The organism is Bacillus sp. GW823-FHT06A10 (assembly GCF_058795375.1).
The window spans coordinates 21,627-79,297 of the sequence record NZ_JBXAHT010000006.1; the positions used below are offsets into that span (position 1 = coordinate 21,627).

62 protein-coding genes and 3 riboswitches (1 of these 65 only partly in view) are annotated in these 57,671 nt (G+C 34.9%); of the genes, 25 read left to right on the forward strand and 37 right to left on the reverse strand.

Features of this window, described 5'->3' with window-relative positions; all coding sequences use genetic code 11:
- The 3 genes from AC1Q8M_RS26065 to AC1Q8M_RS26075 all read right to left on the reverse strand — a co-directional run.
- Positions 1–61, reverse strand: a 61-nt coding sequence (locus AC1Q8M_RS26065; protein ID WP_139849936.1) for a DUF3948 family protein, incomplete at its 3' end; no start/stop codon positions are given.
- A gap of 34 nt (positions 62–95) precedes the next feature.
- Positions 96–212, reverse strand: a complete 117-nt coding sequence (locus AC1Q8M_RS26070) for a DUF3948 family protein (protein WP_000654250.1) — start codon at positions 210–212, stop codon at positions 96–98.
- A gap of 34 nt (positions 213–246) precedes the next feature.
- Positions 247–354 (reverse strand): DUF3948 family protein, encoded by a 108-nt coding sequence (locus AC1Q8M_RS26075; protein WP_000664237.1) that lies wholly within the window; start codon positions 352–354, stop codon positions 247–249.
- A gap of 441 nt (positions 355–795) precedes the next feature.
- Between AC1Q8M_RS26075 and AC1Q8M_RS26080 the strand changes: the two genes are divergently transcribed.
- Complete coding sequence (locus AC1Q8M_RS26080; protein WP_000766424.1) at positions 796–1,668, forward strand: Cof-type HAD-IIB family hydrolase; 873 nt, start codon at positions 796–798, stop codon at positions 1,666–1,668.
- Between the two features lie 35 nt (positions 1,669–1,703).
- On the opposite strand, the gene AC1Q8M_RS26085 is transcribed toward AC1Q8M_RS26080, so the two are convergent.
- The 5 genes from AC1Q8M_RS26085 to AC1Q8M_RS26105 all read right to left on the reverse strand — a co-directional run bounded on the left by AC1Q8M_RS26085 (position 1,704) and on the right by AC1Q8M_RS26105 (position 7,384).
- Complete coding sequence (locus tag AC1Q8M_RS26085; RefSeq protein WP_063546235.1) at positions 1,704–2,669, reverse strand: ABC transporter ATP-binding protein; 966 nt, start codon at positions 2,667–2,669, stop codon at positions 1,704–1,706.
- A complete protein-coding gene (locus AC1Q8M_RS26090; RefSeq protein WP_098211854.1) occupies positions 2,666–3,646 on the reverse strand; it encodes an ABC transporter ATP-binding protein in 981 nt (326 codons plus the stop codon). The genes AC1Q8M_RS26085 and AC1Q8M_RS26090 overlap by 4 nt, the downstream gene beginning before the upstream one ends.
- A gap of 10 nt (positions 3,647–3,656) precedes the next feature.
- The gene (gene opp4C / locus AC1Q8M_RS26095) at positions 3,657–4,580 is read right to left on the reverse strand and encodes an oligopeptide ABC transporter permease (RefSeq protein WP_000447957.1); all 924 of its coding nucleotides are present in this window, start codon (positions 4,578–4,580) and stop codon (positions 3,657–3,659) included.
- An 11-nt stretch (positions 4,581–4,591) separates the two neighbouring features.
- Complete coding sequence (locus AC1Q8M_RS26100) at positions 4,592–5,548, reverse strand: ABC transporter permease (RefSeq protein ID WP_000860687.1); 957 nt, start codon at positions 5,546–5,548, stop codon at positions 4,592–4,594.
- A 108-nt stretch (positions 5,549–5,656) separates the two neighbouring features.
- On the reverse strand, positions 5,657–7,384 hold the full coding sequence (locus AC1Q8M_RS26105; RefSeq protein ID WP_000730676.1) for an ABC transporter substrate-binding protein: 1,728 nt from the start codon (positions 7,382–7,384) through the stop codon (positions 5,657–5,659).
- Positions 7,385–7,751: 367 nt separating this feature from the next.
- Here AC1Q8M_RS26105 and AC1Q8M_RS26110 point away from each other — a divergent pair, with 367 nt between their 5' ends.
- Positions 7,752–7,949, forward strand: coding sequence for a hypothetical protein (locus tag AC1Q8M_RS26110; RefSeq protein ID WP_000369254.1), 198 nt, complete (start codon positions 7,752–7,754; stop codon positions 7,947–7,949).
- Between the two features lie 341 nt (positions 7,950–8,290).
- On the opposite strand, the gene abc-f is transcribed toward AC1Q8M_RS26110, so the two are convergent.
- Positions 8,291–10,222, reverse strand: a complete 1,932-nt coding sequence (gene abc-f / locus AC1Q8M_RS26115) for a ribosomal protection-like ABC-F family protein (RefSeq protein WP_492334210.1) — start codon at positions 10,220–10,222, stop codon at positions 8,291–8,293.
- Between the two features lie 74 nt (positions 10,223–10,296).
- Complete coding sequence (locus AC1Q8M_RS26120) at positions 10,297–10,431, reverse strand: RAxF-45 family protein (RefSeq protein WP_000830643.1); 135 nt, start codon at positions 10,429–10,431, stop codon at positions 10,297–10,299.
- A 434-nt stretch (positions 10,432–10,865) separates the two neighbouring features.
- On the opposite strand from AC1Q8M_RS26120, the gene AC1Q8M_RS26125 reads away from it, so the two are divergent.
- Together AC1Q8M_RS26125 and AC1Q8M_RS26130 are read left to right on the forward strand one after the other, a co-directional pair.
- Positions 10,866–10,994 carry a spore coat protein B gene (locus AC1Q8M_RS26125; protein WP_098855452.1) on the forward strand — a complete coding sequence of 43 codons (129 nt, stop codon included), beginning with the start codon at positions 10,866–10,868 and terminating at the stop codon, positions 10,992–10,994.
- A 136-nt stretch (positions 10,995–11,130) separates the two neighbouring features.
- A complete protein-coding gene (locus AC1Q8M_RS26130) occupies positions 11,131–11,892 on the forward strand; it encodes a DUF4931 domain-containing protein (protein WP_065229646.1) in 762 nt (253 codons plus the stop codon).
- A 36-nt stretch (positions 11,893–11,928) separates the two neighbouring features.
- Here AC1Q8M_RS26130 and AC1Q8M_RS26135 read toward each other — a convergent pair whose 3' ends face one another.
- Positions 11,929–12,462 (reverse strand): transglycosylase SLT domain-containing protein, encoded by a 534-nt coding sequence (locus tag AC1Q8M_RS26135; RefSeq protein ID WP_000713249.1) that lies wholly within the window; start codon positions 12,460–12,462, stop codon positions 11,929–11,931.
- 240 nt (positions 12,463–12,702) lie between these two features.
- Here AC1Q8M_RS26135 and AC1Q8M_RS26140 point away from each other — a divergent pair, with 240 nt between their 5' ends.
- Positions 12,703–14,352 (forward strand): DUF2334 domain-containing protein, encoded by a 1,650-nt coding sequence (locus AC1Q8M_RS26140; protein WP_065229645.1) that lies wholly within the window; start codon positions 12,703–12,705, stop codon positions 14,350–14,352.
- A 116-nt stretch (positions 14,353–14,468) separates the two neighbouring features.
- Here AC1Q8M_RS26140 and AC1Q8M_RS26145 read toward each other — a convergent pair whose 3' ends face one another.
- The 5 genes from AC1Q8M_RS26145 to AC1Q8M_RS26165 form a co-directional block, all read right to left on the reverse strand.
- Complete coding sequence (locus AC1Q8M_RS26145) at positions 14,469–15,233, reverse strand: TatD family hydrolase (RefSeq protein WP_086388041.1); 765 nt, start codon at positions 15,231–15,233, stop codon at positions 14,469–14,471.
- A gap of 736 nt (positions 15,234–15,969) precedes the next feature.
- Positions 15,970–16,326 carry a YxeA family protein gene (locus tag AC1Q8M_RS26150; RefSeq protein WP_000727877.1) on the reverse strand — a complete coding sequence of 119 codons (357 nt, stop codon included), beginning with the start codon at positions 16,324–16,326 and terminating at the stop codon, positions 15,970–15,972.
- A 138-nt stretch (positions 16,327–16,464) separates the two neighbouring features.
- Positions 16,465–17,301 (reverse strand): YitT family protein, encoded by an 837-nt coding sequence (locus tag AC1Q8M_RS26155; protein WP_000248045.1) that lies wholly within the window; start codon positions 17,299–17,301, stop codon positions 16,465–16,467.
- A 118-nt stretch (positions 17,302–17,419) separates the two neighbouring features.
- Entirely contained in the window at positions 17,420–17,749 is a 330-nt protein-coding gene (locus tag AC1Q8M_RS26160) for a PH domain-containing protein (protein WP_001004245.1), read from the reverse strand.
- A gap of 162 nt (positions 17,750–17,911) precedes the next feature.
- A complete protein-coding gene (locus AC1Q8M_RS26165; RefSeq protein WP_001273903.1) occupies positions 17,912–18,889 on the reverse strand; it encodes a LacI family DNA-binding transcriptional regulator in 978 nt (325 codons plus the stop codon).
- Positions 18,890–19,194: 305 nt separating this feature from the next.
- Between AC1Q8M_RS26165 and AC1Q8M_RS26170 the strand changes: the two genes are divergently transcribed.
- Positions 19,195–19,290: a DUF3948 family protein gene (locus tag AC1Q8M_RS26170; RefSeq protein WP_001060007.1), complete on the forward strand. Its 96-nt coding sequence runs from the start codon at positions 19,195–19,197 to the stop codon at positions 19,288–19,290.
- A 72-nt stretch (positions 19,291–19,362) separates the two neighbouring features.
- Here the strand turns inward: AC1Q8M_RS26170 and AC1Q8M_RS26175 are convergent, their stop codons facing one another.
- The gene (locus AC1Q8M_RS26175; RefSeq protein WP_000277778.1) at positions 19,363–19,968 is read right to left on the reverse strand and encodes a lysophospholipid acyltransferase family protein; all 606 of its coding nucleotides are present in this window, start codon (positions 19,966–19,968) and stop codon (positions 19,363–19,365) included.
- Between the two features lie 337 nt (positions 19,969–20,305).
- Here AC1Q8M_RS26175 and AC1Q8M_RS26180 point away from each other — a divergent pair, with 337 nt between their 5' ends.
- Complete coding sequence (locus AC1Q8M_RS26180; protein ID WP_001060007.1) at positions 20,306–20,401, forward strand: DUF3948 family protein; 96 nt, start codon at positions 20,306–20,308, stop codon at positions 20,399–20,401.
- Between the two features lie 60 nt (positions 20,402–20,461).
- Here the strand turns inward: AC1Q8M_RS26180 and AC1Q8M_RS26185 are convergent, their stop codons facing one another.
- A complete protein-coding gene (locus AC1Q8M_RS26185) occupies positions 20,462–20,602 on the reverse strand; it encodes a YrzO family protein (RefSeq protein WP_000894065.1) in 141 nt (46 codons plus the stop codon).
- Between the two features lie 21 nt (positions 20,603–20,623).
- Positions 20,624–21,592: a DMT family transporter gene (locus tag AC1Q8M_RS26190; RefSeq protein WP_002004285.1), complete on the reverse strand. Its 969-nt coding sequence runs from the start codon at positions 21,590–21,592 to the stop codon at positions 20,624–20,626.
- 127 nt (positions 21,593–21,719) lie between these two features.
- Here AC1Q8M_RS26190 and AC1Q8M_RS26195 point away from each other — a divergent pair, with 127 nt between their 5' ends.
- Together AC1Q8M_RS26195 and AC1Q8M_RS26200 are read left to right on the forward strand one after the other, a co-directional pair.
- The gene (locus AC1Q8M_RS26195; protein WP_000423028.1) at positions 21,720–22,586 is read left to right on the forward strand and encodes a LysR family transcriptional regulator; all 867 of its coding nucleotides are present in this window, start codon (positions 21,720–21,722) and stop codon (positions 22,584–22,586) included.
- A gap of 254 nt (positions 22,587–22,840) precedes the next feature.
- On the forward strand, positions 22,841–22,942 hold the full coding sequence (locus tag AC1Q8M_RS26200) for a DUF3948 family protein (RefSeq protein WP_001060018.1): 102 nt from the start codon (positions 22,841–22,843) through the stop codon (positions 22,940–22,942).
- 63 nt (positions 22,943–23,005) lie between these two features.
- Here the strand turns inward: AC1Q8M_RS26200 and AC1Q8M_RS26205 are convergent, their stop codons facing one another.
- Positions 23,006–23,926 carry a substrate-binding domain-containing protein gene (locus AC1Q8M_RS26205; RefSeq protein WP_002094235.1) on the reverse strand — a complete coding sequence of 307 codons (921 nt, stop codon included), beginning with the start codon at positions 23,924–23,926 and terminating at the stop codon, positions 23,006–23,008.
- A 160-nt stretch (positions 23,927–24,086) separates the two neighbouring features.
- On the opposite strand from AC1Q8M_RS26205, the gene modA reads away from it, so the two are divergent.
- The 3 genes from modA to AC1Q8M_RS26220 all read left to right on the forward strand — a co-directional run bounded on the left by modA (position 24,087) and on the right by AC1Q8M_RS26220 (position 26,725).
- A complete protein-coding gene (gene modA, locus AC1Q8M_RS26210; protein WP_001032242.1) occupies positions 24,087–24,893 on the forward strand; it encodes a molybdate ABC transporter substrate-binding protein in 807 nt (268 codons plus the stop codon).
- A 5-nt stretch (positions 24,894–24,898) separates the two neighbouring features.
- On the forward strand, positions 24,899–25,573 hold the full coding sequence (gene modB / locus AC1Q8M_RS26215; RefSeq protein WP_002152004.1) for a molybdate ABC transporter permease subunit: 675 nt from the start codon (positions 24,899–24,901) through the stop codon (positions 25,571–25,573).
- 300 nt (positions 25,574–25,873) lie between these two features.
- The gene (locus AC1Q8M_RS26220; RefSeq protein WP_000353546.1) at positions 25,874–26,725 is read left to right on the forward strand and encodes a GRP family sugar transporter; all 852 of its coding nucleotides are present in this window, start codon (positions 25,874–25,876) and stop codon (positions 26,723–26,725) included.
- A 67-nt stretch (positions 26,726–26,792) separates the two neighbouring features.
- Here the strand turns inward: AC1Q8M_RS26220 and pnuC are convergent, their stop codons facing one another.
- A complete protein-coding gene (gene pnuC, locus AC1Q8M_RS26225) occupies positions 26,793–27,443 on the reverse strand; it encodes a nicotinamide riboside transporter PnuC (protein ID WP_000252484.1) in 651 nt (216 codons plus the stop codon).
- A 186-nt stretch (positions 27,444–27,629) separates the two neighbouring features.
- On the opposite strand from pnuC, the gene proC reads away from it, so the two are divergent.
- The 4 genes from proC (at position 27,630) to AC1Q8M_RS26245 (ending at position 33,343) form a co-directional block, all read left to right on the forward strand.
- Positions 27,630–28,433 (forward strand): pyrroline-5-carboxylate reductase, encoded by an 804-nt coding sequence (gene proC, locus AC1Q8M_RS26230; RefSeq protein WP_098361485.1) that lies wholly within the window; start codon positions 27,630–27,632, stop codon positions 28,431–28,433.
- Position 28,434: 1 nt separating this feature from the next.
- Entirely contained in the window at positions 28,435–29,268 is an 834-nt protein-coding gene (locus AC1Q8M_RS26235; protein ID WP_000604199.1) for an aldo/keto reductase, read from the forward strand.
- Positions 29,269–29,420: 152 nt separating this feature from the next.
- Positions 29,421–29,525: riboswitch (SAM riboswitch) on the forward strand.
- A gap of 132 nt (positions 29,526–29,657) precedes the next feature.
- Positions 29,658–31,298, forward strand: coding sequence for a peptide ABC transporter substrate-binding protein (locus AC1Q8M_RS26240; protein ID WP_016513344.1), 1,641 nt, complete (start codon positions 29,658–29,660; stop codon positions 31,296–31,298).
- Positions 31,299–31,702: 404 nt separating this feature from the next.
- Positions 31,703–33,343, forward strand: a complete 1,641-nt coding sequence (locus AC1Q8M_RS26245; protein ID WP_098211841.1) for a peptide ABC transporter substrate-binding protein — start codon at positions 31,703–31,705, stop codon at positions 33,341–33,343.
- Between the two features lie 41 nt (positions 33,344–33,384).
- On the opposite strand, the gene AC1Q8M_RS26250 is transcribed toward AC1Q8M_RS26245, so the two are convergent.
- Positions 33,385–33,600: a hypothetical protein gene (locus AC1Q8M_RS26250; protein ID WP_000949590.1), complete on the reverse strand. Its 216-nt coding sequence runs from the start codon at positions 33,598–33,600 to the stop codon at positions 33,385–33,387.
- Between the two features lie 172 nt (positions 33,601–33,772).
- Between AC1Q8M_RS26250 and AC1Q8M_RS26255 the strand changes: the two genes are divergently transcribed.
- Positions 33,773–34,240 carry a YusW family protein gene (locus tag AC1Q8M_RS26255; RefSeq protein ID WP_001221551.1) on the forward strand — a complete coding sequence of 156 codons (468 nt, stop codon included), beginning with the start codon at positions 33,773–33,775 and terminating at the stop codon, positions 34,238–34,240.
- A gap of 24 nt (positions 34,241–34,264) precedes the next feature.
- Here the strand turns inward: AC1Q8M_RS26255 and AC1Q8M_RS26260 are convergent, their stop codons facing one another.
- The 5 genes from AC1Q8M_RS26260 to AC1Q8M_RS26280 are packed head-to-tail and all read right to left on the reverse strand — an operon-like array spanning position 34,265 to position 39,565.
- On the reverse strand, positions 34,265–35,875 hold the full coding sequence (locus tag AC1Q8M_RS26260) for a peptide ABC transporter substrate-binding protein (protein WP_098365677.1): 1,611 nt from the start codon (positions 35,873–35,875) through the stop codon (positions 34,265–34,267).
- A 13-nt stretch (positions 35,876–35,888) separates the two neighbouring features.
- Positions 35,889–36,662, reverse strand: coding sequence for an ABC transporter ATP-binding protein (locus AC1Q8M_RS26265; protein ID WP_098365678.1), 774 nt, complete (start codon positions 36,660–36,662; stop codon positions 35,889–35,891).
- Positions 36,659–37,669, reverse strand: coding sequence for an ABC transporter ATP-binding protein (locus AC1Q8M_RS26270; RefSeq protein WP_000057269.1), 1,011 nt, complete (start codon positions 37,667–37,669; stop codon positions 36,659–36,661). The genes AC1Q8M_RS26265 and AC1Q8M_RS26270 overlap by 4 nt, the downstream gene beginning before the upstream one ends.
- On the reverse strand, positions 37,626–38,630 hold the full coding sequence (locus AC1Q8M_RS26275; RefSeq protein ID WP_098855451.1) for an ABC transporter permease: 1,005 nt from the start codon (positions 38,628–38,630) through the stop codon (positions 37,626–37,628). The genes AC1Q8M_RS26270 and AC1Q8M_RS26275 overlap by 44 nt, the downstream gene beginning before the upstream one ends.
- Positions 38,631–38,647: 17 nt before the next feature.
- Positions 38,648–39,565, reverse strand: coding sequence for an ABC transporter permease (locus AC1Q8M_RS26280; RefSeq protein WP_000289326.1), 918 nt, complete (start codon positions 39,563–39,565; stop codon positions 38,648–38,650).
- Positions 39,566–39,701: 136 nt separating this feature from the next.
- Positions 39,702–39,807, reverse strand: a riboswitch (SAM riboswitch).
- A 169-nt stretch (positions 39,808–39,976) separates the two neighbouring features.
- On the opposite strand from AC1Q8M_RS26280, the gene AC1Q8M_RS26285 reads away from it, so the two are divergent.
- Complete coding sequence (locus tag AC1Q8M_RS26285; RefSeq protein ID WP_016513345.1) at positions 39,977–40,192, forward strand: DUF3951 domain-containing protein; 216 nt, start codon at positions 39,977–39,979, stop codon at positions 40,190–40,192.
- A 16-nt stretch (positions 40,193–40,208) separates the two neighbouring features.
- On the opposite strand, the gene AC1Q8M_RS26290 is transcribed toward AC1Q8M_RS26285, so the two are convergent.
- Positions 40,209–40,712 (reverse strand): hypothetical protein, encoded by a 504-nt coding sequence (locus AC1Q8M_RS26290; RefSeq protein WP_000756522.1) that lies wholly within the window; start codon positions 40,710–40,712, stop codon positions 40,209–40,211.
- Between the two features lie 274 nt (positions 40,713–40,986).
- On the opposite strand from AC1Q8M_RS26290, the gene AC1Q8M_RS26295 reads away from it, so the two are divergent.
- Complete coding sequence (locus AC1Q8M_RS26295; protein WP_000282865.1) at positions 40,987–41,433, forward strand: hypothetical protein; 447 nt, start codon at positions 40,987–40,989, stop codon at positions 41,431–41,433.
- A 33-nt stretch (positions 41,434–41,466) separates the two neighbouring features.
- Here AC1Q8M_RS26295 and AC1Q8M_RS26300 read toward each other — a convergent pair whose 3' ends face one another.
- The 5 genes from AC1Q8M_RS26300 to AC1Q8M_RS26320 all read right to left on the reverse strand — a co-directional run bounded on the left by AC1Q8M_RS26300 (position 41,467) and on the right by AC1Q8M_RS26320 (position 47,438).
- Complete coding sequence (locus AC1Q8M_RS26300) at positions 41,467–42,726, reverse strand: multidrug effflux MFS transporter (RefSeq protein ID WP_229190176.1); 1,260 nt, start codon at positions 42,724–42,726, stop codon at positions 41,467–41,469.
- 117 nt (positions 42,727–42,843) lie between these two features.
- Complete coding sequence (locus AC1Q8M_RS26305; protein WP_000674039.1) at positions 42,844–44,562, reverse strand: DUF3981 domain-containing protein; 1,719 nt, start codon at positions 44,560–44,562, stop codon at positions 42,844–42,846.
- 78 nt (positions 44,563–44,640) lie between these two features.
- On the reverse strand, positions 44,641–45,174 hold the full coding sequence (locus AC1Q8M_RS26310) for an MFS transporter (protein WP_000222367.1): 534 nt from the start codon (positions 45,172–45,174) through the stop codon (positions 44,641–44,643).
- On the reverse strand, positions 45,171–46,607 hold the full coding sequence (locus AC1Q8M_RS26315) for an FAD-binding oxidoreductase (RefSeq protein WP_140158982.1): 1,437 nt from the start codon (positions 46,605–46,607) through the stop codon (positions 45,171–45,173). The genes AC1Q8M_RS26310 and AC1Q8M_RS26315 overlap by 4 nt, the downstream gene beginning before the upstream one ends.
- A 66-nt stretch (positions 46,608–46,673) precedes the next feature.
- A complete protein-coding gene (locus tag AC1Q8M_RS26320; RefSeq protein ID WP_000713524.1) occupies positions 46,674–47,438 on the reverse strand; it encodes a DUF6612 family protein in 765 nt (254 codons plus the stop codon).
- Between the two features lie 157 nt (positions 47,439–47,595).
- Between AC1Q8M_RS26320 and AC1Q8M_RS26325 the strand changes: the two genes are divergently transcribed.
- The 4 genes from AC1Q8M_RS26325 to AC1Q8M_RS26340 all read left to right on the forward strand — a co-directional run bounded on the left by AC1Q8M_RS26325 (position 47,596) and on the right by AC1Q8M_RS26340 (position 51,292).
- Positions 47,596–48,504: an NAD(P)-dependent alcohol dehydrogenase gene (locus tag AC1Q8M_RS26325; RefSeq protein ID WP_098855448.1), complete on the forward strand. Its 909-nt coding sequence runs from the start codon at positions 47,596–47,598 to the stop codon at positions 48,502–48,504.
- Positions 48,505–48,583: 79 nt separating this feature from the next.
- Positions 48,584–48,698, forward strand: a riboswitch (SAM riboswitch).
- 85 nt (positions 48,699–48,783) lie between these two features.
- Positions 48,784–49,596, forward strand: a complete 813-nt coding sequence (locus tag AC1Q8M_RS26330) for a MetQ/NlpA family ABC transporter substrate-binding protein (protein ID WP_098855447.1) — start codon at positions 48,784–48,786, stop codon at positions 49,594–49,596.
- A 12-nt stretch (positions 49,597–49,608) separates the two neighbouring features.
- Complete coding sequence (locus AC1Q8M_RS26335) at positions 49,609–50,649, forward strand: methionine ABC transporter ATP-binding protein (protein WP_000571302.1); 1,041 nt, start codon at positions 49,609–49,611, stop codon at positions 50,647–50,649.
- Complete coding sequence (locus AC1Q8M_RS26340; RefSeq protein WP_000527153.1) at positions 50,624–51,292, forward strand: methionine ABC transporter permease; 669 nt, start codon at positions 50,624–50,626, stop codon at positions 51,290–51,292. Before AC1Q8M_RS26335 ends, AC1Q8M_RS26340 begins: the two co-directional genes overlap by 26 nt.
- 37 nt (positions 51,293–51,329) lie before the next feature.
- Here the strand turns inward: AC1Q8M_RS26340 and AC1Q8M_RS26345 are convergent, their stop codons facing one another.
- The gene (locus tag AC1Q8M_RS26345) at positions 51,330–52,106 is read right to left on the reverse strand and encodes an SDR family oxidoreductase (protein ID WP_141532533.1); all 777 of its coding nucleotides are present in this window, start codon (positions 52,104–52,106) and stop codon (positions 51,330–51,332) included.
- Between the two features lie 439 nt (positions 52,107–52,545).
- Here AC1Q8M_RS26345 and AC1Q8M_RS26350 point away from each other — a divergent pair, with 439 nt between their 5' ends.
- Positions 52,546–53,847 carry a DUF5068 domain-containing protein gene (locus AC1Q8M_RS26350; RefSeq protein WP_000038602.1) on the forward strand — a complete coding sequence of 434 codons (1,302 nt, stop codon included), beginning with the start codon at positions 52,546–52,548 and terminating at the stop codon, positions 53,845–53,847.
- A 157-nt stretch (positions 53,848–54,004) separates the two neighbouring features.
- Entirely contained in the window at positions 54,005–54,511 is a 507-nt protein-coding gene (locus AC1Q8M_RS26355; protein ID WP_061660795.1) for a DoxX family membrane protein, read from the forward strand.
- Positions 54,512–54,583: 72 nt separating this feature from the next.
- Here the strand turns inward: AC1Q8M_RS26355 and AC1Q8M_RS26360 are convergent, their stop codons facing one another.
- The 3 genes from AC1Q8M_RS26360 to glmS all read right to left on the reverse strand — a co-directional run.
- Positions 54,584–55,150 carry a DUF4256 domain-containing protein gene (locus AC1Q8M_RS26360; protein ID WP_000147403.1) on the reverse strand — a complete coding sequence of 189 codons (567 nt, stop codon included), beginning with the start codon at positions 55,148–55,150 and terminating at the stop codon, positions 54,584–54,586.
- 107 nt (positions 55,151–55,257) lie between these two features.
- Positions 55,258–57,222 (reverse strand): S9 family peptidase, encoded by a 1,965-nt coding sequence (locus tag AC1Q8M_RS26365; RefSeq protein ID WP_141484276.1) that lies wholly within the window; start codon positions 57,220–57,222, stop codon positions 55,258–55,260.
- A 273-nt stretch (positions 57,223–57,495) separates the two neighbouring features.
- Positions 57,496–57,671 carry the end of a glutamine--fructose-6-phosphate transaminase (isomerizing) gene (glmS, locus tag AC1Q8M_RS26370; RefSeq protein WP_098361482.1) on the reverse strand. 1,627 nt of this gene lie beyond the right edge of the window, so 176 of the gene's 1,803 nt are visible here — the last part of the coding sequence; its start codon lies beyond the right edge, outside the window; it ends in the stop codon at positions 57,496–57,498.

Genomic DNA, 57,671 nt, shown 5'->3' on the forward strand with positions numbered 1-57,671 from the left:
TTGCTGATCCTACGAAGTCACCTTTTGTTACTTGTAATACTTGCTCTTTCATATCTTTCATTCTCCCTTCTTTTTCTTTTATTACAAAGTTTCTATTATACTAATACGCTTGATAGAAATACGATTAATGCTGTTAATACTACCGCTCCACTTGCTGATCCTACGAAGTCACCTTTTGTTACTTGTAATACTTGCTCTTTCATATCTTTCATTCTCCCTTCTTTTTCTTTTGTTACAAAGTTTCTATTATACTAATACGCTTGATAGAAATACGATTAATGCTGTTAATACTACCGCCCCACTTGCTGATCCTACGAAGTCACCTTTTGTTACTTGTAATACTTGCTCTTTCATATCATTTATCCTCCCTTTTCATAAGTTATCTATATGTAATTTCTAAGAAATGTTTATTTCATAGTTTTTATGTTAACGTTACATTAAATTTGATAACGTAACGTTTGTAACATTAATGTAACATAACTATTGTTACGTTGCAATATAATAACGTGAAATTTATTACACTTTTTTTACGTTTTTTTATAACACTCCCCAAAAACCCTTATTTAATGCACTTTTCACTAAGCTCACGCTTGTAACATTTTTGTAATATTAAAGTCATAAAGTGAAATGTAGTCATCCTTCTCTCTATTTTTGTTACAAACAGTTTATTTAGTGACACTAAACCTATCTAATCTTTACTTACTTTTAATATGAGATAAAATACCGTCTTTCCAAGATAAGTTTATATGTTTCCTCTATATAACTATGTATAATAAAAACAAAGAGGTGGTCATTTTGAAATTAATCGCATTAGATATGGATGGTACACTACTATCATCTAATCTTGAAATCTCCAAAGAAAACCTACAAGCAATCCAAACTGCACAAGAAGCTGGTCATATTGTAATGATTTGTTCTGGTCGTGCGAAAGAGGATGCTTTAAAGCTATTGGAAGAATATAAATTATCTCTTCCAGTCGGAGCAAGCAATGGGGCTATTGTTTATGTGGATGGAAAAGTAATTAACTCTCGTTGTATACAAAACGACAAAGTGTACAAACTTGCAAAATTACTAGAATCTGAAGGTTTCCCATATAAGCTATATACGAATAAAGGAGTTTATTCTCCATATACATGGCAAGATCAAGTGATGCAAGCGTTTGAAGAAAATAAGCATGCGCTCGATGTTACATTAGAGGAGCTTGAACGAATTACAGAAAAGCAAAAGAAATCAAACCTAATTACTGATTTCAAAAAAATAGAAGATGTTGTAAATAACCAAGAACTAGAAATATCTAAATTCTTCATTTCAACATTTAATGCAGCGCATCGCGCACAGCTATTAAGCGTGTTACAAGAAGACGCTGATATTATGGTTACAGCATCAGCTCCTACTAACTTAGAAATTATGGATAAGAATGGACATAAAGGAAACGGGCTACAGCAGATGGCAGCTCATTTTAATATCCCTATTGAAGATACAGTTGCTATTGGTGATAATTTTAATGATGTACCAATGCTAGAAGTAGCAGGCTTATCTGTTGCAATGGGCAACGCTGAAGAAGATGTAAAAAAACTATGTGATGTTGTAACACTAACAAACAATGAACATGGTGTTGCTCACGCAATCGAGCAATTTGTATTGAAACAAACTTCATCTAGTAAATAAAAAAAGGACTCTTTCAATTTGAAAGAGTCCTTTTTTTATACATGATGACAAGAAACAAAATGATTATCACCAACATTACGAAATTCTGGTATTGTTTTTTTACAAACATCTGTTGCAAACGGGCAACGTGTATGAAAACGACAACCCGAAGGTGGACTTGCTGGACTTGGAATATCCCCTTCTAGTATAATTCGCTCTCGCTTCACTGTTGGATCTGGTATTGGAACAGCTGATAACAATGCTTTTGTATACGGATGTAGCGGATTGGTAAATAACTCATCACGCGGCGCCGTCTCCACAATTGTACCTAAATACATAATTCCGATTTTCGTACATAAATGTTCTACTACACTCAAATCATGTGAAATGAATAAATAAGATAATCCCTTTTTCTCCTGTAACTCACTAAATAAATTAATAATTTGTGCTTGGATAGATACATCTAGTGCCGCCACAGGTTCATCAGCTACAATGAATTCTGGATTTAATACCATAGCCCTTGCTATTACGATACGCTGACGTTGTCCACCAGAAAACTCATGGGGATACCGGTCAATATGATAAGGAGCTAAGCCACATAACTCCAATACTTCAATTACCTTTTCACGAACATTTTCTTTCGTCGCTAATCCGTGGGCCAACATCGGCTCTCCAAGCGCTTCACCAATTCTCATTCTCGGATTTAATGAGCTAAATGGATCTTGGAAAACGAGCTGCATATTAGGGCGATGTTTTCTCAATTCATCCTTAGATAAAGAATGAACATCTTTCCCTTTAAACTTCACTTCCCCCTCCGTTTTTTGAACGAGACGTAAAATTGTTTTTCCTATCGTTGTTTTTCCGCTCCCTGATTCGCCAACGAGACCAAACACTTCACCTTTATTAATAGTAAAACTTACTCCATCAACTGCTTTTACATGCCCGATCGTTCTACTAAATATGCCACCTTTAATTGGAAAATATGTCTTTAGGTTTTTCACCTCTAATAATGGTTCACTCATTGTTCCGCACGCTCCTCATATAACCAGCAAGCTACTTTATGATTTTCATCATTTACATTTAGATTTGGGGCTTCTTTTTCACATATTTCCATACAATGCTCACAACGCCCACTAAAGTAGCAAAACTCACCTAAACCAACTAAATTCGGAACTTGCCCTGGAATAGAATATAGTTTATCTATTCGTTTTCCCATTACTGGTTTTGATTTCAACAATCCTTTCGTATAAGGGTGTTTTGGATTTTGGAATATCTCTAGTACTGGAGCTTCTTCAATAACTTTCCCGCCATACATAACGACAACGTAATCAGCCATTTCTGCTACGACACCTAAATCATGTGTAATTAATAAGATTGACGTTTTAAATTCTTTTTTCACTTGTCTTAGTAAATCCAATATTTGAGCTTGAATCGTAACATCAAGAGCTGTTGTTGGTTCATCTGCAATTAATAACTTAGGATTACAACTAAGCGCAACAGCAATCATAATACGTTGTAACATCCCGCCGCTCAGTTCATGCGGATAAGAATGAACAATTTCATTAGCACGGGCTATGCCAACTTTACGAATTAACTCAATTGCTTTCTTATACGCTTCATTTTTACTAAGTAATTCATGCTCCCTTAGCGTTTCTACAATTTGCTCACCTACAGTGAAGACCGGATTTAGCGATGTCATCGGTTCTTGGAAAATCATCGCAATATCATTGCCTCGTAAACTACGAAGTTCTTTCTCTTTCATTCCTAAAAGACTTTTTCCTTCATATAAAATGTCTCCACCTACTACACTGCCAGATTCAGCAATAAGCCCCATAATAGATAAAGCCGTTACACTCTTCCCGCAACCTGATTCTCCTACTACACAAACCGTTTCACCTTCTCGAACAGCAAAGCTAACATGGTTTACAGCCTTCACTGTCCCTTCCTCCGTTTGAAAGTGTGTTTGTAAGTCTTTTAGCTCTACTACCGCTCTACTCATACCTTCTCACCTACCGTCTCATCTTTGGATCTAACGCATCACGAAGTGCATCACCAAGTAAATTAATTGATACAACTGTTATAAAGATTGCAAAACCAGGCGGAATCCATAACCACGGACGCTTTTGGAAATCAATTAATGAGTTAGCTGCGCTAATCATGTTCCCCCATGATGGCGTAGGTGGGACGACGCCGAGACCTAAGTAACTTAGTGCGGATTCACTTAAAATAGATCCAGCCACACCTAGAGTTGCTACAACAATAAGTAACGGAAAGACGTTAGGAATTAGATGATGAATGATTTTCCGAGAATCTTTTAATCCTAATACATCTGCCGCTTGCATAAAGGCTTGCTCCCGCAATGTTAAAATTTGTCCCCTCACAAGACGGGCAAGTCCTGGCCATCCTACTAAACTTAAAATAATCATTACAACATATAAACGGTACTCCGATGGTAATTTCCATTCTGATAAAATTGCTCCCATTATAATAAGTAGTGGTAATCCTGGAATGGACATTAACACATCTGCAACACGCATAATTAAATGATCTACAACTCCTCGATAAAAACCAGCAATTGCTCCTAATAGAGCTCCTAGTATAACGGATAGTAGCATCGACGCTAAACCGATTGTTAATGAAATACGCCCTGCTTGCATAAGTCTAGTTAAAATATCCCGTCCCAACTGGTCTGTCCCAAGCCAATGTGACAGGCTGGGTGGTTTATTAATTTGTGTTACTTGTACTTTCCCATCAGCATACGGTGAAAAGATTGGACCAATAAAACTAAATAAAAACATAAATATTAAAACGTATAAGCCACACAGTGCCATCTTATTTTTCTTGATTTTTTTATACGCTTGGCGCCATGGTGATGATTCATTTCTCTTTTTCCGTTCTTTCTTTTTCTCTATTATAGGTGTAATAGTCTCCATATCTTCCCCCCTTACTTCAATCGAATTCTTGGATCAACAAACGCATAGACAATATCAGCTAAGAAATTAGCCATAATTGTTAAACAAGAAAGAAACATTGTAAAGGCCATTAATACCGTATAATCACGAAAGTTTAATGCTTCTAATTGAATACTCCCAATCCCTGGCCAATTAAAAATCTGTTCAATAATAATGGCTCCTGAAAATAAACCCGGTAATTCAAAAGCGAGTAATGTAATTGCTGGCAAAATTGCATTTTTCAATGCATGTTTATAAATAACGGTTCTTTCTTTTAAACCTTTTGCACGAGCAGTACGAATATAATCTTGCCTAATAACATCCAACATGCCCGTTCTAAAATAGCGTGTTAACGATCCTACACCAAGAAGCGTTAAAATAAATACAGGTAGAATCATATGACGTAATACTTCTAATATGTATGCTATCCCTGTTGAGTTACTCCCAATATCAATCATGCCACCAATAGGTAATAACTTTAAATCAACTGCTAATAATTTAATTAAAAATAGTCCGATAAAGAATGATGGAAATGACATTGCTGCAAAGACACCGATTGTTACCAATCTATCAAACCAAGAATGCTGCTTTGTTGCAGAAATAACCCCAATAATAAGAGCAATAATCCAAGTGAAAAATAAAGCTGCAGCAGCAACAATAAATGTATTCCAAATGAATTTATTAAGTAATGAAGTTACCGGTTCTTGGTACTGTAAAGAAAATCCAAAATCACCATGCAAAGCATTCACTAGCCAATGAAAATACCTTTCAATAATCGGTTTATTTAAACCGTACAACTCTCTTAATTCTTGAGCTCTCTCTGGTGTTAATTTTGGATTTGAATCGATATAATCACCCGGTAAGAGTGCAAATAAGAAAAAGATAATAATAGACGTACCAAACAATGTAGGAATCATTTGTAGAAACCTACGAATGATATATGTTTTCACCTTTTGTCTCCCCAATCCTATTTACTTAAAAATAGAAGAACATTTTTTCAAAACAGCTACCATTCCATTGCTGTGTGAAAAAACGTCTTCTATTATTTAGGTCAACCCTTATTGTTCAATAGATAACACTGGTAAGTTGGAACTGATGCTATCGTACTTTTCTGGATCAATTCCTTTTATACGTGCATTATGAGCATAAAGTAGTTTACGATAGTTTAATAAAATAACTGGTGGATCATCACTTAACTCTTTATACAGCTCTTTATAAATCGCTTTACGTTTTTCAATATCTGTCGTTCCTATACCTTTTACAATCAAATCATCTACTTTCGGATTATTATAACCCGTATCACTTTTTGGATTAGTTGATAAGTACTCACTTACAACTTCACTTGGATCACTAATTCCTGGTGTTGAAACTGCCGCTAAATCGTAGTCACCTTTTCCTACTTTTGAAAGCATCGTATTAAAGTCCATCAACTCTGGATTTAATTCAACACCAATTTCTTTGTAACTTTCTTTTGCAATTGGAATAAAGATATCATTTGTTTTACCTGTATTTGATGCGTAGTATGTTAATTTTAATTTTTGACCATCTTTTTCACGAACCCCGTCAGAACCTACTTTCCAACCAGCCTCATCCAATAATTTTTTAGCCTTTTCTACGTCGTGCGGATATTTATTAATACCTTCTTCTGTATATGCCCATGAAACTGGAGCAATTGGTACGTTAGCGACAGAGCCATAGCCTTGTAAAGCTGTATCCACATACTTCTTACGGTCTAATCCATAAGTAAGTGCTTGGCGTACCTTTTTATCTTTCAAATACGACTTCTTATTATTTACATAGATATAAGCAATATCACTTGATGATTCAAGATTAATATTTGCAAACTCCAATCCTTTTAATTGGTCTATATTTTCAGGGTTCGCTCTAAATCCACTATAGTCCAGTTCACCTGTTTGGAATAATTGGAATCCAGTATCACCTGATGTGATTTTGTAAATAAAGTTTTTAATTTTTGGTTTACCTGCATAATAATTTTCGTTAGCAACAAAGCGGACTTCTTGACCTGGAACATATTTTTCAAATTTATATGGACCCGCTGCAATTGGTTGCCCATATAATGCTTTTAAATAGTCTAAACTTGTATTTTGTTTATAATCTTTTCCATAATAAGCTTTTGATAGCACTGGGCCACCTAAATTCGTTAGCGCCTGTGAATTAACTTTTTCAGTTGTAATTTTAATTGTCTGTGGATCAACAACTTGGATTCCTTCAATAGAAGTTGCTTTTCCTTCTTTATATTCTTTCCCACCTTTAACAGCATACTGAGCAATATCCAATCCACCTTCATACGCTTTATCATGAAGTAGTGTTAATGTAAATGCTACATCATCCGCTGTTAAAGGCGACCCATCACTAAATTTTAAATTTTTACGTAAATGGAATGTATATGTTAACTGGTCAGCAGAAATATCCCATTTTTCTGCAAGATCCGGAACAGGTTTACTTTGTTTGTCTGTTGTTACTAATGAAGCAAAAATAACCGACGTTACATTTCCATCCCAACCATTATCTTGGAAATACGGAAGGAAAACTCCCCCTGGCTTAGAAATGGCTGTAATGAAAGTATCTTTTCGTTGATTTGCTTTCTCTGGACTTTTCTTTTTATCTGTAGCTGGAATTGATTCAATCTTAGAATCTTTTAAATCCTGCTTTTTTACTGGTTCTGTAGAAGCCGTATCCTCCTGTCCCCCACAAGCAGATAACACAAGCGAACTACTAAGTAATACTGAAAATACACCAGCCCATTTTTTTGTCTTTTTCTTCATTGTCCCCACCCTAACTGTTTAATAGTTATACCCTTTGAACTTATTAGCTTATGTATGCCTCCCACAGCACATTTATAGCCAATCGGAAAAGTCGGTTTTAATCAGAAAAAAATAGATGTTTTTGAGGGGTAACAATCTTATTCCGACCTTTCCGGTAGACTTTATGGTTATTAGCTTATATCGTTCAGTATATTTTGTCAATTCTTTCTAAATAAATATTTTGAGAATTTTTCAAAATTATCACTTTATTCTTATACTTTAAGAAAACTCAGCTATAATTCGTATTAAAAACTTAAAAATCTACTTCTATTTCTTCAGCATGAAACATAGAATACTAATAACCAATTACCAAAAAGGGGGCGAAAATATGGACAACCTATTCCAATACGTCCTGCACTACGTATTATTAACAATTATGATAGTCGGGGCGCTATTACTATTCCCGTTCTTCCCAAAGTTCGTCCTCTTTTTAGCTTTTTTTATCATGCTCGGGATCGCTATTATAATTTCAACAAGAGAAGATGCCACGCAGAAAGAGAGCAGAGTTCAGCGCGTAAAGCTGTAACTTTGCTCTCTTTTCGTTTTCAATCACTAGTCTCTGTTACACATATTTATCCCGCTATTTGCCGGGCAGTAACCCCCCCACTGATTAAAGTTTCACTTTATCTCTCGGGAAATAATTAGCCTTTGTTTTTGTGATTACTCCTATTGAAAAGCCACTAATGACATTTATTTTTCACCTTATCATTTCATACGCTTCACAAGCTATGCAAATTGAGGAAAACGGATTTATCTAAGTTACTGTTTCACGTGAAACACATCGCTTCATTTAATCTTTAAAGCAAAATATCATTATGAAAAAGCCACTTCCTCCAACAAAACTGAAAGGAAGTGGCTTTCTACTCTTTACTCCACAATATTCTCTAACTCACTATATAACTTCGCTCGTAACAACTCTTTCATCGTTTTTTCCTCATATAATTTTTCAAGTCTTTCAACATCAGCTACATGTTCCATTTCACATTCTATTGCATATATATCTTCTTCTACATGCATTAACTCATTTTCAATCTCTTCAAGATTCCTAGCTTTTTTCTCTTTTACTGGAACCATTTCAACACTCTTTCTCCCTTGGCGTTTTTGCTTTATTACTTGCTTCTCAAGCTTTTCTTCCCATTTTTGACGAGCCCATGCATAGTTTCCTGCAAACTCAAATAATTTACATTCATCAATCCAGTACGTCTTTTCAAATAACTTATTTAAAAAATAACGATCATGTGAAACAGCTAGGATTGTTCCATTATATTGCTCAAGGGCTTCCTCTAAAACTTCCCTTGATTCAATATCAAGATGGTTTGTCGGCTCATCTAGAATTAGAAAATTGATGTCTTGATACATAAGTTGCGCAAGTCTTAACCTCATTTTTTCTCCACCGCTCAGTTGCGTTACTTTCTTAAATACTGCTGGACCATAAAATAAAAAATTAGCCAATATATGTCTTGCTTCTCCTTCTGTTACAGCTACATACTCTCTAAACGCTTCCAATACATTACTCTTCACATTTCCATACGTATGCTGTGATAAATAACCAATTTTGACACTACTACCAATTCGAATTTCACCAATGTCTGGATTTATTTCTTTTAATAGTAGTTTTAATAATGTAGTCTTTCCTGTACCATTACGACCAACGATAGCCGCACGCTCTTGAAAACGAACATGTAAATTCGCTTGTTCAAATAAAGGTCGTCCAGCAAAACCTTTACTCACTTCTTTCATTACAACAACATCTTTCCCGCTTCTCTCTTGCCCTTCAAACTGAAGACCCATCTGTTTTCGTTCTAAAATTGGCCTCTTTAATTTCTCTATACGTTCTAACGCACGTTCCATATTTCTCGCTCTTTTATGCAATCCTTCATTCGGAGGGTTCGCTTGATTTGCCCATTCACGTAGACGCTTAATTGCTTCTTTCATTTTCTTTATTTTCTTTTGTTGCTCCTGATAAGCTTGAAACTCTTGAAGTAATCTTTCTTCCTTCTCCTCAACGAACTGAGAATAATTCGTATGGTACACGTGAATCTCTCCATCTTCCAGATCAAAAATTTTCGTTACAACTTCATCAAGGAAATAACGATCATGTGAAATAACGATAACTGTTCCAGTGTATTCTTTTAAAAATTGCTCTAACCATTCAACTGCAAATAAATCTAAATGATTTGTTGGTTCATCTAATAGAAGTAAATCTGGTTTCTGCAATAGCATATATGCAAGGCTTACTTTCGTCTGTTCTCCTCCACTTAATTCTGTAAATACTCTTGAAAATAAGTCTGTCACTTGTAAGCCATTTGCTACCTTCATTATATTTGCCTCGATTTCATAACCACCGAGAAACGCAAATTTTTCTTGAATGACTCCGTACCTCTCCATTAGCTTTTGCAAAGAAGATTGTTCCTGCTCCTCCGCCATATTTGTTTCTAGAGCATGCATTTCTTTTTCTAATTCCTTTTCTACTTTAAAAGCGGAACTCAATACATCATATACAGTCAGGACCTCATCAAACTTCGGAATTTGTGCGACATGACCAATACGTGTACCTTTCTTCATATGGATGGCTCCTGCATCCAAACTCTCCATTCCCGTTAGAAGCCCAAAGATTGTTGTCTTCCCACTACCGTTACGCCCAACTAACCCAACACGTTCACCATTCTTTATTTCAAGCGATATATTTTCAAATATGATGTTTCCACCAAAAGATTTCGTTACATTATTTACACTACAAATAGTCATTTTCCGTACTCCTTTCAATATAAAAAACCATGAGAAAGAAACATTCCCCATGGTTTTTCGGCATAGAAAAAGGAAGCCAAATAGCTCCCTTTTCACACGTTTATTAAAAATGGGTGAAGAGATTTCTATCGTTCAATAGTCACTATGCAATTGTTAAAAAAGGGCATACGTATCCCGTTAACAACTACATCATGAAAAATCGCACGACAAAAATAGATAAAATCTAAAAATTTGGCACGTGCAGCTAAAGAACGTTTCATCTCATTCACCCCTTTCGTACGGAATTTAATACTTACTTCTTTATTATACTTTCCAATTTCATGTTTGAATAGTCATTTTTCTGAAAATAATGAAGATAGACTAAACATTTCAATAAGTGACATCAAATCTTACAAAACTGTTATGTTCACGTAATGGAAAGCGATAGTACGAAAAGATGCCTCCCTATACAATAAAGATGTAAACAAGAGAGACAAACAAAAGGAGGAAACAAACATGATGAAAGAAACATGATGAAAGAAATCGTAAAAGCAATCTTTGAGGTATTAGTGAACGGACAAGCAGTTGTAAAAGAACTAAATGAACTATAAAAAGGAGTGAAGAAATATGATGAACATGGTGAAAATGATTTTACACGCTTTAGTCGATGCAAAAGCAGTTAGCCAAGAATTAAACGAACAATAAAAAGGGGTATATGCATATGAAGAAAGCCATTATTATCATTGCAAGCACAGCAATTACTTTATACACAATAAAAAATAGAAAAAAGAAAAATAATGAAAATGTTCTATATTATCCATACACACTATTAGAGAAAAAATAAAAGACAAGGTACCCTATCGTAATGAGGATATCTTGTCTTTTATTTTTTCCATATTTCCTTTAGAGGATTTCCTTCTCCTTTCCCCGAATGTATTAAGCGGGATTTTTACACATATTTTAAAGGGGCATATATACAAATGGATACACAACAACTATATTTTTTAAACGATATCGGTAAACAAAAACCAGAAAGTATTCGGAATAGAAGCGCTGCATGTCCATTTTGCGATAAAGAACATTTAACGGATATTTTAGCAACTGATGGTTCTATTATTTGGTTGAAAAATAAATTTCCTACATTACAAGATACATTTCAAACAGTGTTAATCGAAACCGATAATTGCGAAGATCATATCGCAACATATACAGAAGAACATATGCGGAAATTAATGCAATTTTCTATTCAACATTGGTTACACTTACAGAAGAACAAGGAGTTCGCATCTGTGATTTTATATAAAAATCACGGTCCATTTTCAGGTGGAAGTTTGCATCATGCACACATGCAAATTATCGGAATGAAATATGTAGATTATCTTGAAAATATTGAAGAGGAAAATTTCCAAGGAGTAATTGTTCAAAAAAATGAACGCATTGAGCTTAATATTTCAGAGCGTCCCATTATCGGCTTCACTGAATTCAATATAATCATTGATAATATTTCATATATAGATGAAATGGCAAATTACATTCAGCAAACTGTACGTTACATACTGACAGATTTTCATAAAGGATGCAGTAGTTATAACTTATTCTTCTATTACTTAAATGGAAAAATTATTTGTAAAGTTGTTCCTAGGTTTGTCGTTTCACCGCTGTATGTAGGATATAAAATACCTCAAGTTTCTACAAAACTAGAAGACGTAAAAATACAACTAGCGGAGTATTTCACAAAATGACACGATTATCAAAAAAAATAGAGTAGGTATCAAAACCTACTCTTTTATTACACCTTTATTTCGATAGTACACATCTTCTAATCCGATGTTATACTTCATGTTATTATCCGTCCACTCCGGCCCTAAATTCCCTGGCCATCCAGATGTATTCGCTATATATTTCAGTAATGCAAAATCAGTCAAACCTTTTTGCACCCCGCGCTTATATCCTTTCATCAAATGCGGCATTGCAATTTGTGCATTTGTACGTGGATCTTTTAGCTCATCATCAGTTAAATGTTCTGGTGCAAGCCCGCCGCCGCGGTGTAGTTGAAACAATCCGAATGAAGTTCCATTATCTCCTACACTCCTTGGATTTAATCGACTTTCATGTTCAGCAATTGCAAGAGGTATCCATTCTGGAAGATTTACTTTCTTCGCTTCCTCTATAATAATTTGTTTCATCTGTTTTGCTTCTTCTGAATCAACATAGCTTGTTCCATTCACTAGCTTATCCATTCCTTCAGACTTTCCTTGGAAATATAAATATACTCCAAGAACAACTAAAAATCCTACAAAGAATTTCTTCACTACCTCTACCTCTTTCTCCGCTGAAATTTGTCCCCTTTCAGCCTTCCCTTTACAATTACCTACATTCTACTACTCTTTTATCATAGCAAATAACTATACATATTATCATCATGCTTTAGACCGATTTTGTGAAAAAACAGCTGGTAAATACGTACAAAAATGTAACTTTCATAGACTATAACGCATTCATTGTATATAATTGTAAATTGAATTCTAAATATAAACTAGGAGAATAATAATATGAAAAAATGGCTGTTACTCTTATTCAGTTTACTACTATTAATTCCTGTCCCTATTTCCGCACAAAAAACTGAACAACCAAAAACCCTTATTTTATACAGTTCAAACGATGATCAAATTACAAGTGATATCCAAATACTTAATACACAAGTAGGGCATTTCACTAATAATATAACAATTAAAAACATAAAACAGTTAGCTGAAATAACTGATAAATCTTCGTATACACATGTTATTTACATGGGTGAAAAACAAGAAGAACTTTCTACTGAAGCAAAGGAATTTCTAGAAGGCTTCCCAGGGCCATTACTAGTTTTAGGTCAAAATATAGAACAGTTATCTACTCGCTTTTCATTTATCACACTTAAAAATGAAGATATAAACTCTGATACAATTGAATATCCAACACGTAAACTAAAGAATATATTAGAAGAAGAAAGATCAATTAAACAACTTGATACAAACGGAACAATTCTCGCACATGCTTTAAGAGGAAATAATACTTATCCATTAATTGTACAGCAAAATAATTCTTATTATGTAGCAACTTCTAACCTCTTTGATTGGATATCCTATTATATTGGCGAAAGCCTATTTTCTTATTTTCAGCAAAAAACCGAAACCAATAAAAAATTAGCTTATTTACGTCTTGAGGATGTTCACCCAGCAGCAGATATAAATCAATTGAAAGAAATTGCTGAATTACTAAAAGAGAAGAAGATTCCTTACATGATCACTGTTATTCCTGTATATACAGATCCAGATACAGGTAAAACACTACATTTAAAAGATAAACCCGAACTAGTCGATCTTTTACGCTCTATGCAAGATGATGGCGCAGCGATTATTATGCATGGTTACACTCACCAATTTTATGATAGTGAAACTGGGGAAGGTTTTGAATTTTGGGATGTAAAGACGGATCAACCAATTCGCCAACCGAAACATGAAAAACCGAAGAGAAAAGATGAATTTCCAAATATAGAGTCATATAACCAATATGTAAAAAAAGGGGAAGAGTTTGAGGAAAAATATACGACAGATCACATCGAAAAGGGGATTCAAGAACTTGTAGATGCTAAACTATATCCTGTCGCCTTTGAAGCACCTCATTACACAATGTCTCAAAAAGGGTATGAAATATTATCAAGATACTTTTCAACTTATGTAGGACAACTACAATTAAGTGATACAACTTGGAAATCCATGCACTCTCCAGCATATAGAAGTACACCATCATTTCTACATGGAATGAAATTAATGCCTGAAACAGTCGGTTTTATTGAAGAAGATAAGCCACAAGCTATTGCTAAAATGAAAGCAAATGCTTTATCTGTTGCTAAATTATCCGATGGGATTATTGGAGCATTCTATCATCCTTACTTAGGTGTGAAACCATTAAAAGAAGTGTTAAAGGATCTAGAAAGTATTCCAAATATAGAATGGATTGATTTACAAAAGGAAAAGAATGAAGTAAAAATGAAAGATATTCATATTACGACGAATAAAGACGGCATTCACGTTGAAAAACCAACCAGTGCGAATGACATAATTGATTATATAAAGCAATATGGCTTCTTCCTTATACTAGGGTTCGTTATCATTGTCTTTCTTTTATTATTAAAACGTGCGAAAAAATTAGAATCCTAATACAAAACCACCGAGCAGAACGCTTGGTGGTTTTTTGTCCTATATCAAACCGTGGCATTTTACTAAATACATTCAATTTTTACTTTTTCCGTTACATGATTAAAACTATAATTCTCCTATCCTTTCAAATAAAATTGACTTGTATTTTCATATATTGTTTTTGCGACCTTATCAATGGATATGTTTTTTATAGAACTAATTTCCTTTAATACCTCTCGAATCATTCTTGGGTGCGTTATAACATCCTTTTGAAATTCCCACGGACCATCTGTTTCTACCATCATATATTCAAGCGGATAATACGAAACGATTTTTCTAATCTTCTCCTTATGTAAAACATCCGGTGTAATCGAAATATAATAACCATTTCTCATCATCCGTTTCATTGTTTCATCGCTTCCTTTAAACCAATGGAAGTGTGCACGTGAAACTTTATATTTCTCTAGCAAATCACATACAATGTCAGCATCTTCATAAACTGCGTGTAATACAATCGGCAAATTATACTTACCAGCTAGTTCTATAAATTTTTTCAATACAGCTATGTATGGATCTGCAGCAATTCTTTCATCTTCTTTTCTCAAATAATAGGGCAAACCTACTTCACCAATCGCAACAATTTCCTCTGCGTTCTGTTCAATAAGTTGATAAATCCGTTCACACTCTTCTTTATGAATCTGTTGCTCTGGATGAAACCCTATCGCTGGATATATAAAGGGATACTTCTTCGCTAAAGATAACGTTTCCTTACAAGATTGATAATTCATAGATACCGCAATAAGCCCCTTTATTTCATTACTATTTTCCACCTCTTTCAGTAATCTGCTCTTCTCTTCATCCTTATATTGATCAACATGTATATGACTATCAATCCATTTCATCTTTATGCCCCCATAAAAAAAACAAGAAAGGACTTCCTTTCTTGTTTTAGCATCTATATTATTTAACAATTAAGTTTGTTATGATATCAAATAATCCAATACACACTACGGCAACAGTAAAGTAGCTACAGAAATCTTTAATTGGTAACTTCACTACTTCTTCTTTACGCATCCCATTTTTCTCCCTTCTTACTAGATCCCTAATTATTTTTCTATCTGTATCTATTATGCAAAAAATATGACAAATTTACTATCGAATTAACTTACGTAAACCTTACAATGTTGTAAGGTTTAAAAAAGATCCCCATCTTTATTCAGATGAGGATTATTAAAAATTAGTTGGTTTTTCATTCTTCATTACAAACAGAAAGTAATACATTGAGACTTTCTAGTTACACTATATGAAAATTACTATCTTTTAACTATCGAATTACATTACAGAAGGCTTACATGTTTGTAAGTTATGTGTAATGTAATTCGATAGTTCTCCTTACTTATATTTCGTACAATAAAGTTAGAAAGTAAGCCAAATAAGAAGAACAATCACATAACCAAATTACATTGCTAGTAGCTACTCTTCTTATAGCTTTCACCCATGCTACTACAATGTACCCCCTTCCCCTTTATATAACAAAAAAGCCTTAGTCTATATGGACTAAGGCTTTTTTGTTAACCTTAAAAATACCCTTACCCAGTATTTTTATTTTCGACAAAAAATAGCTGGGGGTATATTTCGCTATCTCACCGTTAAAAGTTTACTCTTCGCATTTATAGGAATATTTGCAACCTCAATCTCTTCAATGGACTCACCGTAACGCCCTTTTGCAAAAACCTTTAATGCTTCATCTCTCTTTAACATATGCTTAACCGTTTTCTTTATTTTCTGCTCTCTACCACGTTCATCGAATGCAATAAATTCATATTCATACCACTCATCACCGATATGCTGACCAATTGTATTCACAACCGTATAGTATTCTTTCGTCTTATACAGTGGATTATATTTATCGATAACCGGTCCAAGTTTCGTAGGCAGTAACATTACTACTATCACTATCATCGCTATTATAGTAGTGATCAATTTTTTCTTCATAATAAACATTCCTCCTCTGCAGGATATATATACATCCATTTTAAAAAGGGGGAATAAAATCTACTATTGAATCTCATTACATTACACTTACATTTTTGTAAGAATTAAAAAAGGTGAACGAATTTACTCGTTCACCTTTTAGCTTGCTTTAAAGCCACCGCCAAGTACATCACGTACATCATGTATAACAACGAAAGCATCTTCATCTACCCGGCTAATAACTTGTTTTAACTTAACAAGCTCTTGTTTATTAATAACAACATATAAAACTTCTTTATTTTTACCAGTATATCCGCCGCGCCCTTCTAATACAGTAACACCGCGTGTCATATTTTTCGTAATAGCTTCACGAATTAAATCTGGTTGATTCGAAATAATCGTAACAGCCGTTTTTGTGTCCATTCCTTCTACAATGAAATCAATCACCTTCGCTCCAATGAACACAGCCACAAGTGTATACATCGCCTTTTCTTGCCCTATTATAAATACAGAACCAGCAATTACAACAATATCAATAATTAGTACGCCTTTCCCTACACTCCAACCTAAATATTGATTTGCTAACTGAGCTAAAATTGCTGATCCTCCCGATGTACCTCCGGCTTTGAACATACAGCCTAATCCAATACCCACAAATAAACCAGCAAATAAAGCTGCTAATAATGTATCACTATTTACATGATACTCAATATGTTCTGTAACGTATAAGAACAAAGATGTTTCTACAATCCCTAAAATTGTATAAATCATTGTTTTCTTATCAAAAAATTTATAACCAACAGCTAGTAAAATTGCATTTATAGCAAAGTTCACAATTCCTGGTGACCAATCAAATAAGTAGTACGTAACAACCGTTAAACCAATAATTCCACCTTCCGATAAACGGTTTGGAATTGCAAAGTAATTAATACCAATTGCGAATAATAATGAACCAATTGTAATTAGTGTTATTTCCTTTATACGTTGATTAACCATAGTTCATACCCTCCCCCCATTTGACATTGTATCACTATCTCCTAGAGGTTTAGAAGTGGTTTTTATTCCGCATTTTCCCTCTTAAAAATTGAAATATTATGTTTAAACAGAGGGTTGATTAATTATTCATATTTGCTCTAACTGCACGGACAAATCGCTCCACATTCCCTTTCTGAATATACTTAGCGCGAATGGTTTCATGACTACAAGTAAATTCAAAATACGGATGAAAATCTATGCTATCTATATGCAAATATGAATACTCTTTAAATGTTGAAGAATAGTACGGAAATTTCCCGTAAAAAAGGAGACGTCTAGTAGTGGCAACAAAAACCCCATGTTGATACGATAATATAAAATTATCCTTCTCAAATATCCCTACCACAAAAGCCAGAATCTTTTCATCATCATCTACATACTTTTTCATACTCGATAAAAGTTCATTCATGCATATTCCTCCAAATTCTATTCACTGCATTAACACTTGAAAAGAATCCATGGATTATTACAGACCGGTTTAACTCCTTTATAAAGTATGAAACGCGTTTCCTGTCAAAGATATTTCAAAAAAAATAATCCGTTATGCGATTATACACATAACGGATTACGATTAAACTGTAGAGCGTTCCACAAGTTCGTATGGAATTTCCAGCTTTTCTTGTTCAGAACTCTCGTCATTCACTTTTCTATGCAACATTTCAAAAGCAGTTTTCCCTATCTCCTTTAAATTTTGATCAATAGTTGTCAATTGTAACACTTGCGAGATAGGTTGATTATCAAAGCCAATAATCGCTAAATCCTCAGGAACTTGAATCCCTAATTTTTCAACTTCTGTCATAACCCCAATCGCAACTTCATCACCTGCTACTATTAATGCTTCAGGAAGATCCTGCATCTCTTTTAACTTATGAGCCACTTTTACACCATCTTCTAGTGTAAAACATTCTGTAAAAATCCATTCTTCATTAACCTCTTCGTCTATAGATTGCAATTGCTGTTTATAAACATCAAAACGTTTTTGGCTACTTGGCCCTAATTTCCTTCCCGTGCAATAACCAATTTTTTTATAACCTTTCTCAATCAAATAATCCATTCCTAATTGAAAGGCCGCTGAATGATTCGTATATACACTTGAGATGTTTGAAATATCATTGTCTTCACAAGCAATTATTGCGCCGTAAGAAGCATATGGTTCTATCGTTTCCCAATCATTTGCACGTGAACAAATAATAAGACCATCCAATTGTTTTGTTTTTAACATATGTAAACTTTTCATTTCTTCTTTTTTATTATAATTCGTTTGGCAAAGTAGCACCCTGTAATTATGCGCTAACGCAGTCTCCATCATTCCGCTCACCATCGCATCAAAACACGGATGATTAATATACGGTAAAATCACACCAACAATATTCGTTTTTCCTTTTGATAAATGAACAGCATTTGCGTTTTGCGAGTAATTCAATTTCTCAACTATCTCTATAACCGCTTTCCTTTTTTCTTCACTTACATATGGGTGATCATTCAACACTCTCGAAACAGTCGTAACTGAAACTCCCGCCATCTTTGCAATATCTTTAATATTAGCCATACACTCACCTCTACCTTTAACTTAATGAATCTCATGAACATATGTCAAATCTTCTTATCATTACACCTTCATTCGTTTCTCTTACAAAAGTGTAATTTTTCTGTAAGCTAATTCGATAGTTACTTTCCGCAACATTTCATACAATTGAGTCAGAAACAGGGTAACAACTATTCGAAAAGGAGCGGATTAATATGCTGAACAAAATGAAAACGAACAATTTCTTAAATACAATGGGCATGGTATTTTCCGCTCTTATCGACGCAAAAGCTGTTGCTTCTACATTAAACAAGTAAGGAGAATATATTATGAATAACATCACTTTTAACAAATTAGATTTTTTAGGACTAGCTAGTGGCTCGCTTCTTCTTACTGCTTTTATTTACGCCGCTACGCTTGTATAACTTTGTGTCCCCTTTCCCCTTTATTATAAATAGTAATAGAAAAGACGACCGTCTATGCCCGGTCGTCTTTTCTTATTTTTGATTTGATTGCAAAGCTTCTTTTAACTCCTCAAACTTCTCATTTAATTGATCTGTCATCATTTTCATAGCGGTTTTTCGATCTATTTGTTCTCCAGCCTCAATTTGAATTGGATCTCCAAAAATCAATTGTGCCTTTTTCCCCTTTATTAATTCTTTTACACTTGATGGACCAACATAAGCTGCTGGTACTAACGGAACATTAGAACGCATCGCAATTGTCACAGCACCCGCTTTTAATGAAACATCTTCCGCTGATCTTGTTCCACTCGGAAAAATCCCTACTACCTTTCCTTCTTTTAATAAACGTGATGGAATTTTAAGTGTACTTGGTCCTGGATTCGCACGATCTACAGGGAATGCATTTACATTTTTAAAGAACCAATTTTTGAATTTCCCTTCAAATAATTCTTTTTTGGCCATGTAATGAATTTGAGTTGGATACATCCCTGTAGCTAACATTAATACATCCATAAAACTTGTATGTGTACATGCAACAACATACGGTCCACCTTCTGGTAGCTTTTCTCTTCCTTGTACTTCTACTTTCCCAGCTGTTTTAAATATATATTTCAACAAAAATGTAATTGGTTTATACATTTATTTCGTTCCTTTCTAAACATCCGAAGTATAATCATATTCTTACAATAATTATAACACTAAGTTTTAGGAGTTGGTAATAAAATTAAGGATGAATTGTTAAATTTCAATTCTTACAAAAGTGTAATTTTCTTGTAAGCTAATTCGATAGTTACTTCTTACTATATTTCATACAATTAAGTCAGAAACAGGGCAACAATTATTCGAAAAGGAGTGGATCAATATGATGAACAAAATGAAAACGAACAATTTCTTAAATACAATGGGCATGGTATTATCGGCTCTTTTCGATGCAAAAGCTGTTGCTTCTGCATTAAACAAGTAAGGAGAATGTATTATGAATAACATTACTTTTAACAAATTAGATTTTTTAGGATTAGCTAGCGGCTCTCTTCTTCTTACTGCTTTCATTTACGCTGCTACGCTTGTATAACTTTGTGTCCCCTTTCCCCTTTATATAGAAAAAGACGACCGTCTATGCCCGGTCGTCTTTTTAATTTTTTCTTTCTTTCAATTCTTTTAAAAGCTGTATCAGCTCAGCTTGTTGTTTTATCTTTTTACGACCATTTCGATTAATTGCTGCAAGCTCACAGGCAACTCCGACGGCGAAGAAAAACAATAAACTTTCTAACATATGAAATCCTCCATTTGCCTATTAAACAGCTTGACGTAATTGTTCTTCTTGTAAAACTCTCTTATTTATATTTTCTTCTTTTCTCTGGCAAACGTTATTGCGAATAAGCGCTGCAATAACAAGTACAGTCCCTATAATATCAAACATTGTGATCTGATACCCTTGCATCATCATAATAACTAAAGTCGTAATTGGTACAAAATTAATAAATAAAATCCCATTAATGGATGATAAAATTTTCACACCATAGTTCCAAGCAAGTAGCGCTACAATACCTGGCAATGTCATCATAAATAACAAATCATACTTCACAATAGAAATCGTTCCCATACTAGGAACTGAAACATATCCAAGCGACGTAATAATTACCGTTATAATTCCTGTAACAGTCGTACCGAATACACAAGTCAACGTAGAATAACGTAATGTTGACCAATCACTACACGTTTGACCACCCATCGTATAAATAACCCAGCCTACAACACCAATAAATATAAATGCTAATGAGAACATATTATCTTTCAATGTTACAAAGAAACTCATGTCACCTTTTGTAATAACAAACACAGCTCCTACAAAAGCAATAACCATACTCGTTATCATATACTTCTTCGGTTTTATATGCTTATATCCCCATAAAATACAAATAGAAATCATCGGCATAAGTGATTCCATAATGGAAGCTACCATTACACCCGACTTACCCATTAACATTTGCCCTAAAAATATGAGGACATTATATACTGTAAATGCCATCGTTCCAAAAAAGACGAGTAACTTTCCTCTTCCCTCTAAACGAAATGCCTGTTTTCCTTCTTTCATTAACAACAATACAATCAGCATTATCGCCACTGCTCCATAACGAATAAGCGAAAAATAAAATGGATCTATGTATTCTAGCGCATGATCAGCAACTGGAAACATCGCTCCCCATGACATACTCGCAATTAAACACGCTAAAGCCCCTATTATCATTTGACCTCTTCTCACCGCAATCCCCCGTTTCTTTCTATTTGCACAAAGAGAATTGTAAAAGAAAAAATATATCACGTAAAATGATTCAAAATGATGTTAACTATCATTTATAATGATAGTTAACATCAAGGGGGATTACAAAATGGAATTAAGAGACTTACAAATCTTTAAAAGCGTTGCCGACCAGGGTAGTGTAAGTAGCGCAGCAAAGGAATTAAATTATGTACAATCAAATGTAACTGCACGTATTAAACAACTAGAAAACGAATTAAAAACCCCACTCTTCTACCGCCATAAACGAGGAATGACTTTAACAGCTGAAGGAAGAAAAATGCTCGTTTATGTTAGTAAAATTTTGCAAGATGTCGACGAACTAAAACAAATATTTTTAGATAGCGAAACACCCTCCGGTATATTAAAAATCGGTACAGTAGAAACAGTAAGTACATTACCTACCATTTTATCTTCTTACTATAAAAGCTATCCGAATGTCGATTTATCATTACAAGCGGGTCTAACAGAAGAATTAATTAGAGAAGTACTTGATCATCAATTAGATGGCGCCTTTATATCAGGTCCTATTAAACATCCACTAATCGAACAATACGATGTTAGTACAGAGAAATTAATGCTTGTAACACAAAATAAAGCCTTTCATATAGAAGAATTTACAACAACGCCTCTACTCGTTTTTAACCAAGGATGTGGATACCGCTCCAAACTAGAACGATGGCTGAAAGATGAAGGTTTGCTACCAAAAAGAATTATGGAATTCAATATATTAGAGACAATATTAAACAGTGTTGCACTCGGCCTCGGAATTACACTCGTACCACAGTCTGCTGTCCATCATCTTTCTAAAGCAGGTAAGGTACATTGTCATCCAATCCCTGAAAAATACGGCAGTATTTCAACGGTTTTCATACGCCGTAAAGATAGCTATATGACGAATTCAATGCGTAGCTTTTTAAAAACAATTGAAGAGCATCATCATATTAATATGCTGTGAAAGACATTCTTACATGAATGTCTTTTTTTCTTACAAAAGTGTAAGTCTTTCGTAAGCTAATTCGATAGTTGCAAGTGAACATATTTCCTATAATTAAGACATAAGCAGGGCAACAACAATTCGAAAAGGAGCGGATACGCATGATGAACAATATGAAATCAAATAAATTATTAAATACAATGGGCATGGTGCTATCCGCACTTGTCGATGCAAAAGCTGTTGCAACTACATTAAACAAATAAGGAGAGATTATAATGAACAACATTACTTTCAACAAATCAGACTTCATCGGACTTGCAAGTGGAGCTACTCTTCTTACGGCTTTCATTTACACACTTGCTCAAGGTCTTGTTTAACACTTTGTATCCCCAAACCCCTTTATATAGAAAAAGCTGCTCGTCTTATAGACAAGCAGCTTTTTAGTTTGTTTCATATATAATTTGACCTGTTTTCGTAATATCATATCCGCCAATCGCATTTAATTCATTATGAAATTCTTCCGATTGCAGAATGTCTTTCACGACTTCAATCAGCTCTTCATTTTCTTTATTCTTCAAAATTACTAAATCATACTGTTCTTTCATGATTGGAATAAAGTCCACATTTACAATTTGCGAAAACTTTTCTGAACCTACTCCTACATCAGCTTTTCCATTTGCAACTTGCGTGGCAACACCCAGATGATTCGATTCTTCCCATTCATATCCACTAATATCAGCTTTATTTAATTTTTGGATTCGTAATTGTTCATCCACTAACACTCTAATACCAGAACCCTTTTCTCGATTTATAAACTTTATAGTGGATCTGGATATGTCGGCCCATGTCTTTATTTTCTTCGGATTTCCTTTTTGGACATAAAATCCTACATTTCTGGACAATAAATTAATCATAATACATGGCTGGCCTACTAAAATGCGTTTTACATAAGGAACATTATATGTACCCGTTTCACCATCAAACAAATGCAAACTAACGATACTTCCTTCTCCTTGATACATTTTCACTAAACTTGTTAAGCTACCTTGATACGCCCTTAAAACATTAGAACTTGGCAAACGATTTTCTATACGTTTAGCTAACATATCTAACGTTAGTTCTTGACCACTAATAATACACGTGTTCAAGATACTACTACCATCGTTTTTTACAGGAGTAACTTGTACCTTTCCTGTTTTCATTTGTTTTATATATTGATCTAAATCTGCTGCATCAATGCGCATCTGTCTACCAACTCTATAAGAAGGAAGTTCTCCTTTTTTAATTAAGTCGTATACAGTTAATTTTGATACTTTTAATCGCTTTGCTACTTCTTCCGTTGTGTAGGAATGATGATCCATAGACGATTCCTCACTTTCTTCTTTCATTGTAACAAAGAAAAGAATATTTCTCCTATTTTTTAAAAATAGATATATGTTCAAATTATATTCAATTATAACTAGTTATATTTAGTTATATTTAGTTATAATTAGATGTGTCAAAACGAAAGGGGATTTTTTTATGAATAAATTTACATTACGTTCGATTGGGGCACTTATACTTTCTTTTCTTCTTATATTTAGTGTTGCATGTACAAACGGAGATAAGAAAGAGAAATCAACTGCTAAAGAAGGAAAAGCAGTTGAACTTACTATCTCAGCTGCTGCCAGCTTACAAGATGCATTAAAAGAAATTGAAAAACAATATAAAGAAAAAGAACCCAATATTAAACTTTCTTTTAACTTCGGTGCTTCTGGAGCACTTCAACAACAAATTGAACAAGGTGCACCTGCTGATTTATTCTTCTCTGCAGCAGAAGATAAATTCCAAACCCTTGTAAAAAAAGGATTCATTAATGAAAAAGAAGGGAAAAATCTTCTTGGAAATGAACTAGTTCTAGTCATCCCTAAAGATAGTTCTCTTACAAAATTTCAAGATTTAAAAGATGAGAAAATCAAAAAAATTGCACTTGGTACACCTGAATCTGTACCTGCTGGAAAATATGCAAAAGCTTCTCTAACACACGAAAACCTTTGGAATGATGTTCAAAATAAAGTCGTATTTACAAAAGATGTTCGCCAAGTGTTAACATATGTAGAAACAGGGAATATCGATGCTGGTATCGTATACAAAACAGATGCTCTCATTTCAGATAAAGTAAAGATTGGTGAAACAGCAGCAGCTACTTCTCATGAGCCAATCCACTATCCTTTAGGTGTTATAAAGGAATCTAAACATAAGAAAGAGGCGACTTCATTTTATGAATATTTGCAGTCAAAAAATGCACAATCTATCTTTAAGAAATATGGATTTACAGTCCTGTCGTAATTACTATGAGCATTGATGCTATTATATCGCCTGTCTTTCTATCTTTAAGAGTAGCTGCGTGTGCCACTATTCTCGTTACAATTTTAGGGACGATTGTCGGGCGAGCACTAGCTCGCTCCTCATGGCGATATAAAGTACTATTAGAAACCATATTTTTATTACCAATGGTACTTCCACCAACTGTTATCGGCTTCTTTCTCATTATCATCTTTGGAAACAACAGCCCGATCGGAAGGTGGGTTGAATCATTATTTCAGCAGTCTATTATGTTCACATCTACCGCTGCGATCATCGCTTCTACAGTTGTTGCATTTCCGCTTATGTACCAATCAGCGAAAACGGGATTTTCTATCGCAAATGTACAAATTGAAGAAAGTGCTCGTGACCTTGGCGCAAGTGAATATCAAGTTTTTCTGCACGTTACACTTCCGCTCGCATTTCCTGCATTACTAAGCGGGATGATTTTGAGCTTTGTCCGCGCGCTCGGTGAGTTTGGTGCTACACTCATGTTTGCCGGGAATATCCCTGGTAAAACACAGACAATCCCGACTGCAATTTACATGGCCATTGACGCAAGTAATATGCAACTCGCCTGGACACTTGTGGTTATCACTATTAGTATGTCACTCCTATTTCTGCTATGTATTCAGCTTATTAACAAAAGAATTACTAACCCTTAAAGCAGCTTTTTTGGAAGCTGCTTCTTTATTTCTTAGGAAATAAAATATACCACCGGGAAATAACTGAATTTTACCTCTTATTTAAATATACATTTTATTTGAATTCACTTTCTAAAATAGGCAATTTCCTGTTATTATATGGAGGTGTTTCAAAAAATGAAGAAATGAAAACGCATTTATATCGTGAATTCTTCATCCTGTTTTAGCGATCGGTAATCTTCTACTCTATTAGTGGGGCATTACCGATCGTTAGAACGATATGTAACTATATTGGTATAGCAAACCGAAGGGAGTCTTGTAATGGACATTTTATTAGCGCTTCTTCCTGCAATTGCATGGGGAAACATCTTATTAGTAAGCGTAAAAATGGGCGGTGGTGCATATAGCCAAACGGTAGGTATGACAATCGGTGCTCTATTCTTCGCAACAATTATGTATGTATTTACTCAACCAGCTTTAACAATGACAGTCTTAATTGTTGGGTTTATTTCAGGTTTATTCTGGGCTTTAGGACAAGTAAACCAATTAAAAACAGTTGAAAAACTAGGTGTTTCAACTACCGTAACAATTTCTACTGGTATGCAACTTGTTGCAACTTCTATCTTTGGGGTTATCGCTTTCCGTGAGTGGACTACTACTACAACGATTATTCTGGGAACGATTGCAATCCTATTAATCGTAGTTGGTGTTGTATTCACATCACTAGATGATAAAGAAAATGCTCAGCCACCAGGACAATTGAAAAAAGGACTTCTTACTTTAATTGTTTCTACTTTCGGCTATCTTGTATATGTAATTATTATTCGTTGGTATAATATCGATGGTTGGTCTGCTATTTTACCACAAGCAGTTGGTATGTTTGTTGGTGCGGTTGTACTGACATCTAAACATAAACCATTTAACAAATATGCAATCCGTAATGCTTTATCTGGTTTACTATGGGGAACTGGAAACTTATTCTTACTTCTTTCATTACCACGTGTTGGAGTAGCAACAAGCTTCCCATTATCTCAAACTGGAATCGTTATCTCAACATTCGGTGCGATTGTATTCTTAGGTGAAAAGAAAACAAAACGTCAATTGATCTTTATTGCACTAGGTAGTGTTTTAATTATAGGCGGCGCTGTATTACTTGGTATGACAAAAGCATAATCTTATATTCTATTAGTAAACCCCTGAAGCATATGTGCTTCAGGGGTTTTTTAATTCTAATTATTTTCTAGATATAATTATTTGTATGTTCTTGCCCCTTATAATTGCTCTTCCACTCTAGCAAACCAGCTACACATATAAAGAGATTAATAATAGCTAATATTAGCATGACGTATAAACCAGTAGAAATATAAATTACAATGCTAACTACGTTATATAAAATCCATAAATGCCAGTTTTCTAATATTTTTCGACTTAACATAAATTGAGCCACTAGTCCCAATACGGCATTTAAAGCGTCTAAATATGGACTTGTTGACTCTAAATAACGGACTTGATAATAACCCCAACCAATCCAAGCAACTAAAATAAAACTTATATAAAAAGTCCACCCTTTCAAATCTAAACGAACTGTTGCTTTTACCTCTCCCTCCCCACTTCGTGCAATCCAATAATACCAACCATATACATTAAATATAAATTGAAAAGCGGCTAATACTGCCATTGCATATAAACCTTGTGTAATAAAAATGTATAAAAATACCGCAACAGTAATCATGCCAAATAAAAAGTTGGATACTTTTTCTCTCGCTAATAACCAAACATTAATGATCCCCATAATTGATGCGAAAATTTCAATATAACTCGATTGAATATACAATCCAACTAATACACAAATAATACTAGAAACAAGTAAAAAAAGTGGACTTCTAACCATATTTATCTCTCCCCAGATGTGTAATAAATTCCCTATCACCAGTATAAGGAATAGCCCTTTCCTTTACCATGAATTTCCACCTTCTCATTATCTATTCCATCTACGGTAAGTCTTTTCTTTTTACAAAATTCTCTTAAAGATGATATCGTTTTTATAACATATCTCTACTAGAAAGGAATAAAGGATATGCCTAACAAACATCGAATTTTATTTATTGGTGCTGGTCGTATGGCAGAAGCTATATTTTCCGGATTACTTAAAACAAGCAAAGAGTACATCGAAGAAATTATCATCTCTAACCGAAGCAACGTAGAAAAGTTAGAACAATTACAAAGGCGATATAATGTGTCTATTACAACGGATTGGAAGCAGCATATTACATCTGTTGATACGGTTGTTTTAGCAATGCCACCTTCTGCTCATGAAGGATTATTAGCTGAGCTATCTCCGTTAATATCAAATCAACTTGTCGTAACAGTAGCAGCTGGCATTGGACCATCTTATTTAGAAGCTAGACTCCCAAAAGGCACACCTGTTGCTTGGATTATGCCTAATACAGCTGCTGAAATTGGAAAGTCTATCTCCTTATATACAACGGGACAATCAGTAACCGAGATGCATCAAGAAACCCTGCAACTGCTTTTAAGAGGTATTGGTACTTCGCAACTTTGTACTGAGGAAGAAGTTCATCAGCTTACTGCAGTTACTGGAAGTGCACCAGCCTTCCTTTATTACTTTGCTGAAAGCTTAATTGAAGCAACAAAAAGTTATGGAGTCGATGAAGAAACCGCAAAACATCTTGTCATTCAAATGATTTCTGGCTCTGCTTCTATGCTCGAGCAAACGCAAAATCCAGCTAACCTCCGCGAACAAGTAACAACGCCAGGTGGTTCCACAGCTGAGGGTCTCAAAACTTTATACGAATATAATTTTTCAGAGGCAATTCAAAAAGCAGTAGAAGCAACAAACAAAAAAGCTAGGGGGAAATAATATGATTTTAACAAGTTTAAAAGACTATACAACATTACATAACGGTGTAAAAATGCCTTGGTTTGGTTTAGGTGTTTTTAAAGTAGAAGATGGTTCAGAAGTAATTGATTCTGTAAAAGCAGCAATTAAAAATGGCTACCGCAGCATCGATACTGCAGCAATCTATCAAAATGAAGAAGGCGTTGGACAAGCGATTCGTGAATCCGGTGTTTCACGTGAAGAATTATTTATTACCTCAAAAGTATGGAATAGCGATCAAGGATATGAAACAACACTTCAAGCATTTGAAACTACATTAGAGAAATTAGGTCTAGAATATTTAGATTTATATTTAGTACATTGGCCTGTAAAAGGGAAATATACTGAATCATGGAAAGCATTAGAAAAACTTTATAAAGATGGCCGTGTTCGCGCTATCGGCGTGAGTAATTTCCACATTCACCACTTACAAGACGTATTTGAAATTGCTGAAATTAAGCCAATGGTCAACCAAGTGGAATACCACCCACGTTTAGCACAAGAAGAGCTACATGCATTCTGTAAAGAACATACTATCCAGCTTGAAGCTTGGTCACCATTAATGCAAGGACAACTACTAGATAATCCAACGTTACAAGAAATTGCGACAAAATATAATAAATCAACTGCGCAAATTATTTTACGCTGGGATTTACAAAACGAAGTTGTAACAATCCCTAAATCAATTAAAGAACATCGCATTATTGAAAATGCAAACATCTTCGACTTTGAATTAAGTGCTGATGATATGAAAGCAATTCAAGCTTTAAATGAAGATTGTCGCGTTGGTCCAGATCCAGATAACTTTAACTTCTAAGCGAAAAACCACTGCCATATGCAGTGGTTTTTTCGTTTAAGAAAACTGAAAATTTAAACTATATTTCATTTGGTTGACACTTCATTATTCAAGGTGTAAGATTTTGAATTATCAAAGAAACACAAAAATTAATAAAATTTATTCGTTTACTCATTGTATCAAGAGAGGTGGAGGGACTGGCCCTTTGAAACCTCGGCAGCAGGTTCATTTTGAATACTGTGCCACTTCCTGCAAGCTTTATGCTTGAAAGATAGAATGAGGGACTTCGTTTATATACGGGTGCATAACTTGTACGTAAAAATCCCTCTTTCTCAATATGAAAAGAGGGATTTTTTATTTTTCATTTCCCTCATCATCATCCAAACTTAATTATTTAGGAGGAAAATCAAATGAAAAAGAAGTTTGTACCCGGTATTGCATCAGTTGTAGGAGTAAGTATTTTATTAACTGGTTGCGGTAGTTATAAAAACGAAGCAAGCGGAGCAAATGCAAAAGACGAGGCACCTAGCAAACAGGTTTTAAATTTATCTTCACCTACTGAAATACGAACAATGGATACGGCCCGTGCTACAGATACTGATTCTGGTCAAGTAATGAGAAACGTATTTGAAGGTTTGTATAATCTTGGTGAAGATAACAAACCTTTCCCTGGCGTTGCAAAATCTCATGAAGTAAGTGGCGATAAAACAAAATACACATTCCATTTGCGAGATTCAAAATGGTCAAACGGCACTCCTGTTACAGCGAAAGATTTTGTGTTCGCTTGGCAGAGAGCCGTAGATCCAGCAACAGCCTCTGAATATGCATTTCTATTCTTTGATATTAAAAATGCAACAAAAATTAACAACAAAGAACTTCCAGCCGACCAACTTGGTGTAAAAGCAGTTGATGACCATACGTTTGAGGTAGAATTGGAGCGTCCTGTTCCGTATTTTATTAGCTTAACAGCTTTCCCAACATTTCTACCAATTAACGAGGAATTCTTTAAAGCACAAGGTGATAAGTACGCTTTAGAAGATAATACAATCTTGTACAATGGAGCTTTTACACTAAGCGATTGGAAGCACGAACAAAGCTTTAAATTTAAGAAGAACCCTACCTATTGGGATAAAGATACTGTCAAACTAGAAGAAATCAATTTTAACGTCGTAAAAGAAAAATCAACAGAAGTAAATTTATTCGAGTCAAAACAATTAGATCGTATAAAACTAACATCTGACTTCGTTGATAAATATAAAAAAGATGCTAACTTTAAAGAACGTCCAAATGTAGGCGTACAATTTTTACGCATGAATCAACACAACAAAGTACTTCAAAACGTTTCTGCACGCCAAGCAATCGATCAAACAATTGATAGAAAATCCTTTGTAAATACGTTATTAAATGATGGCTCTACACCAACATTTGGTCTCGTTCCAAAAAACTTTGCAAAAGGACCTGAAGGAAAAGACTTCCGTACTGCAAACGGCGATTTAACAAAAGTTGATACAAAATCTGCACAAGAATTATGGAAAAAAGCTAAACAAGAGCTTGGTTCTGAAAAGATAACATTAGAATTATTAACGAGTGATGCTGACCTTGATAAGAAAACTGGTGAATTCTTAAAAGGGCAACTAGAAAAGAATCTAGATGGATTAACAGTAAATATAAAACCGCAACCGCGTAAGCAACAAGTTTCGCTTTTATTAAAAGGTGACTACGAAATCGGAATTGACGGCTGGAGCCCTGACTTTGCGGATCCAATTACATTCCTTGAGCTATTTACAACGAATAACCCTTATAACTTAGATCATTACTCTAATAAGGAATTCGATGAAACAATAGCAAAAGTGAAAACAACTTTAGCTGGTGATGAAAAAGCTCGCTGGGAAGCATTACTAGAATCCGAGAAAATATTATTTAAAGACTCTGTTATCGCTCCTCTTTACCAAAAAGGCGAATCTTATTTAGAACGTTCTTATGTGAAAGGAATTGTGCAAGTAGACTTTGCGGGTCAATTAAACTTCAAGTGGGCAAAAATTGAAAAATAAAGTAAAACCGTAATAAGTGGGGGTTCTTCATCCCCACTTATTATTAGCCCACACCAATTGTTTTTTTAGCAAAATATATTAAAAGCAGGTTCTCTCACACAAGAGAATCTACTTTTTTAATATATTATTCCAAGAAATTAACATTCTATTTTTATTATTGACATATAGTTCTTTCCAGTGTTAATATTCTAAATAATCAAAGAAACAAAATATTTCACCATCAAAATATAATGTCTACTAAGTTGAAACATATAACGATAGATTATAGCTCGACATGTATATACATATAGAACACCTGATTACCTATAAACAAATATTTATAATAGGTTCTATCTCCTTCTATAGCTACTTCAAGACATGGACATTATGACGTTACGAACAACACATTTAGGGAGGAACGAACAATGAAGAAAAAAGTTGTACCTGTTGTTGCATCTGTTTTAGGGGCAAGTCTATTACTAACTGCTTGCGGGGGAAATAAAGATAATGCAGGCGGAGCGAAAGCAAACGATAAAGTACCTGATAAACAAGCAATTAACTTATCATTCGCTTCAGAAATTCCAACAATGGATGTTGCAAAAGCAACGGATGGGGAATCCATGAATGTAATGCGCAATGTTTTTGAAGGTTTATATGCAATGGGAGAAGATAATAAACCGATTCCTGGTGTTGCTGAGTCGGTTGACATTAGTCCCGATAAAACAAAATATACATTCCATCTGCGTGATTCAAAATGGTCAAACGGTACTCCTGTTACAGCAAAGGACTTCGTCTTTGCTTGGCAACGTGCCGTAAATCCTGATACAGCAGCTGAATACGCATTCTTATTCTTCGATGTACAGAATGCGAAACAAATAAACCAAAAACAATTACCAATTGATCAACTAGGGGTCAAAGCTGTTGATGACAAAACGTTAGAAGTACAACTAGACCGTCCTGTTCCTTACTTCTTAAGCTTAACGACATTCTCAACATTCTTGCCAATTAATGAAGAGTACTTAAAGTCTCAGGGCGATAAATACGGTTTAGAAACAAATCATTTAATTTACAACGGTGCTTTCACATTAGATAACTGGAAACACGAACAAAGTTTCCAATTGAAGAAAAACCCTAACTATTGGGATGCTAAAACGGTAAAATTAGAAGAAATCAACTTCAATGTCGTTAAAGATAAGTCTACAGAAGTGAACTTATATGATTCAGGACAAATTGATCGCGTTGCTTTAACTGCAGAGTTTGTTGATAAATATAAGAGCGATCCAAACTTCAAGGAACGCGCTGAAGTCGGCATTCAATTCTTACGAATAAATCAGAAAAATGAAACATTAAAAAATCAACATGCACGCCTTGCTATTAACGGCGCAATGAATAAAAAGGCTTACGTAGAAACAATTTTAAATAACGGTGCTATTCCAGCTGAAGGAATGGTTCCTGCGAAATTTGCAAAGAGTCCAGAAGGCAATGACTTCCGTAAAGAAAATGGAAATCTAGTCAAGGATGATGTGAAAACAGCGAAAGAAAACTGGAAAAAAGCAAAACAAGAACTTGGTACTGACAAAGTAACAATCGAACTATTAACAAGTGACAATGCTTTAGCTAAAAAGACTGGTGAATATTTAAAAGGTGAGTTAGAAAAGAACTTAGATGGATTAACAGTGAATTTAAAACCGCAACCACGTAAACAACAGTTGAAACTACTATTAAGTGGTGACTATGAAATTGGTATTGACGGCTGGGGCCCTGACTTCGCTGATCCAATTACATTCTTAGATTTATTTACAACAGATAGTGCTTATAACTTCGATAAGTACTCTAACAAAGAGTACGATGAGCTCATTCATAAAGTGAAAACAGATTTAGCTGGCGATGAAAAAGCACGCTTTGAAGCAATGAAGCAAGCTGAAAAAATTCTATTACAAGACGGCGCTGTCGCTCCTTTATACCAACAAGGTCGTTCTTACTTACAACGCTCTTTCATTAAAGGACTTGTAACGACTGACTTCGGCGGTGAATTTAACTACAAGTGGACAGAAGTTGCAAAATAACAAAAGTAAAAAGGTATCCTACGAAGGATACCTTTTTACTTTTATACAACTTTAACTACAGAGCTTCCTCTTCCCTTTACCATTCCTTTTATAGCTAAAGTCGTCACTGCTACTAATTGTGTAACCAATACAATAACTAATAATGAAATAATATTTCTCTCTAAACTAACTCCTCCGAATATTATTGTATAATAGCCATTTGCTGCATATGTTGCTTGAAATAATTGACCGATCGTTTGATACGTTTTAGAAAGCATTTCAGTACCTCCTCACAACTTCAATTTACCATATACATACAAATCATTTTTTATTTAAATTGCGGATGAGCCCTTGTGACTACAGGATAATAATTTATTTTCAACACATACATAATTACATGTTTTTGGGAAAAACTTGTATAGAACGAATTTACATAAGGAGGAATTTATAATGAGAATTCTACTATCAGTTTTATTAGCTCTTATGCTAGTACCTGCATTAACAGGATGTAAAGCTCCTGCAAAAGAAGACACAACTTCTAATAAAAAGACGACTGAAGAAGCAAAAAATGAGGCTCCTGCAGATTTAAAACTAAACTTCAATGAATTCGATTTAAAGGCAGACTACCAAGATACAAAGAAAGACTACGAAGCAGACTATAAAAATGTAGCAGCTGATAAGAAAATGGAAGCAAAAATTGAAGATCATAAAGCAGATGTAAAATTAACAGGAGACGAGGCTATTACAAAATTAAGCCCACTTCTACAAGAGTTAAAATTTGATAAAGATACTGCTGACCAAGAAGTAATCGATCAAGTAGTGAACGTGTTCAAACTTGATAAAGACTATCAAAAATTTGATTTAGAAGTTGTCTTCTCTGATGGAACGAAAAAAGAATACAAAAGAGAAATAAAATAAAGAAGTAGGCGATTGCCTACTTCTTTATTTTTTAATTTTTACGTATCTTAGTTCTGGACTAGAACCGATAATGAATTGGACACCAGATACTGATGGTTTTTGTAAATATGAAGCACTTGGGAAAATAATTGGGATTAATGGTGAATCTGTAAACATAATATCTTCCGCTTTATGCAATAAGTCAAAACGCTTATCTTCGTTTTGTTCAACTTTTGCTTCTTTTACTAAAGCGTCAAATTCTTTATTATGCCATTTTGCATAGTTATTCGGACCATCACCTGCATATAAATCTAGTTTAGTAATTGGATCTAATAAAGAGCCGCCCCATCCCATATAAGCTAATTGGAAATCACTTTGCTTGTATGTGTCGATGTAACTCTTCCACTCTTTATTTTCTAATTTAATATCTACGCCAAGATTTTTCTTAAACATTTCTTGCATTGCTTCTGCTACTTTTTTATGTTGTGTATCTGTAGTGAATTTTAATGTTACTTCAGGTAATGTAGACCACCCTTGTTCTTTCATACCTTCTTCTAATAATTTTTTCGCTTCTGCTGGATCAAATTTAACGTAATCACCTTTTTCTTTACGGAAATCACGACCACTTTGTGTTTTTGCTCCTTCTGGAACGAATGCATATGCTTCTTGCGCATTATTTTTATACAGTTTTTCAACGATAAATTTACGATCAACCGCTAATGAAAATGCTTTACGTACCTTCGCATTTGTGAATGGCTCTTTTTCTACGTTAAACGAATAAATATAAGATGAGAATCCTGCAACACGCTTATATTCTTTATTTCCTTTTTCTTTTTCAATCATCTCTTGTGGTAAACCACTTAGTAAATCTAATTCTTTTGATTTAAATAATTGATACGCTGTTTTAGAGTCTGGAATAATACGAAACTCAATTTCTTTTAATGTTACCTTTTTATCGTAGTATTCTTTATTTTTTTGTACTGTAATAGCCTGGTTATGCTTCCACTCTTTTAACTTGAATGGTCCATTCGTAATTAACTCTTTTGGATCTGTTTTTAATTTATTATTATCATCAATCGACTTTTTAGCTAATGGAATAAATAATGAGCTTGCTAATTTCTGTTTAATAGAAGCAACTGGATGTTCAAGAGTTACCTTTAATGTTTGAGAATCAACGACTTGAATACCAACTTGTCCCTCTTCACCTTTTCCAGTATTATATGCCTCTGCCCCTTTAATGAAATACATTTCTGTCGCATTCATAGAACCCGTTTTCGGATTTAATAATCGCTTCCATGCAAATTCAAAATCATTTGCCGTAATCGGAGAACCATCTGACCATTTAATATCTTTCTTCAAATGGATTGTATATTCAGTTCCATCAGCATTTACTTCTTCTTTCTCTGCTAATTCATTTTGATATTTCCCATCACTATCTTGCGTATATAAACTTGAAAACAACTGCCCAATTATATAACCTGACGTGCTATCTGTTGCAATAGCAGAATCAAGTGTGTATGGATCACTACTAATATTCGTTACTAATCGATCGCCTTCTCCCTTACCAGCACTCGCCTTTTGCGTCTCTTTCTTACCGCAAGCGACCGAAGTAATCGCTAAAACAGTCATAATGATAAACAGTAAAAACTTCTTCATCCTACATTCTCCTTTAACCCGAAATTTTTGGTGTTGATGCTAACAATGTTTTTGTATAAGAATGTTGTGGATTACGGAACACTTCGTCCGTATTTCCAAATTCAACAAGTTCTCCTTTATATAAGACAGCCACTTTTTCACATAAATAGTGAACCATCGGCAAATCATGTGCGATAAATAAATATGTATAGCCTTGTTCCTTTTGAATTTTTTGCAGCAGATGTACAATTTGAATTTGCAATGAAACATCTAATGCTGAAATTGGTTCATCAAGAATCAATACTTCTGGCTCACACAATAACGCTCTTGCAATAGCAATTCGTTGACGTTGTCCTCCGCTAAATTCGTGCGGATAGCGATCGATATATCGTCTATCTAATCCCACACGTTCTAGCGCATCACCTGCTACTTTATCCTTTAATCCTTTATCACCTAAACCGAATGAAATATAACCTTCCGTTACGCTATCGCGTACTTTCCAGCGCGGATTTAATGCTGCTGTGGAATCTTGAAAAATGAAATGTACTTTCTGTAAAAAATCTCGCCTATGAGCTGATTTCAGCTTGTGAACGACTTGACCGTTATAATCAATTTCACCAGACGTTGGACTCTCAATCCCTGCTATGAGCTTTCCAAGTGTTGTTTTTCCTGAACCACTTTCACCAATAATGCCAAGTGTTGTTCCTTTCGGAATAGAAAGTGATATGTCTTTTAACGCTGTGATTTCTTTACTTTTACTTCCATACGTTTTCGTTACTTGCTTTATAGTAATTAAATCTGTCGTCATGAGGCATTCACCTTCTCTTTTGATTTCGCTTTATTATGCTCTAGAACATGTTGCCAACAATGTGAACTATGCTCCTTAGAATATGTGGTTCTCTCTGGAAAACGATGAATACATTCTTTTATCGCTACTGGACAACGATTTACAAAAGGACAACCAAAGCTATTTAATGTTTCAATGGAAGGTGTCGTTCCTTCTATAGCACGTAATACCTTTTCGGAATCATCCATATTCGGAATTGCTTGTAATAAACTTTTCGTATATGGATGTTTAGGAGAACCTATTACCTCCTGTATCGTTCCTTTTTCAACGACACGTCCCCCATACATAACAACTACTCGATCAGCTACTTCACGTACAAGTGCCAAATCATGTGTAATTAATAAAATACTCGTATTTTGTTTTTCTTTTCTTTCTTTTAATAGCCCCATAATTTGTTTCTGAATCGTTACATCTAACGCTGTTGTCGGCTCGTCTGCAATTACAAGCTTTGGGTGACAAGCAAACGCAATTGCTAAACAAATACGCTGCCTCATACCTCCGCTTAATTGATGTGGGTACTGTTCAAAGCGTTTCTCTGCTTCATGTATCCCTAAATCTGTTAACAAGTTAATCGCAATTTCCTTTGCTTCTCTTTTCGATTTTTTCCCATGTTGCAAAACTACTTCTGTAATTTGTTTGCCTACCTTCATCGTTGGGTTTAAAGATGAAAGCGGATCTTGAAATATAAAGGAAATATCTTTTCCGCGAATTTGATTCCATTCTGACTCTTGTAAATTCGTTAATTCCTTTGCTTGGAAAGCTATATTCCCATCATCGATATGAATTGATTCTTGATTCAAGCCGATAATGGATTGTGCTGTGACACTTTTTCCTGAACCACTTTCTCCTACAAGTGCAACTATTTCACCTTCGTTAATAGAAAAGGAAACATGTTTCACAATCGCTTGCTTAATATTCTCTTTTTCAACGGCTAACGTTACGTTTTCTAAAGATAAGATTTGTGCCATGTTTTTTCTCCTTTCGATTCCGTTTGACAATTTTTGGATCAATCGCATCTTGCAAACCATCACCAATTGCATTAAATGCGAACATAATGAGTGCAATCATAATTGCCGGGAAAAATAGCTGCCACCATTCTCCGCTCAATAATGTCCCGAGTGCATCATTCGTCATCGTCCCCCAACTTGCCGCTGGTGATTGTACTCCAAGTCCTATAAAGCTTAAAAATGATTCTGAAAAAATAGCTGCTGGAATTGTAAATGATAAATTCACGATAATAACCCCTGTTAAATTCGGAATTAAATGCCCATATATAATTTTCATATGTGATGTACCTAATCGCTCTGCTGCAATAACAAACTCTCGTTGTTTTAAAGACAATACTTGTGCTCGAATGAGACGAGCCATTCCAATCCATCCCGTTAATGCAAGGGCGATAATAATGGTGAAAAGACCTGGTTTCATAACAATTAATAGCAAAATAACAATTAATAAATATGGGATGCCGTATAATACTTCAATTCCTCTTATAATCCACTCATCAATTAACGTTCCAAGGCGATTACGCCCTCTCACATATCCACTAAATCCACCAATCAGTACACCAAGTCCTATATCGAGGGCAGCTGCTACTAATCCAACTGTTAGTGAAATCTTCCCACCAGCCCAAGTACGTGCCCAAATATCTCTCCCTAGATCATCTGTTCCAAACCAATGTTCACTACTCGGCGGTAAATTTGTTGCCTCTTTTACTTGTTCACTCGCAGTAAATGAAGTTAAACTTTCGCCAATAAGCGAGAAAACAATAATTAGCAATAACGTCACTGTTCCTAAAACTGCGATTGGATTCGATATAAACTTACGAAACACTTCTTTCTTTCTGCTAATTGTTTGCTGATTTTTATTTATCGTTAATTCTTTTTTCTCTTCTTTCGTTAATAACTGTTCCTTAATCTCATAAGCTCCCATTTAAATATCCCCCCTCCTTATGTAATAGAACGAATACGCGGATCAACAATGCGATGAATAATATCTGTAATGAAAATACAAGCAATTAATAATGCACTATAGAAAATCGTTGTTCCCATAATCACCGGATAGTCTCGGTTAAAAATACTATCTACAAAATATTTTCCTAGGCCAGGAATTGAAAAGATTTTTTCAATAACGAAAGTCCCTGTTAAGAGTCCAGCCATTAACGGTCCAACAAATGTAAGTACTGGAACAATCGCATTTCGAAGAGCGTGTCTTATAATAATCTTCTTAATTGGTATACCTTTTGCTCTTGCTAGCTTAATATAATCACTCTGCAGTACTTCGATCATATTAGAACGAACAAACCTTGTAATAACTGCGATTGGCCCTAACGCTAATGCAAAGGATGGCAATACCGTATGTTCGAATGTTCCCCAAGAGGCTACTGGTAAAAACTCAAATTGGATAGCGAATACTTGTATAAATAGTGGCGCTAAAATAAAACTTGGAATAGAAATACCTAAAATTGCGAGCAAACTCACACTATAGTCAATTACTCTCCCATGATAGAGAGCAGCAAATGTCCCTGCCGCAATTCCTACTAACAATGAAATAACAAGTGCTTGTAGACCAATAATTGCTGATGGACCAAAGCCAGTTGTTATAATTTCTGATACACCTTGCCCGGTTGATTGAACAGATTCACCAAAATCAAAATGAACTACACCGTCTAAATAAGCAACATATTGATTCCATAACGGTTCATCAAGGTGATACTTCGCTCTCATGTTTTGGATCACTTCTTCAGGAAAGATTTTTGCATCTGATGAAAATGGATCTCCCGGAATAATATGCATAATTAGAAATGTCACTGTCGTAATAACCCATAGTGTGAACACCATAACCGATAATTTTTTAATTACATACACTTCAATAACCCCCTAAACACATGAATTTACTTTGTTTTATGAACGTACTTTTTCCATTACTCCCTTTTCTCTTTTTAGAATACAAAAAGCCTTGATCTTAAAAAATAAGATCAAGGCTTAACAAACAAAGGCCCATCACTTATCTTTCAAGACTTGCTTGCTGGAATTAGCACGGTGTTCCTATTACAGAACCCGCTGCTGAGGTGTCATAGGGCCAGTCCCTCTACCTCTCTGGATAAGTAAATTGCTATATTATTATTTGGTTCAAATTGTATATTTCGAATTATAATTCTGAAAAATTGAAAAGTCAATCAGATTGGATAAATTTAGAAAAATCAGTTTTTAATTCATTTATCGAAATTACAGTTTTCGGCTTATAATAAAAAGAAATGATGTTAAAGGGGTTATAAGATGGACCCCTTACTTCTTGCTACTATAGGATTAACCTTAACAATCGTTATACTTGTCATCATCGGCTCCTATAAACTCTTTATTAAAAAGAAACGTATTACTTCTTTTTATACTCCTTTCGATAATATTACCGGGCAAACTATTTCCGAATTTCACGAAGAACAGAAAATATTAGTATCTGAGGATGAAGACGGAGATGGCAAGAAGAAAAAATAACCCTGCACAGGCAAGGTTATTTTTTCGTTTCTGCTTGAAAACGTTTATAGTATGTCGATGCTGTTGCAAAATTAATTTCTATATCACGAATCAACGATGAATCTTCTTCTTTAGCTAACTTCTGTAATTTTTTCATCGCTTGTTCTGATTCATTCAAGAAACCAATATATACCTCATGTTCTTGCTCTTTCGACTTCGGAACACGAATTTCTTTACGTATATGATCAATATCTTCTAACATGCTCGTTGTTACCTTTTGCACGTCTTCTTTATATGTAGCATTCGTTATTTCCTTACCGCCCTTTTCTTTTGCCACTTCAAATAACTGCAGTGCTTTATTAATTTCTTTATTCATTTTTATATCGTATTTTTCATGTACTGCAAGGTATTCTTTCATCTCTTCTGTTTGTTCAGTAGATTGCTCTACCTTTTCTTTCGGTTCTTTCGTATCTTTATTTCCATTACATCCTGCTAGAAGGATCATACTTCCCATTACAGCAATACCCAAAACCTTCTTCATCTCTTCTTCTCCTTTTATCTACAGCTATTACTCATTATAGTTTCTTTTATCTCCACTTGTTATTATACCGAGAACGCCCTACTTTTTACACTTAAGACGACATCGTAATATATATACCAACATGTTTGTCACAGTATCGTCACTTTATACAAATAACTTTTGCAATGCTTTACTACATCACCTTACAAAACTGTAAGCACACATAAAGAACAAACCATGCTAGACTTACATATGCATAACGCAAACATATGTAAGGTTTTAAGGAGAATCATCTATGTACAACACAATGCCTTTTATGGGAGAAGATATTCGTGTCCTTATTCGCGAAAAATCACTTCATATCGAAAATACAGAGAGCCTTCGCCGCGTATTAAAGAAGAAGCATGCTCCATTTAAGTTAGCTCAATATTTAAAACAACAACATACAAATCAATTTCATACCGCGCTAAATATATCGGATAAATCATTAACAATCGAAATCATCGGTCATGTCTACATTGGAAACTTTGCAGATACCTTAAAGGAAATCCCACGTATACCGAAGATTGCTCCTATTATCGTTAAAAAAGCGTATAAAATTACTGACCATACCGATATTATCGACTGTGGGGAAAAAGAAGTCGATAGTAATCGCTGGGTGTGGGATAAACTTGCTGTTTTATATGATACGATCATGAATAATATGTATGAGATATTTCAAAGAAATGAAAAAAAGAACTGATTCAAACATTCCCTTTGAATCAGTTCTTTTTTGTTAAGCCTCTAAATTTTGTCTTTGTTGCAGTTCAAACTGCTTCTCACTTCTTCTGGCCATAAATAGATAACATAATACTGCTCCTACTTCACAAAGCGCAATAACAACACCCATCGGTAACGCTGTATTACTCCCACCAATACCTACTAGCGGAGCGACAAGCGCTCCTGAAATGAACTGTAATAAGCCTAATAAAGCTGACGCTGTTCCTGCAGCTTGCTTCTGATTTCTCATCGCTAATGAGAACCCAGTTGTTGATACAACCCCGACACTTGATACAACAAGGAATAACGAACATAAAACACCGATTAAACCTATTCCTAGTACGATTGTCAGTAGTAAAGATAGGCCACCAACAGCTGCGATAATAATACCAGCAACAAATAATGTCTTCTCATTCACTTTCCCCGCTAAACGACCCGTTACCTGACTAGCAATAATAATACCGATGCCGTTAATCGCAAAGAATAAACTAAATTGCTGTGGTGATGCTCCGTATATGTTCTGCAACACAAATGGTGAGCCCGAAATGTATGCAAACATTGCCGCTGTTACTAATCCTTGTGACAATGCATATCCCATAAACAGACGGTCCTTTAACAATTTTCCGTACGTCGCCAAAGTCCCTGACAAACCACCCGTTTCTCTTTCTTCAGGAGGTAATGTTTCACGCAATACAAAAGTAGCTGAGATTAACATGAATACGCTAATTGCTCCAAGAACGATGAAAACACCGCGCCACGTTGTAAACTGTAATAATTGCCCCCCAATAATCGGTGCCAAAATAGGTGCTGCTCCGTTTACTAACATAAGCAGTGAGAAAAACTTCGTCATTTCAGAACCTGAGTACATATCACGTACCATTGCACGTGATATAACAATCCCGGCTGATCCTGAAGCTCCTTGTAGGAAGCGCAATAATACTAATGTCCAAATAGATGGCGCAATAGCACAAAGTAAAGAAGAAGCAACATAAATAATAAGAGCAATAATAAGTGGTTTGCGTCTTCCGTAAATATCGCTAATTGAGCCAACAAATAATTGCCCTACTGACAGCCCAAGCAAACAAGCTGTTAATGTAAGCTGCGCTAGGGATGCACCTGTTTGCAAATCATCCGTTAACTTCGGTAATGAAGGCAAATACATATCAATAGATAATGGCCCAATCGCCGTAAGTGTTCCTAATACAAGAATCATCCATAACCTGTTTGCCTTTACAGGTTTATATATTTCGTGATTAACTTCATTCACTTTTTCAATTCACCCTTTCCTATACACACTGAATCGTAACAATTATAGTTACATCATAAACATACGTCAAGTACAGCGCATTTTCCTCTTTCATAATGTAAAAAAAGCGATAGAAATTCTATCGCTTTACTTTTTCACATTGCTATTCGCAAATTTAGATACCGAGGCCATCGTCTCTCCTGTATCTAAATATGTAATTTGAATTGGGTCTCCTACTTCTGTAAACATAGCATACGGGAATTTCTTCACTGGTATCATAAATACCTTTTGTTCATTCTCTAAAAGTACGTACACGATTGTATTTTCACCTGATTTCTCTTTATATACACGTTGTACAATACCTTCTTTTTGCGCTTCTTTTCCTGTTGAGGTTGGTCTAAAGGTATCACCATTACCGCTCATTACATTTTTATAATTCTCAAGCGCTTCTTTCTGCGTCGAACCTGTCGCAAATATTTTTGCATTAGCAGCATATACAACTGTATGTGCACGTACTAGGCCTCCGTCATCAACAACCGGAATAATCCAAGCTGGTTTTCCGTATACGTTATAAATGACAGGCATTGTCCCATGCCATTTCTCTCTCTTAAAGGAATTATCCACTACTTCTGTAGCTGCTGAACCATCCATAATTCCCTTTACTTCTTTGCCGTTATAGTAATATAACTTACCTGTACGCGCATCAATAAGCGAGTAACCTAACGCAGAATCTACTCCTTCTTTCGGAGAGGTGAAATCAGTAAAGTAATATAACGTTCCATCCTTACCAAAGATTGGTGTAACTCCTTCTTTCGTTCCCCACTCAGTCGGAATCTTCATATCAGTTTGCGAGAATTTCGTATTCCAAAATCCGTGAATATATTTACCAAAGTACGTATTTAACGTAGATGCAGTCTCATGATTTAATACACCATCAACAAATTTAGGTGCCTTTCCTTTATCATACCTTTTCACTTCACCTGTTTGTGCGTCTACTACGACAACACCTTCTACCTCAAATCCAGATCTTCCTGAAATAAATTCACCATACGTCATTGTATAATATGGTTTCCCTTTATCATCAACCTCAAATTTAGGTTTCCCTTTAAAGATTAAATTTGGTTCTGCTTGCCTTACCACACGTTCTAAATTATTACCAAAAAACATGCTCGGTACATATTTCATTTTATAACCGAGGTGTAATTTCGCTTCCGCATCAGGATTCGTACCTGACATCGTTACATACCCTGGAATTGTCTCAGCTTTACGCGCTTTAAAAAATCCTGAAACTTCAATCGGCGCTACATATAAAGCTTCGCCGTTTACCATTTGTGGCGTTAATTCTCCTAGCTCAAAATAAGCTACTTTCGGAATATCACCAAATACTTTTTTCATCTTATTCTCCGCTGTCTTTGGCGGCACTGTAAACGGCTGGTCATTTTCAGTAAATGGCTCTGAAATATCTTTCTCTATCTTAACAACAGAATCATATTTCTTTTGCGAGATTACTATATCGTGCAAATAACCAAAGTAGCCGTAACTTGCGAGTAAAATAAACATTAGAAGTCCTTTTAATGTACCTTCTAATTTCCCTATTTGATCTTGTGAAAATAAAACAAGCCCAATTAAAATTGCTACTGCAACAGAATAATGAGTAAGAATCGAATCTACTCGATCATCAATTAGCCAAAAGTATTCATAGATTGCAATACCTATCCAAAATAAAACAGGAATAACTAAAATAGATGATTTCTTACCCTTTACAACCTTCTTATCTCCCTTCTTATCCACTGCTCGAAGCTTACTACTACTTCTTGTCCATGGAATCAAAAACAAAGTAAGAATAGCTAAAACTACAAATTTCATCAAAGGCACTGTCCCCTTTTCTTTTGTATTCCCTTTTAGTATAACAAATAAAGGGTATTAAGGTGAAAATAGGAATAGTTATATTTTTTTACTACTTAATACAATCCCGCTCACTACATATAGAATAGATGCAATATAAAAAATTGTACCGATCGTAAAGAAATCTACTAAATATCCCGTGGCAATAACCGCTACTGCTCCGCCAATGGATGTCCACACATGGTATTTTCCAATCTCATAACCAGCCTTTTCCTGCGCAACCTTTCGTGCTAATGAAGTCTTCTCAGTATTACGCTGCACAGCACCTAAAACTCCCATTACAATTTGAAGAATATACACATGCCATACTTCCGTGGCAATCGGAAAGCAAAGCATTAAGATTGCCATGGACCAAGCGTATATGATTAATAATTTTTTATCACCTACTTGATCAGATACCTTTCCCACTAGTGGATATACAAGTGCTGATGTTAAAGCAAATAAGCCATACGCCCAGCCAAATTGCGAGAAGCTATTTCCAACGTTTCGAAGTAATAATATATAAAAAGGAAATACCATACTTCCTGCCATCATGATAATACTTTGCGAAGCCACAAATCTTCTATATGTCATTTCGTATACTCCCTATAAAATAAATTAACAAATCTCTCTTCTGAATCTACTTCCTTCTTTTTCTTGAGAAATTCTTCAATACGAGGATATGCCCTTTTTAACTGCTCTTTCGTTGGATAAGAATAGTACGGCAAATAGTAACTACCGTTATGCTTTAAAGTAACATCAATCATCTTCCGAATGACATCCTCTGTTTTCTTTATCTCACTCTCTGAGCGTCCCTGGTTAATCAAAAGAACCAGCGCAAACATATCATCTTTCGCATAGGACAAAACTGCATTTTCATTCTTTTCCACGTAACGAATCGTAATGTTGAGTAAATTAAACTCTTCTTCATTTAATGCTTTACGTAAATCATCTATATACTCCGCGAAAGCATCTATAGGCACAAAGTATTCTTGTAACACTTCGGTCCTATTTGGATTTTCATATTCCATAAAAGCACTATCTGATCTCATAACATTATTACGCGTCTCATACTTTCCATCTGTACGTTCAAAATAACCTCTTTGTATATCCCAAAATGTATTCTTTCCCCAATCACTATAACGTGATAACCCAAGTAAAAATTTAGGTGCAGCTATAATATTTTCTTCCTTTAATTCACTGTACTCTTCTCTCATATTTTGATTTTGTGCCAAAGTATAATCCGTCACATACATCTCTTTTAAAAATGAATTTGGAGCAACAGAAATACGCGCTAAGTGCATACGAACATTCTCATCTCTTTTCACTTTCTCTTTGAAATAAGATGCGTATTCTTTATAATCTATCATTCTCGTGTGCATTTCATATAATTCATCATCTGTTAACTTCAGCGTCACATCTAAAATAACTCCAAATAAACCGTAACCCCCAATGACATATGGAAATAACTCTGCATTTTCTTCTCTACTTACATTACGTACCGTGCCATCTGCCATTAACAATCTAAATGAATCTACTGTATCAATTAGTGCCTCATGACGAATATCACGCCCATGTACATTTACACTTAATGAACCACCAACAGTAAAAATATTTTGAGACTGCATGACCTGTACCGCAAGGCCATATGGATTTATTTTCTTCTGAATATCATTCCACGTGACACCACTTTGAACTGTAATACGCTTCTTCTCTGGATCGAATTCTAATATTTTATTATATCCTTTCATATCGAGCATCGTGCCATTCGGATAATATGTCTGTCCTCCTTGGCTATGTTGCATGCCTGCAATGGAAATTTTCTCTCCTGAAACTTTTGCATCTCGCACTAATTTTATTAACGAGTGCTCTTCCGTAGCACTTTCAACACGTTTTATTTTTGTCGGAAGCAATTTACCTACATCACTCATAATAGGATGATCAATTTGTTTTTTATACGTATGTACAGACGTTGCAAGCAAAACCGTATATGCGACAATGACCACTACTATCTTTCTTTTTTTCAAAGGACACTCTCCTTATTAGCAACAAAAAGAGATACCCGTTCTTTCAGGTACCTCTCTTGACAGTGATTACTTTGCTGCTGGCAATTGTATTGGATCAAATTTATCATACGATGTAAACTTCGCATCCGTAATAATGTGCGCTTTATCCTCACCATTGCTACTCATAACCATATCTATCTTTGCTGATTCATATTTAAAATCTTTTGTAATAATATATTCTCCATCTATTTCTTCTATCTTTGCATTTTGGCCTTGTAGCATTTGTTTCTGCTTTTCATCCATACTAGCTAACATACTCTCTGTCTCTTGCCCTTTTAATGCAAACTTCAGCTTATAATTATCTCCACTTTTCTCCATCTTCACTTTATTTAAAATTTCCGATGGAATCTCTAAATTATCTACCATTCCTTGAGTCGCATTCATTCCGTTAGCATTTAATTGTTCCTCTGGTACAGACATCACTTCACCCGTATTAGGATTTTTCAACTGACCAGCAATTTTGCCACCCACATCATAAACAACAACCTCTGTACCAGAAACATTCATTTCAGAACGAGAATTTTTTTGCTTCGGCTCTAATTGCATTTTGGCCTTTATTACATTCATCTCTGTTCCTTCAGCCTTTATTCCCACATCATATGTCATCGTTACATTTTCTTCGTTTTTAAAAGCTTCATTCGCTTTATTGAAAACATCCTTCGCTGTTAATTCCTTTTCTTTCTGCACAGCTTCTTTTTTCGGCTCATCAGTCTTTTTTGTTTTCTCATTACTACACCCTACTCCTAGACCGACTGCAAGTACTAAACTTGAAATTAAAATAAATTTTTTCATAACGTCCCCTCCTTCCCAAAAATAATATCATCTCTTTTCCTATGAAATCTATATAATTCGTAATATTCTTCTTTAAATTTATTTCCTATATAGCAACATGTTTGAGAAAAAGTTTAAATATGATGTAAATAATAACAACTCATTTCAGGAGGTCATTATGAAAGCTATTATTTGCACAAAGTATGGACCACCTAATGTTCTCCAGCTTCAAAATATAGAAAAGCCTAAACCTAAGAAAAATGAAGTATTAGTTAAAATTCACGCAACAAGTGTATCGACTGGAGATTGTAGAATACGTGGCTTTAATAGCCCCCTCTTATTTTGGATTCCTATGCGGATCATATTAGGTTTCAGAAAACCGAGAAAACCTATATTTGGCGTAGAGTTATCCGGTGAAATCGAAGACATTGGATCAGATGTAACACAATTTAAAAAAGGAGATCCAGTTTTTGCATTAACAGAACTAAACCTTGGTGGTTATGCGGAATACACATGCGTGCATGAAAGTGGATTAATAGCATTAAAACCTACCAATGTGACATATGAAGAAGCTGCCGTTATTCCTTTTGGCGGAACTTCAGCATTGCACTTCCTTAGAAAAGGACAGATAAAAAAAGGGCAACGAGTACTTATATACGGCGCCTCTGGGTCAGTAGGGACAGCTGCCGTACAGCTTGCTAAATACTTCGGGGCGACTGTCACAGCCATTTGTAGTAGTTCGAATTTCGATTTAGTAACAGCTTTAGGGGCAGACAACGTAATTGATTATATGAAAGAAGATTTTACTAAGCGGGGCGATCACTACGATATTATATTTGACGCAGTTGGAAAATATAATAAGTCTCTTTGTACAGATGCATTAATGCCTAATGGAAAATATGTATCTGTGAACGGAATGATGGCAAAGGTCAGTAAAGAAGATATGAACCTACTAAAACAACTAGCTGAAACAGAAAAGCTAAAACCTGTTATTGATAGAACTTACCGATTAGAAGAAGTTGTAGAAGCCCATACGTATGTAGAAATGGGCCATAAGAAAGGAAATGTTTCGATTACCTTAAAATAAAATATATTCTGAAAATACCATTGACAATTCTTTTTGTACGATTTACTATTAGTACCATATTCAAAACTACATACACATACTCTTATCAAGAGTGGCGGAGGGACTGGCCCGATGATGCCCGGCAACCGAGCTTATGAAGTATAAGCTAAGGTGCTAATTCCTGCAAAACGAGTTTTCGTTTTGGAAGATAAGAGAGGAATCTATTTCGTCTATTCGGCACCTCTCTTATTTTTGGGAGGTGCTTTTTATTTTGGAACGTATATGAAGGGGGATTTATAGATGAAAAAGGTATTATTAAGCATTGTAAGCGGAGCAGTATTATTATTAGGCGCATGTAGCGCGAGTTCAGATAAAGAGGTAAAAGCATTAGACGAGAAAAAGATTACTGTCGGTGTAACAGGTGGACCACATGAACAAATTTTTGAAAAGGTAAAAGAAGTTGCAGCAAAAGATGGTCTGGAAATTGACATAAAAGTATTTAATGATTATGTAGCGCCAAACGTATCTTTAGATGAAAAAAGCCTTGATGTAAATAGCTACCAAACAAAATCGTATTTAGATGTATTTAAAGCTGAACGCAATATGAAATTAGCTGAAGTATTTTCAACAGTAACATTCCCTATGGGCGTATATTCTAAAGATATAAAAGATGTAAAAGACTTAAAAGAGGGCGATGCAATTGCTGTACCCAATGACCCAACGAATGAACTGCGAGCTTTAAAATTATTTGAAAAAGCAGGGGTTTTAAAAGTTGATCCAAAGGCTACAGAAAAAGCGACTGCAAAGGATGTAATTGAAAACCCGAAAAATTTAAAGATTGTTGAATTAGAGGCATCTCAATTACCAACACAACTAAGTGAAGTGAAAGCAGCCGCAATCAATACAAACTTTGCATTAGGGGCAAAATTAAGTCCGGCGAAAGATTCTATTTTCCGCGAAGGAAAAGATTCACCATATGTGAACTGGGTCGTTGTTCGTAATGAAAATAAAGATGATGCCGTTGTAAATAAATTAAAGAAAGCTTATCAATCTAAAGGAGTAAAAGAGTTTATCGAGAAAAAATTTGATGGTTCAGTTTTACCATCTTGGTAGGAGCTGACGATAATGATTGAATTAAAAAACATATCCAAAGTATTTTCAACAAAAAAAGGGACTGTTGAGGCTCTTAAGCCTACTTCCCTTAAAGTAGAAAAAGGCGAGGTATTTGGAATCATTGGGTATAGCGGCGCTGGTAAAAGCACATTGATTCGATGTGTAAATTTATTAGAAAAACCAACGACAGGAAATATCATTGTAAACGAACAAGACTTAACAACGTTATCGACAAAAGAACTAGCAAAAGCGAGACAAAAAATCGGAATGATCTTTCAAGGATTCAATTTACTTAAAACTGTTAGCATCTATGAAAATATTGCATTACCTTTACGCCTTGCTGGTATTCCAAAAGTGGAAATTAAAAAAAGGGTAGAAAAATATTTACGCATTGTCGATCTTTTCAATCGAAAAGATGCTTATCCAAGTGAACTTTCTGGCGGTCAAAAACAGCGCGTTGCAATTGCACGTGCACTATCACATGAGCCTGAAGTGTTATTAAGTGACGAAGCAACGAGCGCTTTAGATCCAGAAACAACTGATTCTATTCTTGATTTGTTATTAAAGATTAACGAAGAAATTGGAATTACGATTTTACTCATTACACACGAAATGAACGTTATCCAACGTATATGCGACCGCGTTGCCGTTATGGAACATGGATCTGTAGTCGAAAGCGGGACTGTGAAAGATATTTTCACAAACCCACAACATGTAACAACGAAGAAATTTGTAAATAGCGCCTTTGCAGCTAAAATTCCAGAAGAGGTACAGAAAGAACTACAGAATACTGGAGAAATTGTAACACTTTCATTTATTGGCACTACTTCAGGTGAACCTGCCTTAGCTGTTGCCACAAAACGTTTCCAAGTGTATCCGAATATTTTATCCGGTAATATTACGCAGTTAAAACATGAAGCATATGGGAAATTAGTCGTTCATATGCAAGGAGAACAAAATGAAATCCACCGTGCTTTATCATTTTTACAAGAGCAAGGAATCATTGTAGAAGGAGGCAGAACAGATTATGGGAAACAAGTCCTTTTTGGATGAATGGGGTAAAGTCATATGGGAAGCCACAATTCAAACCTTTCAAATGACATCTATTTCATTACTCATCTCAATCCTTATTGCACTGCCACTTGGCGTCACACTTGTTTTAACGAGACCTGGTGGGCAGCGTGAAAATAAAATCATCTATCCTATTCTTAATACAGTTATTAATATCATTCGCTCTCTTCCATTTATCATTCTATTATTCTTCATCTTACCTTTTACAAAGTTTCTAATGGGAACATCCATTGGCGTGCAAGGTGTTATCGTACCACTTGTCGTCTTCACAGCTCCCTATATCGCACGTTTAATGGAGACAGCTTTACTAGAAGTAGATCGCGGTGTCATTGAGGCCTATCAAGCGATGGGAGTCTCTACTATAAAAATCATTTGGCACGTCATGGTTAAAGAAGCTCGTCCCTCCCTTGTACTTGGATTAACAATTGCAACGATTGGCTTAATCGGCGCAACAGCAATGGCTGGTCTTGTAGGTGCTGGCGGGCTAGGGGACTTAGCATATCGCTTCGGACATTTACGCTATGAACCTGAAGTAATGTATGCAACCGTCTTTATTCTAATTATCCTCGTTCAAGGATTACAGTCTTTAGGTAATGGGGTTGCACGAAGACTGAAGAAAGATTAAAAAAGAAGGTATCTCACCAGGGTGAGATACCTTCTTTTTATCTTTTAAATCCGCCTTCTGAATGAATAACTTGCCCCGTAATCCACTCAGCTTCTTCACTTACTAAAAATTTAATGAGTCTAGCTGCATCTTTTGGCTCACCAATTCTGCCAAAAGGAAACATCGGCTTTAACCCTTGTTTTATCTCTTCAGTCATCCATCCTGTATCGGTTGGTCCTGGATTAATTGCATTCACTGTTATTCCTAATGGAGCTACTTCTGCTGACAACGTACTAGTAAGAGCATCAATAGCTCCCTTCGTTGTCGCATAAACTAGTTCTCCTGCCATAGGACCTTGAAATTGCCCCGAAGTCATATTAACAATTCTACCACCAGATTTCTTATCAAATCCTCGGGCAAATTGACTACTGAGCAATGTAGTCGCACGAATATTAACCATATAATGCTTATCTAATTCTTCAGCAGTCAACGTAGAGAAATCATTATTCGTAGAATATGCTGCATTATTGATTAATATATGAGGGTACCCTAATTGTTCAGTAACTTTATTTAAAAGCTCTTTCGGTGCATCATTCCGAGTTAAATCTAACTCCATGCTCAATACTCTAACACCTTTTTGTAATAGCTCTTCTTTTAATTGTATTTGTTCATTTTTATCAACGCCCCAAGGCATCTCTTTATCATAATCCGTCCAATACGTAAAAAATATATCGTATCCTGCCTCAGCTAATTCTTTACAAATCGCTGCTCCTATACCGTCTAGACGACTTACGCCTGTAACAACTGCTACTTTATTTTTTAATTGGTTCATCATATACTCCTCCAAGTTTAAAGGACGCATATTTTATATAAGAGATATAAATTTCCCCACCTAGACCTCTGTCCTTACAAAAGGGATGTACAAGCCAACTATGCAGTCCTTGCATGATTTACAAATAGCTAAATAAACCCTCACTTATGAGAGAAAAATTCATCTATCCAATTTCTAATCATTACAAGTTCATCCACATATCGAGTCCTTGTCTCCTTTCCATATATCTCTGTTTCTATCATACCAATATGATGTACTATTTCAAATGATAAAAAAATAAAAACCAATATTCCATTCCAAACTTCTATCGAATTTATTATATTATAATATAATAAATAATGAAAATAATCAGAAAAATACTGGCAAATATTGACTAACCTTCTTATAATAAAACGTGGGGCTAATGTGAGAATTTAGTTTTAAACAAATAGGGGGAAGAAATATGTCAAAAAAATTACTTTCTTTATTTTCTGCAGTAATCGTAGCAGCTTTTGTAATAACCGGCTGTGGTCAAAGCGATACGACAAATAAAGAACAAAAAGAGAATGCAACAAAAGAAAGCAAAACGGAAAAAACAGATACAACGAAAGAAAGTAAACCTACTGAAAAAAAATCCGAAGATAAAAAAACTGAAGATAAAAAGCCTGAAAATACAGCTACTGGATCAAGCGACTACTCTAAGCTGATTTCCTATATGGAAAAAGAAACAGGTGGTAAAACAAAAGTTCTTTTTGAAAATAAAGAACCACAAGTCTATAAAGCTGAAGATGTTTCAGTATCAATGAATAGTTACACATTAGTTGAATTAAATGGATTCCATACAAACTTCGATATTCCGTTTAATCGTCAAACAGAAGGCGGAGTTATTCTTGTGAACTACAGCGTAAAAAATAGTTCAGCTAAAGATATTTATTATATGCCAGCATTGGACATGTCATTTACTGGCGCGCAGAAAGCATATAGTAACTATAAAGATTTAATTCCAAAAGAAGATCAGCTCCCAACTAAACTTGCTCCAACGAATGATTACTTAGTAAAAGCAGGAGAAACTATTTCTGGTTATATCGCTTATCCATTCGGAAAAGATGATCTAGCGAAAATTTCAAGTCTCTCAACAGTCTCAGTCACAGTCCCAACTGCACAAGCTAATAAAGGAAAATTTGATGCTCCAATCGGAAATCCTGGAAGCTTTTCATTAAGTTTAAACAAACAGGGTGCTGAAAAAGTTGCAACAGATAATACTTTCTACCAAGATAAAGCTACAGCTAATAACATGGGCGATAAAAAAATGTTAAAAGAGAAATCAAGTATTAATAACAATCAAGAATTAGGCGCTGTTAATGTTACATTAGACGGATACCAATTCACTCAATTCACACCAAATTCCGTCGAAGCTCCACGCTTTGCAAATTTTAAAAACGGTCTTGTTCTGTTAACAGTAAAATTCAAGCTTGATAACAAAGATGCTCAAGACGTTTCACTGTCTCCTATAAGCTCTACATTGAGAGTGAATGATGGTACACAATATACGATTAATGAAGGTATGCTATTAAATTATGACTATAATGCTTCAGTCAAAACAGGAACATCTGGAGAGTTACTACAAGTATATATTTTAGATCAAGAGCAGTATGAAAAGATTTGGAAAGACAAAAGCTTTGAGATTGAGTTAGGACCTATGAGAAATAAAGAAGCTAAAGATATTTCACAAGGTAAAAAAGCTAAATTTACATTACCTAAATAAATTAATAAATATATAATAGAAAAGGCATATAACATATGATTGTTATATGCCTTTTTCATTTTATAAAAACACCATTTTTGTTCACACTTTATCCATTGTGAATTTTTTCACAATGGATATATAATAAACATGTAAATAGAATATTGGAGGGATTTCAATGGTTATCAATTTTTTAAGAACTGATAAACGTGCTGCTTTCATATTATTATTTTTACGATTTTACATAGGATATGCATGGCTCGCTGCTGGGATAGGTAAAGTTTTCGGACAATCTTTTGATGCAAGTGGTTTTCTAAAGGGCGCTATCGCTCAAGCATCAGGTGACCATCCTGCAGTACAAAGTTGGTGGGCAGATTTTCTTCAAAATTTTGTTCTTCCAAACGCAGACCTATTTAGCTTTTTAGTTCAATGGGGAGAAATTTTAGTAGGTCTAGGTTTAATTTTAGGCGGATTAACAAAAACAGCTGCATTTTTCGGAATCATAATGAATCTTTCATTTTTATTAAGCGGAACTGTTAGTGTAAACCCAAATCTGCTTATTTTAACTATGTTCATTTTAGTTGCAGGGCAAAACGCTGGACGTATTGGATTAGATGACTATGTTTTCCCTAAACTTTTCCGTAAAAATAACCACGGAACATATAAATTAAGTAAAACTGCGTAGTAACAGTTTACTTTTAAAATATAAATAAGAAAAAGAGCCTGAGTATAGGCTCTTTTTCTTATTTATCCTAATTTAAACTTTTAACGAGCCACGAAAACCTCTGGCAGCATAGTAAGAGTCTGCTCCATTGTGGTACACGAAAACATGTCCGAAGCGATAATCGCAAAATAGAGCACCACCGAGTTCTCGAATATCTGAAGGTGTTTGTACCCAACTTGATGATTTCATGTCAAAATCCCCAAGTTGTTGCAATTCCCGATATTGTTCTTCCGTTAATAGTTCAATGCCCATAGCATTTGCAACATCAATAACATTATTTTCTGGTTTATGTTTTTTTCTTGATTCTAACGCTTCAAGATCATAACAAAGACTTCTGCGGCCTTTAGGACTCTCCTTTGAACAATCATAGAAAGTATATTCGTCCTTTTCTTCATCATAACCGACAACATCCGGCTCACCGCCAGTTACTTCCATTTCGTTAAGTGACCATAATTTTTCAGCATTAGCTTCTATCTTAGCTTCAACCTTAGCCCATTCAAGACCTTCATGGCGGTTCATATTTTTCTCAAAACGAGCTTGCAATACTTTCAATAACTCTTGACGTTTTTCTACTAGTAAGTCATTTTTATTTCCTGTCATATTAGTCCTCCCTGATGTGTGTACAGATATTAGTTTAAGTATATATTTTATAATAAATCATCTCAAGATGAAGACCGTTTCAGCCTTATGTCTTGTACAAACATCCATTATAAAGTTCTAAAACCCTCCATACTTTCTCCAAGAATATAGTGTGAAAACCACATCAAATTCTGCTTCATAATAGCTACATTCATTCCCGGCTGATTAGGACTATATGCCATTCCTTTAAATATAATTAATTCTGTATCCACTTCCATATCCATTAATCCTTGATATAGATCATATGCATTTGTAATTGGAATTCTTGCATCCTTTTCTCCATGCTGAATTAAGGTAGGCGTACAAGCTGATTCAATATACGTCATAGGTGATGTCTTCGTATATATCTCTGGATCATTCCATGGAGTATTTCCTAAATACATTCTAATAAAGTAAGGTATATCTGTATTTACATAATGGGTACTCCAGTTAGTGATTCCACCGCCAACTGAAATAGCTTTAAATCGACTACTAAATGTAGAACAGAAAGCTGATACATATCCACCGTTGCTCCATCCCATAACTCCTACTCTATCCTTGTCTACCATCCCTTTTTCTACTAGTTCATCCACTCCAGATATAACATCATCGTAGTCAGCAATCCCCTGTTTTCTATAGTTAGCTTTTAAAAATTCATTACCATAACCTGAACTTCCTCTGTAATTTGGTTCTAAAACGATAAAGCCTTTTTCAATAAACTGTTCAATCGGATATTTCTCATTGAAGCAGTCTGAAAATATCGGAAAAGACGCCCAAGCCGGACCGCCGTGAATTACTACTAATAAAGGATATTTTTTATTAGTATCAAACTCTACTGGCGTTGATAAAACACCTTCTATTTCAAGACTATCGCTACTTTTCCATGAGATGATTTCCCTGTTACTTCTAAGTTTCCCTTTGAAAAAGCTATTTTCATCCGTTATTTTTTTATCGTCTAAATAGATTTCAAAGGTTTCATTTGTTATTGCCTTATTGTAGGATATATATTTTCCATCCTTTGTTATAGAAGCATCCATTATAAAGCCATCTACTTTTTCGCTTAATATTTCCACAGTTCCATCTTCAGCTAGCAACCCAATAAGATAATTCGTTTTATTCTGCCATCTAATTAAAATCCCTTTAGCTGTCCACTGTAATGGCATAACCGTACTATCAAAATCTGTTAAAGGTTGAATTAGCTCTCCATTATGAATATCATATATCTCTAACGTACTATCTTGTATATAGTTTCTATAGTAATCTCTCTCTCTTATGCTTGCTGAGTAACAAATTTTGCTGCCCTCTGGAGAAAAGCAAACACTCCCTCCCAACAATTTATCCACATTCAGCTTTTGTAGCTCTCCAGGTTTAATATGGAGTATGTATAGATCTCCATTTATATAATCTGCCATATTTGAGCTTGGTGTCGCCATAAATACAACCTTTTTACCATCATTTGAAATATCAAATTCATGGATATGAAAATCCTTACCATCAGTTAATCGATAAACAACTCTGTTCTCATGTTCATCTGTATCACTTTGTATCACCTTTTCTATTTCAATGTAATATAAACAATTATTCTGGTGTTCCTTACTTACATGATCGAAATCTCCATATAATTCCTTACGTTTCTTTATTTCCTCACATTCTTTTGACTGTGCAACATAATAAAAACCTTTGCCAGCAGGATCCCATTTGAATGTACTAATTCCTTCCTTCTCATCAGTAATTTGAACCTCGCTATAACCATCTAGCGACTTAACAAATATCTGATTTTTCCCATCACCAACTGGACTAAGATATGCGATACACTTAGCATCTGGAGACCATAATGGGTGTGTACTATCTATATCCCCATTTGATAATGGGTAACTCTGCTTCTTATCTTTTTCATATATCCATACATGATTCCTATATGTATTGTCTTTCCAATCAGCCGTCTTCTTTACAAATGCTACGTTTTTACCATCATCACTTATGTTTGTACTTGATAAGGTTGGTAATGAAATAATCTCTTCTATACTTAGATATGTTTTTTTAATCGTTTTCATCAATATCCCCCCTGAAATGTCCATAAATCTCTCGTCTCTTTTTGTCGTAATAAAAGAAATTGTTCATGAATACTTAAAATAATAATGGAAAATTCAGATAAATAAAAGTGAATTCGATAAAGTAAAACTTTAATCTATAGGGTTCTATCCACTTACCAATTCTAGATGTTATTTTTCGACACAAAAACACCCCTTTAGATAAAATATCTAAAGGGGTGCAAATTTGTAAATTTATTTTAAAGCTACAACTATATTTATTAACCTACCAATCTCCTACTCAACAGTAACAGACTTAGCTAAGTTACGTGGCTTATCAACGTCACACTCGCGGTGAAGTGCTGCGTAGTATGAAATAAGTTGTAATGGAATAACTGCTACTAGCGGTGCTAGTGCTTCGTGTACAGCTGGTAATACGAAGCTGTCTCCTTCCATTTCTAAGCCTTTCATTG

Coding starts and splice junctions, on each gene's coding strand:
- AC1Q8M_RS26235 (WP_000604199.1), top strand. CDS start 28,435: ATGATTTTAACAAGTTTAAAAGACTATACAACATTACATAACGGTGTA.
- AC1Q8M_RS26195 (WP_000423028.1), top strand. CDS start 21,720: ATGGAATTAAGAGACTTACAAATCTTTAAAAGCGTTGCCGACCAGGGT.
- AC1Q8M_RS26245 (WP_098211841.1), top strand. CDS start 31,703: ATGAAGAAAAAAGTTGTACCTGTTGTTGCATCTGTTTTAGGGGCAAGT.
- AC1Q8M_RS26305 (WP_000674039.1), bottom strand. CDS start 44,562: ATGAAATTTGTAGTTTTAGCTATTCTTACTTTGTTTTTGATTCCATGG.
- AC1Q8M_RS26110 (WP_000369254.1), top strand. CDS start 7,752: ATGGACAACCTATTCCAATACGTCCTGCACTACGTATTATTAACAATT.
- AC1Q8M_RS26250 (WP_000949590.1), bottom strand. CDS start 33,600: ATGCTTTCTAAAACGTATCAAACGATCGGTCAATTATTTCAAGCAACA.
- modB (WP_002152004.1), top strand. CDS start 24,899: ATGAGCATTGATGCTATTATATCGCCTGTCTTTCTATCTTTAAGAGTA.
- AC1Q8M_RS26325 (WP_098855448.1), top strand. CDS start 47,596: ATGAAAGCTATTATTTGCACAAAGTATGGACCACCTAATGTTCTCCAG.
- AC1Q8M_RS26075 (WP_000664237.1), bottom strand. CDS start 354: ATGAAAGAGCAAGTATTACAAGTAACAAAAGGTGACTTCGTAGGATCA.
- AC1Q8M_RS26350 (WP_000038602.1), top strand. CDS start 52,546: ATGTCAAAAAAATTACTTTCTTTATTTTCTGCAGTAATCGTAGCAGCT.
- AC1Q8M_RS26365 (WP_141484276.1), bottom strand. CDS start 57,222: ATGAAAACGATTAAAAAAACATATCTAAGTATAGAAGAGATTATTTCA.
- AC1Q8M_RS26310 (WP_000222367.1), bottom strand. CDS start 45,174: ATGACATATAGAAGATTTGTGGCTTCGCAAAGTATTATCATGATGGCA.
- AC1Q8M_RS26275 (WP_098855451.1), bottom strand. CDS start 38,630: ATGGGAGCTTATGAGATTAAGGAACAGTTATTAACGAAAGAAGAGAAA.
- AC1Q8M_RS26205 (WP_002094235.1), bottom strand. CDS start 23,926: ATGGATCATCATTCCTACACAACGGAAGAAGTAGCAAAGCGATTAAAA.
- AC1Q8M_RS26145 (WP_086388041.1), bottom strand. CDS start 15,233: ATGAAATGGATTGATAGTCATATACATGTTGATCAATATAAGGATGAA.
- pnuC (WP_000252484.1), bottom strand. CDS start 27,443: ATGGTTAGAAGTCCACTTTTTTTACTTGTTTCTAGTATTATTTGTGTA.
- AC1Q8M_RS26360 (WP_000147403.1), bottom strand. CDS start 55,150: ATGACAGGAAATAAAAATGACTTACTAGTAGAAAAACGTCAAGAGTTA.
- AC1Q8M_RS26320 (WP_000713524.1), bottom strand. CDS start 47,438: ATGAAAAAATTTATTTTAATTTCAAGTTTAGTACTTGCAGTCGGTCTA.
- AC1Q8M_RS26125 (WP_098855452.1), top strand. CDS start 10,866: ATGCATATGAAGAAAGCCATTATTATCATTGCAAGCACAGCAATTACT.
- AC1Q8M_RS26175 (WP_000277778.1), bottom strand. CDS start 19,968: ATGTATAAACCAATTACATTTTTGTTGAAATATATATTTAAAACAGCT.
- AC1Q8M_RS26295 (WP_000282865.1), top strand. CDS start 40,987: ATGTACAACACAATGCCTTTTATGGGAGAAGATATTCGTGTCCTTATT.
- AC1Q8M_RS26260 (WP_098365677.1), bottom strand. CDS start 35,875: ATGAAGAAGTTTTTACTGTTTATCATTATGACTGTTTTAGCGATTACT.
- AC1Q8M_RS26270 (WP_000057269.1), bottom strand. CDS start 37,669: ATGGCACAAATCTTATCTTTAGAAAACGTAACGTTAGCCGTTGAAAAA.
- AC1Q8M_RS26180 (WP_001060007.1), top strand. CDS start 20,306: ATGAATAACATTACTTTTAACAAATTAGATTTTTTAGGATTAGCTAGC.
- modA (WP_001032242.1), top strand. CDS start 24,087: ATGAATAAATTTACATTACGTTCGATTGGGGCACTTATACTTTCTTTT.
- AC1Q8M_RS26165 (WP_001273903.1), bottom strand. CDS start 18,889: ATGGCTAATATTAAAGATATTGCAAAGATGGCGGGAGTTTCAGTTACG.
- AC1Q8M_RS26160 (WP_001004245.1), bottom strand. CDS start 17,749: ATGAATGAACTTTTATCGAGTATGAAAAAGTATGTAGATGATGATGAA.
- proC (WP_098361485.1), top strand. CDS start 27,630: ATGCCTAACAAACATCGAATTTTATTTATTGGTGCTGGTCGTATGGCA.
- AC1Q8M_RS26105 (WP_000730676.1), bottom strand. CDS start 7,384: ATGAAGAAAAAGACAAAAAAATGGGCTGGTGTATTTTCAGTATTACTT.
- AC1Q8M_RS26130 (WP_065229646.1), top strand. CDS start 11,131: ATGGATACACAACAACTATATTTTTTAAACGATATCGGTAAACAAAAA.
- AC1Q8M_RS26140 (WP_065229645.1), top strand. CDS start 12,703: ATGAAAAAATGGCTGTTACTCTTATTCAGTTTACTACTATTAATTCCT.
- AC1Q8M_RS26290 (WP_000756522.1), bottom strand. CDS start 40,712: ATGAAGAAGGTTTTGGGTATTGCTGTAATGGGAAGTATGATCCTTCTA.
- AC1Q8M_RS26330 (WP_098855447.1), top strand. CDS start 48,784: ATGAAAAAGGTATTATTAAGCATTGTAAGCGGAGCAGTATTATTATTA.
- AC1Q8M_RS26090 (WP_098211854.1), bottom strand. CDS start 3,646: ATGAGTAGAGCGGTAGTAGAGCTAAAAGACTTACAAACACACTTTCAA.
- AC1Q8M_RS26355 (WP_061660795.1), top strand. CDS start 54,005: ATGGTTATCAATTTTTTAAGAACTGATAAACGTGCTGCTTTCATATTA.
- abc-f (WP_492334210.1), bottom strand. CDS start 10,222: ATGGGGAATGTTTCTTTCTCATGGTTTTTTATATTGAAAGGAGTACGG.
- AC1Q8M_RS26255 (WP_001221551.1), top strand. CDS start 33,773: ATGAGAATTCTACTATCAGTTTTATTAGCTCTTATGCTAGTACCTGCA.
- AC1Q8M_RS26150 (WP_000727877.1), bottom strand. CDS start 16,326: ATGAAGAAAAAATTGATCACTACTATAATAGCGATGATAGTGATAGTA.
- AC1Q8M_RS26200 (WP_001060018.1), top strand. CDS start 22,841: ATGAACAACATTACTTTCAACAAATCAGACTTCATCGGACTTGCAAGT.
- AC1Q8M_RS26170 (WP_001060007.1), top strand. CDS start 19,195: ATGAATAACATCACTTTTAACAAATTAGATTTTTTAGGACTAGCTAGT.
- AC1Q8M_RS26070 (WP_000654250.1), bottom strand. CDS start 212: ATGAAAGATATGAAAGAGCAAGTATTACAAGTAACAAAAGGTGACTTC.
- AC1Q8M_RS26185 (WP_000894065.1), bottom strand. CDS start 20,602: ATGTTAGAAAGTTTATTGTTTTTCTTCGCCGTCGGAGTTGCCTGTGAG.
- AC1Q8M_RS26220 (WP_000353546.1), top strand. CDS start 25,874: ATGGACATTTTATTAGCGCTTCTTCCTGCAATTGCATGGGGAAACATC.
- AC1Q8M_RS26340 (WP_000527153.1), top strand. CDS start 50,624: ATGGGAAACAAGTCCTTTTTGGATGAATGGGGTAAAGTCATATGGGAA.
- AC1Q8M_RS26155 (WP_000248045.1), bottom strand. CDS start 17,301: ATGGTTAATCAACGTATAAAGGAAATAACACTAATTACAATTGGTTCA.
- AC1Q8M_RS26345 (WP_141532533.1), bottom strand. CDS start 52,106: ATGATGAACCAATTAAAAAATAAAGTAGCAGTTGTTACAGGCGTAAGT.
- AC1Q8M_RS26265 (WP_098365678.1), bottom strand. CDS start 36,662: ATGACGACAGATTTAATTACTATAAAGCAAGTAACGAAAACGTATGGA.
- AC1Q8M_RS26240 (WP_016513344.1), top strand. CDS start 29,658: ATGAAAAAGAAGTTTGTACCCGGTATTGCATCAGTTGTAGGAGTAAGT.
- AC1Q8M_RS26285 (WP_016513345.1), top strand. CDS start 39,977: ATGGACCCCTTACTTCTTGCTACTATAGGATTAACCTTAACAATCGTT.
- AC1Q8M_RS26335 (WP_000571302.1), top strand. CDS start 49,609: ATGATTGAATTAAAAAACATATCCAAAGTATTTTCAACAAAAAAAGGG.
- opp4C (WP_000447957.1), bottom strand. CDS start 4,580: ATGGAGACTATTACACCTATAATAGAGAAAAAGAAAGAACGGAAAAAG.
- AC1Q8M_RS26085 (WP_063546235.1), bottom strand. CDS start 2,669: ATGAGTGAACCATTATTAGAGGTGAAAAACCTAAAGACATATTTTCCA.
- AC1Q8M_RS26120 (WP_000830643.1), bottom strand. CDS start 10,431: ATGAAACGTTCTTTAGCTGCACGTGCCAAATTTTTAGATTTTATCTAT.